Raw genomic sequence first — 57,671 nt, 5'->3', positions numbered from 1 at the left:
TAACCGCGATTGACGCTTTTAATCGCTCCTCTGGCTAAGCTTTGCTGCTCTCACGGCAAGGCTAGTTTGTTTTTCTTCTTTGTTAGATCTGATTGATTTTTCCCTATTCTCGTTTGGCATGAGTCGCAAACGTTTTAAATTCCCATTGTTTTTAAATGCGTTTATTGAATTTGTATATAGTGTGTGAAATTAGCATTGACTTCATTAGGGGTTTATTGCTACTTTTTTCGTCCCTTTCCGGCGGAAAGGAACAGAAGAGGAGCGTTAACTAGGTAGTCAGTCAGAGGAGCACAAACTCCAGCGATGATTGATGAGGGAGATTAACGCCGAGGCATAGATATGGTTGCTGCATGTTTATGTCGGTCGCTTAGGCTGAATCCTAACGATTGTCACCTGTAATTGGTGGAGAGCTTCTGGTGACGATTGCTGTTTCCCTTCTATTGGGGTGCGTATCATTGAGCACCAGGCTCTTCGAACGAAGTTAGTTCGGAGCGTAATCATGTTAGTTAATCAATATTTTATCCTTGTTTGTGCTGTGTCTTCTGCTTCTGCGGAGGTGCGCTAATGTCTCTTGTTGTCGCAAAGTTTGGTGGTACTTCAGTCGCCGATTACGGTGCAATGAATCGCTGCGCCGATATCGTACTGGGCAATCCCGATTGCCGTTTAGTGGTGGTTAGCGCCTCCAGTGGCGTGACGAACCTGTTGGTTGAACTGACCCAAGAGTCAATAAACGACGATGGTCGCTTACAACGATTAAAGCAAATTGCGCAGATTCAATACGCTATCTTAGATAAACTCGGTCGCCCTAACGATGTTGCTGCCGCATTAGATAAGCTGTTAAGCCGTATGGCGGTATTAAGCGAAGCGCTGGCGTCCCAGCGCAGCAAGGCCACCATGGATGAGTTATTGTCCCTTGGCGAGCAGTGTTCGTCGGCATTATTTGCGGCGGTATTGCGCGAAAAAGGCGCCAACTCAAGTGCCTTCGATGTGCGCCGTGTGTTGCGCACCGACAGCAATTTTGGCCGCGCCGAGCCACAGGTTGAGCAAATTGCTTTGCTATCGAGTGAGCATTTACTGCCGCTGTTATCTGAGCAAGTGATTGTGACTCAAGGTTTTATTGGCTCAGATGAAGTGGGGCAAACCACAACTCTCGGCCGTGGCGGTAGCGACTATTCTGCGGCACTGTTAGCCGAAGCCTTAAAAGCCTCAGCGGTTGAGATTTGGACCGATGTGGCAGGGATTTATACGACCGATCCGCGCCTCGCGCCAAATGCCCATCCGATTGCCGAAATCAGCTTTAACGAAGCCGCCGAAATGGCAACCTTTGGCGCTAAAGTATTACATCCTGCGACGATTCTTCCGGCCGTGCGCCAACAAATTCAAGTGTTTGTCGGTTCAAGCAAGGAGCCTGAAAAGGGTGGCACTTGGATCCGCCATCAGGTTGAAGATGCACCCGTGTTCCGCGCGGTGGCGCTGCGCCGCGACCAGACGCTACTCAATCTGCACAGCCTACAAATGCTGCATGCGCAGGGCTTCTTGGCTGAAACCTTTGCCACATTGGCAAGACACAAGATCAGTGTGGATTTGATCACCACCTCCGAAGTTAACGTATCGCTCACTCTAGATAAAACCGGCTCCGATTCAAGCGGACAAGGTTTATTAAGTGAAGCGTTACTGCAAGAATTATCGCAACATTGCCGCGTGCGCGTGGAGGATGGTTTAGCATTGGTGGCGATTATCGGTAATCGCATCGCTACGACTGCGGGTATTTGTCGCCGCGTGTTTGAAGTGCTCGAACCCCATAATGTGCGCATGATCTGCCAAGGTGCCAGCCCGCATAACTTGTGTGTGTTAGTGGCCGAATCCGAAGCGGCACAAGTGGTTAAAGCGTTGCACGAAAATTTGTTTGAAGGCGTTTAGTATGTTGCCGACAACATCGTCTCTGCAAATTGGGGAGCTTGCCGCAGGGCAGGCTCTGACGCTACCGATTTATCACTTCAAGCCAAGTGGTCACGTATCTGGCCCTAAAGTGTATATTCAGGCTAATGTCCATGGCGCTGAGGTGCAAGGCAATGCGGTGATTTATCAATTGATGAAGCAGTTGGAAAATTGCCACATCTTAGGGGAAATTACCTTAGTGCCCTTGGCTAATCCGCTGGGGATTAATCAAAAAAGCGGTGAGTTTACATTGGGGCGTTTTGACCCTATCACTGGCGTAAACTGGAATCGTGAGTACTTAAATCACGCGATAGATTTACCCGCTTGGTACAGCGAGCATGCCGAGCTTAGCGATAGCGAACTTATTCAAGCATATCGCAGCACCTTAATTGAAGCTTGCCAGCAGCGGTTACGTAACGATTGGGGCGTGACCACGGGCCACAGATTAGCGGTTAGCTTACAGGCTATGGCCCATGCAGCGGATATAGTGCTCGATCTGCATACAGGGCCTAAATCCTGTAAACATTTGTATTGCCCTGAATATGATATTGCCGCGGCGCAGTTTTTCACGATTCCTTACACATTGGTGATCCTCAATAGTTTTGGTGGCGCAATGGATGAGGCGGCATTTTGTCCTTGGTGGCAATTGAGTGAAGTGGCGAAAGCGCAGGGGCGGGATCTCAGTATCGCCGTTTCAGCTTTTACCTTGGAACTGGCGAGCCAAGAACGCATTTGCCTTGAGGATGCTTTAGTCGATGCTAAAGGCATTTTGGCCTATTTAAGCCATCGAGGGGTGATTGCCGAGCAAGTGGAACCCGTTAAGATGCCGCGTTTTGGCTGTTATCTTAAGGATTACAAAAAGTACCATGCGCCTATGGCGGGCTTGGTGGAATATGTGGCGCCCGTGGGAGAGCCGCTTGCGGCGGGTGAGACCTTAGTCAATCTGCTGCGACTCGACTTATATGGCAGTGCGCAGGAACTGACGGCACTCAGTTTGCCGCAGGATTGTGTGCCTATACTCCATTTTGCCTCGGCGTCGGTGCATCAAGGCACAGAGCTCTATAAAGTCATGACCAATCTGTTTGAATTGCCGTATTAACGGCAATCTGCAAAACAAAACGCCAATCTCGAGATTGGCGTTTTTTATTACAGTCTACAACCACTTAAAGCGATAGAATAGCGCCATTTGCAGGGCAACCAGCGATATTAAAATGCCGCAGAAGGTCGCAAAAGCCCATGCGTTATCCGCACCTGGAATACCGCCGATATTGACCCCAAGCAAACCGGTTAAAAAGCCCAGCGGTAAGAAAATTGCCGAGACTAAGGATAAGAAATACAAGCGCTTGTTTAGCTGCTCTGATTGCTGGCTGAGTAACTCTTCCTGGGTCACATTGGCTCGGTCGCGCAGTGCATCTAAGTCTTCAATGGTGCGAATAAGCTTATCCGTGGTTTCGCGCATCTTAAGTTTTTCGGGCTCATTAAACAGCACAAATTGATCGGACAGCATCTTAGTGAAGGCTTCTTTCTGTGGGCCTAAATAGCGGCGCAAGGCTACGGTTTGTCGGCGTAGTTCGGCAATATCAGTACGTAAATCTTTAACATTGCCAGAAACAACTTGTTCTTCTAATTCTGAAAGTTGCTCCTCTAGCGTATCGATAAAATCGACTTTACGTGTAGTCAGTTTTTCACAAATGGCGAGGAGAAAATCTCCTGTGGTGGTGGGGCCTGTGCCTTCCATGATCAGTTCAGCCACATCTTTAACCGATTGCAACTCGCGATCACAGGTGGAGATAATGCGTTGTCTATCGGCGTAAATTCGCACGGCGACCATATCTTCAGGTGCTGAGTTTGGATTTAAGTTAATACCGCGCAGTGCCAGTAATACACCTTCCCCTGCCAATACGGCTCGAGGGCGAGTATCTTGGGCGAGCAGGGCATCGGTTTCGACTTTATTAAGACCGCTGTTTAACACCCAATGGCGAGCCTTTTTGTGGCGATAACGTAGGTGTACCCAAATCAACCCGTCCTTAGGGTCCCAATTTTCAAGTTGTTCTGGGCTTAAGGTTGAGCCAGCTCGTGCGCCGCTAAGCACTATGCTATAGATAAATCCTTCGTGCATGTCACATTCCATCTCATGCTAAATCATCGGGTAAAGCTAACTGATTTTACAGTGGAAATGAAGCCTAGCGTCGTTTCCTCTCACAATAACCTCGGCGCTAGATGAGTAAATTGCTGGCCAAGCAACTTATGATGAAATAGATTAAAATTAGCCTTAGTTGTAATGTATTGAGAAGATAAAATGGAATATGAATTTCGGCGTAACAGTTTGACTGGCACGTATTTAGCCAGCTTTAGCATGGACCATGAGGTACTGGGCCAATGGTTTTCAGAAGAGTTGGGGCCTGAGTTAGCCAAAATTCAGCAAGTGCTCGATATTATCAAAGAAATTCAAACAGGTAAGCGAGTTTCTTGGCGTTTTATCGGCAAAGATATTACCTTAGATCTGGATGAGGAGCAGGCACGAATTTACGCTAATGCTTTAGGATTTGAGCAGGATTATGAACTCGAAGAGGCGATGTCCCTCTATGATGCTGAATCTGAGGCTTACTGTGGGCTAGAAGATTTAGAAGAAGCGCTACTTAGTTGGTATGAATTTGTGCAAAAAGGGCTATAACCGCTCGCTGTGAATATCAACAAATAATAAAGGCAATCTATTGATTGCCTTTATTATTTAATGGAGTAAGTCTATCACTTATCCAATATCAATTGTTCAAATATCTTACCGCCATTTCGGTTCTCGACTTGGCATTAGCTTTACGCAACAGGTTTTTGACATGCACTTTCACAGTGCCTTCACTGATGTGTAAATGCTCTGAAATCATACGATTACTTAATCCTTCCGCCAGTTGTTGCAGGATCTGTAGCTCCCTTGGGGTGAGGCTTGAAATCCATTCTTGTTCATCGGCGGCATTTTTGAGTTCATAGAGATATTCTTCAACTTCTTCGCTGATCACTCTGTGGCCTGACATGGCATTTTTGAGTTTATCGAGCAGCAAATCTGGCTCGGTATCTTTGAGTAAGTAACCGTCAGCTCCCGCACGTAATAGGCGAATAACATCTTGTTTGGCATCTGAAACTGTTAGGATCACGATTCGTGAAGTCACGCCTTCTTGGCGCATGGCATTGAGGGTATCGAGGCCAGTCATTCCCTTCATATTGAGATCGAGCAAGACGATGTCAGGTTCATCAGTTACTACGGCGCTTAAAGCATCTAAACCACTACCCACTTCACCGAAGAGGTTAAAGTCTGGATCTGAGGCGATCAATTGACAGATACCTTTACGTAAGAGAGGGTGATCATCGACCACCAGAACAGAATAAGGTTTACCCATGTGTAGGCTCCTGTTGAGAAGGGAAGATTAAAGTGACTTTGGTGCCCTGTGATAAATTGGATGTGCTATGGGGTTCAAGGGGCGAGTCTGGATTTTCTGGCTCTAGCTGTCCAGTAATTCCTTTGCGACTAGTTTGCGGATCATTGCTGCTAAATACAACCGTGCCGCCTAATTTGCTGGCACGTTCATGCATGATGCCTATGCCGAAGTGCTGATCCCGTTCTTTAATATGGCCAATGCCTACACCATCATCACTTACACTGATATTAACCATACCATGCTCATCTTTATAACAGCGAATATTGATATGGCTAGCACGGGCATGTTTGATAGCGTTGAGTGTTGCTTCTCGGGTGATCTGCAAAATATGGATATGTTGTTTCGCCTCTAGCCATTGAGGGGAAAGCTTATAATCGAGGAGGATCTTGATATCGGTTTTTGCTCTGAGCTGCTCAAGCATTGCTTCCATCGCATTCTTCAGATTGGGTTCCTTAATGGTTAATCTGAAGGTGGATAGTAACTCTCGGAGTTGTACATAGGCTGTACTAACCCCTTCGTTGATCTCTGTGAGTTGTCCCTCAATGGTAGGACTGCGGCAGCTAAGATCTAAATTTTTGCGCAGCAAGCTAATTTGGATTTTTAGGAAAGAAAGCACTTGCCCGAGTGAATCATGTAATTCCCTTGCGATAACACCACGTTCTTCCATTAGGGCTAACTGTTGTCTTTGTTCGGTAGCGTTATGAATAACGATGGAGCGAGTAAGCATAATGGCAAAGTTTTTAAACAAGGGAGTATTAATATCTTGGGTTGAGATAAGCTCTAAATAACCTAAATCAGCCTGCTCAAATTGTAGCGGAAAGCGGATGTTGTTGTGAGCGCCTTCTGGCCAGCCACCATCGGCTTCTACGACTTCGAGCTCCTGCTCAGGGTATTGGATAATCAGCCTCAAATACTCGATCGACTCATAATCTTTTAGCTGATTTAATGCTGCTTTGAGGGCCTTATAGTCCAGCTTATTGGCATTAAGTGTTAACAGAGTGTCGTATAAAAAGGCCAGTTCATTATTCGCCCGTGTCAGTGCTAAGGTTTTTTCGGCCACTTGTGACTCTAAGTTACCGTAGAGTGTGGCTAGCTCTCGCGCGGTTTTTTGCAGTGCATCGGTCAGAGCCGTGAGTTCAATATATTCGGTTTCGGGCATTTCGATTTCAAAGTTACCCTTAGAAATCGTATTGGCGGACTCCATCAATTGTTGCAAGGGTACAACGACTTTGCGTTTAGTAAAGCGCACCGCTAAAAAGGCGATAACCAGCATCAGCCCAAGCCCAAAAATTTGGCTCGCCGCGAGAAGGCGCAACTTAAAAGCGGCATGATGCTCCATCTCCAATACCAATAAATCAATAGTATCGACAAAATCCTTGAGTGAGGCGGCGTAGTCGCGGGAGTTTTCCTGCTCGATGTAATATTTCATCACTAGCCACTTATCGATAACAAGTTGATATTGCTCGGCTATTCTTTTCTGACTGAGCCAGCCTGTGGAGGGTTGTAGTGCCTCAGAATGCAGCGTATTTTCAAATTCAGTGATTTTTTCTTGGGCAGCTTCACTGCCTGAGTTGGCGTAGAACATTAGCCGGTAGCTTTGCATCCGGAGTGAACCAGAGGCGTTGATGGCTTTTGCATCCCCTAGGCTGTAAGACAAATTGATGATTGCGAAGATCGCTAGGCTGCTAGAAAGCAAAATCAGTACTAACATTAAACCCAGAATTTTTGAGGTAAGGCTTCCTCGTTTCATATGTCTTATACCTACCTTGTGACGCTTGAGCTAATGTTACTTTAGCCGTGTTTTTACATTAGAAAATAATGTATTACATTAACAAAAACATAAAAGTGTGAACAACAACACTATTACATTTTGATCTAGCGCAAATTTCGTTTCAGATACCCCCTAAGAGGTATATTTTTAGCAGTATTTAGCTACTAACTTTGACCCTGGAGATGTCGTGACTCACTAAAATAATGCAACACGGAGATGAGATGATGAAGAAGATGACAGGTAAGTCCTTTGCACTGAGTGCATTGGTTGCCGCCAGCTTCATGGCGGCGAGTGCGATGGCGAGTGATAAAACTGAGCCTCGCAATGAAGTTTATAAAGATAAATTTAAAAATCAATATAATAGCTGGCATGACACTGCAAAGAGTGAAGAGCTTGTTGATGCGTTAGCACAGGACCCGAATATGGTTATTCTGTGGGCGGGCTATGGTTTTGCTAAAGATTACAACGCACCTCGCGGCCATATGTATGCCGTGACTGATGTGCGTAATACTCTGCGTACAGGCGCTCCAGCCAATGCGGAAGATGGCCCAATGCCAATGGCCTGTTGGAGCTGTAAGAGCCCAGACGTACCTCGCTTAATCGAAGAGCAAGGTGAAGATGGTTACTTCAAAGGTAAATGGGCCAAAGGTGGTCCAGAAGTGACCAATACTATTGGCTGTGGCGATTGCCATGAAAAAGGCTCTCCAAAATTACGTATTTCTCGTCCTTATGTTGACCGTGCTATGGAGGCTATTGGCACCCCATTTGACAAAGCATCCAAGAAAGACAAGCAATCAATGGTTTGCGGTCAGTGTCACGTTGAATACTATTTCGAGAAGAAAGACGACCGTAAAGGTTTCGTGAAATTCCCTTGGGATATGGGCGTAACCGTTGAGCAAATGGAAGTTTACTATGATGGTATTGAGTTCTCTGATTGGACTCATGCACTGTCTAAAACACCAATGTTAAAAGCACAGCACCCTGAGTACGAAACTTGGAAGATGGGTATTCATGGTAAAAATAATGTCAGTTGCGTTGACTGCCATATGCCTAAAGTGACTAGCCCTGAAGGTAAGAAGTTCACTGACCATAAAGTCGGTAACCCATTCGATCGTTTCGAAGAAACCTGTGCAACTTGCCATAGCCAAACGAAAGAATTCTTAGTGGGTGTCACTAATGAGCGCAAAGCTAAAGTTAAAGAAATGAAACTTAAAGCGGAAGAGCAATTAGTGAAGGCGCACTTCGAAGCTGCTAAAGCATGGGAATTAGGTGCTACTGAAGCTGAAATGAAGCCAATTTTGACTGACATCCGCCACGCTCAATGGCGCTGGGATTTAGCCATTGCTTCGCACGGTGTTGCGGCTCACGCTCCTGAAGAAGCACTACGAGTGTTGGGTACATCTGTTAATAAAGCCGCCGATGCTCGTGTTAAGTTAGCACAGTTGTTAGCGAAAAAAGGTTTAACAGATCCTGTCGCTATCCCTGATATTTCGACTAAGGCGAAAGCTCAGGCGGTATTGGGTATGGACATGGAAAAACTGAATGCAGAGAAAGAAGCATTCAAAAAAGACATGTTACCTAAGTGGGATGCCGAAGCGAAAAAACGCGAAGCGACTTACAAGTAATTATTGTTGAATATGAGCTAACCCCTCATAGTAAAGCCCCCGCAATCGAGGTTGCGGGGGCTTTTTATTAGCGATTTTGCTCAGCCATAATTTCTTATGGGTGCTCAGATTGGTAATCTCATTTCGTTATCTTAAACGGCCCTGTTGGACGTTGAATGCAGCTTGCTCTAACGGTTTTTCTATCACTATCCCGCAGTAAAGTCCGTGACCTAACTATTCGTTGTCCTTAGGTTTGTTGCCAGTTTTCCAGCAATGTTGGTGACGCCCTGATTTACTCCTATCGATTGTTGTATCTGTAAATAACCGACTTTTTGAGACAGTTGGAGTACGAAGTTTTAGGGCATGGGAGGCTCATCCATTAAGCACATGGTTATTGATTCACTATAATCATTTCATCCCTTAGTTGTTTTTAATCAGCGTTCAACCTATGGGGTTGTAAGGTTTTTGTTATTTTTTCGGTAAAATGTCTTAAGCTTTTGATAAGAATTTCTCCTTATCCTCGAAGCTATGATTTTGGTGATTGGATAAATAAGTGCATCAGAATATGAAAAGCAATGTTAGGACGACATTTCTTCAGTTTGCAAAGGGATATTTGTTTGTTCCATGGCTCGTATTTACGGTAATTATTTTGGGGCTTGAATGGACTCATGCTGATATGCGCTTTGCCAGCCTATTATTCAATTGGCAGGGAGGTGTCAGTTCATGGCCTTTACGAGGGCATTGGCTTACCGAAAGTATCTTGCATGTGACAGGACGTAATCTGGTGATTTTGTTCGCCATAGCGGTTGTTGCTTGCATTGGCCTAAGCTTTCGACTTGAGACGTTGCGTGTTTATCGTAAAGGTTTTATCTATTTATTCTGTAGTGTTCTTGCTAGCGTGTTGTTGGTTCGATTAGGTAAGAGTTTCACTCATATGACTTGCCCTTGGGATGTCATTGAATTTGGTGGGCGTATGATGCATCGCTCTCTGTTTGCACGCTTACCAGAAGGGGCTGAGTTTGGTCAGTGCTTTCCTGGAGGACATTCTAGTAGCGGTTTTGCTTGGGTCGCGAGTTATTATGTGCTCAAGGAGTACTATCCACGTTACGCAAAGTTTGGCTTACTCTTTGGGATTGGATTAGGGGCTATTTTTGGTTTTGCCCAAGAACTGCGCGGTGCTCATTTTTTAAGTCATGACTTATGGAGTTTGGCGATTGCGTGGACCTCAGCAAGCCTGCTTTATTATAGTTTTTTCCTACGTGTTCCTAAGGTTAAAAACAGTAAAGTCGCGAACAAAGTCAGCCTTATCGATACTAAAGTTTTCGAAAAAGGCATCTCTAAGTGATTATATGGGTTAACTTTTCAATTAGAACCTAAATTGAAAACGGATATCTCCATGGCGCAGACGTAAACTTTCGTCCAGAAGATGGTTCTTCTCATTCAATAAAATATTTTTTTGCCTTAGTAATTCGGCTTTGTCGGTGAGATTATTTAGTTTGTTGTTGATACTGCTAATCTCGCTGTCGATAGCATTTAAGCGGTCGGCGATTTCTGCTAAACGTTTATTAATCAGATATTGTTCATGTCCTTGATTGTAGCGTTCAACAAATTGATTGTTATTACAGACGCCGTAGTAATATTCTCCCGCCAAACCAATACGGTAACCATTTTCTGGCAAACAATAACTCATTAATCCTTGTTGATATCCTTGCTGCCATTGCGTCGCATCAACCTTGAGATTAAATTCACGGCAGTCCTGTTGATATTGGTTGAGCCTACTCGCTGCAGCACCGCGGTTACCATCGGCTAAGCCAGTGGCGTACCAGTCATTATCACGGCATTCTTCGAGTGAAAGACTCGTGCATTGAGTGAGGGAGAGGGCTGTCAGAGCGAGTGCAAAGTTTAGGTATCGCATTTTATTATCAAAAGAGTTGCAAAAGTGGTATCAGCATAAAGCTTAGTACTGGGGAGATCTAGCGCTATATTTCGCCCTTTGTGCGGTTATTTAGCAGCACCAAGCTGGCTTGGTTACCCTATCTTTATCACAACATACTCGGTGGATAGTGCTAACGGGTTGAGTTTGTGATAATTTAATACTTTCAATAGCTTGGGGTAACACTTTGGCGATATTCCCTCATTTTTGCTCAAATAGGCATTGATACCCCATAACAAACGTGGAAAACCATTTTAAGAGTATTCTTAAGGTGGTTAATGCTTGGGTAACGGCTTAAAGTCGCCGTCACTTACGGCAGAGTGATCTCGTTGTGTGTTTAATGGTTGTGGGATTTAACATGTTGCTGATGAAGCGAGCAAGTATTTGTTTGGGGCAATCAAGGAGATAATGTGCCGTTCTCTGCAAATGTATTGGCTTTAAATCTACCATTTTTTGCTCTTGTGTTCCTATGCTAGGTGCTTTAGTTTTTACTGAAGTCGGGTATGCTTACCCTCATTTTGTTATTCATTATTGGTAGAAGGCTGCTTTATATATGAAGATTTGCCCGGCACATTCCATCTTAGGCCTAACTAAGGTATAAGGTCGGTATGAAAACTCCTAAACGAATCCAACCTCTGGTTGATGAAGGACTGGTTGATGAAGTCATCAGCCAGTTAATGAGCGGTAAAGAAGCTACTGTGTACGTTGTGCGCTGTGGTGAAGATATTCGCTGCGCTAAAGTTTACAAGGAAGCGGACAAACGTAGTTTTAAGCAGGCGGTGGTTTACCAAGAGGGGCGCAAAGTCCGAAATAGCCGTCGCGCTCGCGCAATGGAAAAAGGCTCTAAATTTGGCCGTGAGCAAATGGAAGAAGTCTGGCAAAACGCTGAGGTAGATGCATTGTTTCGCTTGGCCGATGCCGGAGTGCGAGTGCCAACGCCTTACGGTTGCTACGATGGTGTGTTACTCATGGAATTAGTCACCGATAGTGAAGGTCATGTTGCGCCTCGCCTTAATGATGTCAGCCTTAGCGCTGAGAAAGCTATACATGACCACGCTTTAGTGATGACTTATGTCAAACGTATGCTTTGCGCAGGCTTAGTCCATGGTGACTTGTCCGAATTTAATGTCCTAGTCGATGATCAAGGCCCTGTCATTATTGATTTACCCCAAGCGGTAGATGCGGCAGCGAATAATCATGCTAAATGGATGTTGGAGCGGGATGTCAATAACATGACGCAATATTATGGCCAGTACGCACCTGAATTGCTCAAGACTCAATACGCGAAAGAAATGTGGGCCTTATTTGAGGCGGGTCAGTTAAAGCCTGATACGCAGTTAACAGGTCATTTTACTGAAGTATTAGTCGATGCCGACGTCAGTTCTGTCTTGGATGAAATTCAAGCTGCCTATGAAGAGGCTCAGGAGCGCAAGCAGCGACTTCAAGAAGCCAATGAAGATTATTAGTAGAATATTCTTCAATAAAATAGACGCCTTATGAGCGTCTTTTTTATTGGAATTAATTGCCTGGTGCGAGTGTTAAAGCCTGTGGCATTGCCATCCTTGGCACAGGCGTTATGCCCCTTCCTTTCCATTGAACCACTCAATAAAAGGACAAGACCAAAGGGAGAAATATGTTGATGGGCCACAGAGCACTATCGACATATTAATCTTTGGGGGAGACAACTCCCTCGAGCCTTGCCGAAACCTTCCCAATAACACAGCCATCCGTGGCGCGCTATCCTAGTCTAGCGCTGGATCGTCATTGATCCGTGAATAAAAGGACAAGACCCGAGAGGGTAATATGTTCATGACTTGGGGGAGCACAATTCACATATTTGATCTTTGGGGGAGATAGCTCCCTCTAAAGCCTTGTCAAAACCTGCCTCTTTTTCTCTTGCAACACGTTGAGTGTTAAGTTGACAGAGTCGGACAGTAAACAGCACAGTTATTATTGTTATTTTGTACGATTTATATCTTAGGTCGTTGGGGAGCGATAATAGATACCCATCCGACTCTGTCTAAACTGTTATTTATTGCTAATCCAATTAATTGGATGACAAGGCCGGACGTAAAAGGGCGCTGTTATTATTGTTTTTAGCACAACTTTCATATCGCGTTAGACCTACAGGGCAATATGCAATGGGGTCCGGCCTTGTCTATAAGGGCACTGGGCGAGGTTACCTCAACCTATATCGTGCGTAATTCACTGTTTAGTTGCTTAATACGTTTCTGCAGCTGGGCAATTTCATTTATTAAGGCGCATTCACGTTGCTGCGGCTGTTGCTCACTTTCCCTTACCCACTGGTAAACCGCTTTAGCCGAAAGACCATACTGTCGTGCGACATCAGAGAGTAATCTGCCTTTGACTTTTACTTCAAAAATAACGTCAGGTTTAAGATTATGATTGACGATTCCCATGGCCTATCCCTTTTCACTTTATGCTATCTGTATACGCTTTAACGGGTTCTTTGGGGGTATTCCTTCATGATTGTTGGCGCTGCTCTATATCCCACTGACTATGTCCTATATGGCGCAGGGACAACCATTCGTGGTGACAATGACTAATAAGTTTCATCAGATGTTTCATCTCTTCCTCCTCAATCCACTTAGGGATTGTGCTTCGATTAACATGCCTCACAACGGGCACTTAGATTAACGTCCATTGATGTCAAACAGCTTACTTAGGTATCGAGTGAGTTACGCTTGGGGTCTCTACTCTTCTACCTATTTATTAGTATGTAAAATTCGTGCCAATTTTTTAATATATAAATTAATGTTTAAAATCAATTGATTGTGTTTGTGTTTCAAACGGTTAGTTTTAGAAGTTATGTCAGAAACGGTGCAGCTTGCACTATTTCAGTGCTTTTACTCTAAATGTTGCATGAATAAGCCAAAGATGTTTTTGTTTGGTGTTTTTTGCGATTAAATTACTCATAAACTGAGCAAAGAAACGATTAAAGATTGTCTCGAAAGAGAATGCTTATATACTGCGATTTTTTCATGGTGTTTTTGGCGATTTACCACGCCCTTTGCCTTTCAAAGGCAAATCTCATCAATCATGTTATGAGGTCATAATGATGAAGCCTTCTCTGATTAAATCATTGCCAGCATCTAAGCTTGCTATTGTGGTTATGGCTAGCGCCTTGATTGCGTCAGGCTGTTCGACTGTCAACCCCTATACCAACGAACAACAAACGGCAAAAGCGACTACGGGGGCGCTAATTGGTGCAGTTGCTGGAGCTGCCGTTGGTGTAGCCTCGTCAAGTAAGAGTGACCGCGGTAAAGGAGCTTTAATTGGTGCAGCCTCTGGCGCCGCCCTAGGTGGTGGTATTGGCTACTACATGGATGTACAAGAAACCAAATTACGTCAACAACTCGCTTCCACGGGAGTTAGCGTAACTCGCAGTGGTGACAATATTATTCTTAATATGCCAAATGAAGTGACTTTTGGTGTGGATCAAACCGAGCTGAGTGAGGGTGCTAAGCGGGTACTGAACTCTGTTGCGCTGGTGGCGAAGGAGTATAGTAAGACCCAACTTAACGTGTTGGGTTATACCGACAGCAGCGGCTCAGATTCATACAATTTACGTTTATCGCAGGTACGAGCCAGCGAAGTAGGGAACTACTTGATGAGTAAAGGCGTGGCTTCCGCTCGCGTAAAGTCTAAGGGAATGGGTGAATCGAGTCCAATCGCATCCAATGCTAGTGCCGAGGGACGCGCGCAAAACCGTCGTGTGGAGATAGTGTTGACCCCAACGGGTCAATAATCATTCATCAAGGTTAAAGTCGCCTGCGGGCGACTTTTTATTTTATCGTAAGGGACAAATTGTCCTTCCGTTATCTATCTTGAGTGATCTTGTCCGCAATCATCTCTATTGGGGCTTATCAGGCGAGTATTCGACTTGATCCTGCCGGTATTTTCCCGTTTTGTATGTAGTTAGTTAAATTAGGATAACTATTTCGCAGAGCCAAAGGAGAGCAATTATGGCAAAACAGGGCTTAGTACTGGCATTCAGTTTAGGGACTACAGTGATGGCAGGGATGGTACAAGGTGCGCCAATGAACACTGAGGCGACAGCCCCTATTGAACTAAGAGCCGCGGGCAGTTTAAAGGCGGCGATGAACGATATTATTGCGGCTTACCAAGCGAAATCCCAAGCTAATGTGGCAGCGCAGTATGCGCCTTCGGGTTTATTGCTTAAGCGGATCCAAGAGGGGGAGCGAGTTGATATTTTTGCCTCGGCGAATATGAAACACCCGCAGGCCTTAGTCGATGCGGGAGTGGGTCTACAGGTGCAAATGTTTGCCCGTAACCAGCTCTGCGCCATTGCTCAAGCGGAAGTGCCACTCACTAGCGCGAACTTATTAGACACCCTGCTCGCGTCGCAAATTAAGCTTGGGACTTCGACGCCAAAAGCCGATCCCGCTGGCGACTACGCTTGGGCAGTGTTTGCGAAAGCCGAGGCCTTAAAACCCAATGCGAAAACTATATTAGAAACCAAAGCCATGCAGCTGACGGGTGGGCCTGAGAGTGCTAAACCGCCCAAGGATCGTAATCCCTATGCTTGGGTGATGGAAAACAAGCAGGCAGACGTATTCTTAACCTATTGCACTAATGCGGTGCTGGCACAAAAAGAAGTGCCGAGCCTTAAGATTGTCGATTTACCGCCAGATTTAGCCGTTGGTGCCGACTATGGCCTATTGGTGTTAAAGGATGCCAATAGTGCAGCCGCACCTTTAGCCGAGTTTATTTTATCCCCTGAAGGACAGGCAATTTTGAGCAGTTATGGTTTTCAGCCGCCTAAAAAATAATGTCTAATGGACTCATTAAAAATGGCGCGAAATAGCGCCATTTTTGTTGCTCGCTTTGGCAAGGCTTAGACCAGTGCTAGTGCATTAAATACAAAGTCGCTAATCCGAGAAAGGCAAACAGACCTATCACATCGGTGACTGTGGTGAGCACCATGCCGCCCGCCAACGCCGGATCTACTTTTAAGCGCTTTAAGATCAGCGGAATACTGGCGCCTGCTAGTCCTGCGACTGTCATATTGATGAGCATTGCACCGCCAATCAGGCTGGCAAGCGCCATATCATCTTTCCAAACTAATACCGCGATAAACACTAACATCGACCACATGAGGCCGTTCAAAAAGCCAATAGCGAGCTCTTTGCCTATCAGCCAGCGGGCATTACTTTGGCCAATATGGCCTAGGGCAATCCCGCGGATCACTAGGGCCAAGGTTTGATTACCTGCGACGCCGCCCATGCTCGGTACAATCGTCATTAAAATCGCAATCGTGGCAAACTGTTCAATAGTGCCCTCAAACATATTGCTGACAGAGGCCGCCAGCAGAGCCGCAAATAGGTTGATAGTGAGCCAGAGCGAACGGCGGAAGGTACTTTTGAGTACTGGGGCGAAGGTGTCTTCATCATCGTCCATCCCCGCCATCCCCATCATAGAGTGCTCGGCGTCCTCACGGATAACATCCACCACGTCATCGATGGTGATCCGGCCGAGCAACTTGCCCTCACTATCGACCACGGGCGCTGACACCCAGTCATGGCGCTCGAACAGTTGCGCCACTTCACTGTCGGACATGCCCACGGGAATGCTCTCGATATCGGTATCGATAATGCTGCTGATATGAGTATTGGGATCGCAGGTGAGCAGATCCGCAAGTTTGACCCCACCAAGCACGCGATCGTGTTTATCCACCACGTATAAAGTATCGGTAGTGTCGGGCAGGTTGCCCCGTTGGCGCAGATAACGCAGTACCACATCGATATTGACATCGGGTCTTAAGGTTACTGTGTCGGTGTTCATTAAGCTGCCTGCGGTCTCATCGGGATAAGAGAGCGCTTGCTCGACTCGCTGCCGGTTTTGCAGACTCATCGACTGTAATACTTGTTTATACACAGTATCTGGTAGGCTTCGCAGAATATAAGCCAGATCGTCCGTATCCATGCTGGCGGTAGCCTTGGCGACTCGCTCTGGACTCATAGTGCTGATCAGCGGGTCTTTTAACTCTTCGCTGAGTTCATCGAGAATATCCCCGAGCTGATCTTGATCGACGAGTTGCCATAACACTTGCCGAGCCTTGGGAGGTGACGATTCTAAAATCAATGCGATATCTGACGGCGCCATATTTTGTAGCATTTGCCTGACATGCACAAACATACCACTGTTGAGGGCTTGACTCAGTTGGTCGAGACGGTGTTCGGCTTGTAAACTGTCTGAGGCTTCTACAGGCATGTTTCCTCCATGGCGGCGGTGGATGGGTTGGCGTTTAGCTATTGAGGACTTAAGCCAAAGCGCAGCAGTACATTGTAATTTAGCGCACGGGAGGGCGTCGAGTCACAAATGTGTTTTACTGGTATAAGGTGCTGAAATCAAAACCAAACAGGATACTGAATACCGGCAGGGATCATCGAGATGATACCATCAGCAGGCTTCGTCAAACTTAGCGTCGATAAGGGCACAAATGGCATTAAGTGCAGGCTCGGCATCCGGGCCTTCGGCGATGAGGGTGATGGTTTTACCCATGCCCGTCTCGAGCATGAGTAGACCCAATACACTGGCAGCAGAGGCCTGTTTTTCACCTTGGATCAGCGTAATGCTGGCATCAAACTCAGAGGCCAATACCACGAGCTTTGTGGCGGCACGGGCATGTAAGCCGAGTTTATTGCAGATGGTGACTTGGCGCTCAAGTTTTGGCATGGCTCAACTCTCGATGGCGCGCATTGACTTTATGTTTGCCATTACTAAAACGTTTAGCTAGTTGCTCGGCTACATAGACTGAGCGGTGTTGGCCACCTGTGCAACCAATCGCAATCGTGAGATAGCTACGATTATTGCGCTCTAAATGGGGCAACCAGGTTTCGAGCAAATTCTCGATTTGCCAGATGAACTTATTCACCAGTGGCTGGCGATTTAAAAACTCCGCTACGGGTTCATCTAAACCGGTGAGAGGTCTAAGCTCCGGTTCCCAATGGGGATTTGGCAAAAAGCGCACATCAAACATAAAGTCAGCTTCGGTCGGCATACCATGCTTAAAACCGAAGGACTCGAAGTTGATCACCAGTTCCTTATCGACACTGCCAAGGAGTATTTGCCGCACTTGGTCGCTGAGTTCATAGATATTCAGATTCGAGGTATCTATATAGTGATCCATCTGCTGTGACAGGGGCTCGAGCAATTTGCCTTCAAGCTTGATGGCTTCTTGCAGTGACACTCGGCTCTTCGATAAGGGATGTAAGCGCCGCGTTTCGCTGTAGCGTTTGAGCAACACTTTATCGCTGGAGTTTAAGAAGAAGCTGGTGAGTTCAGTGCCCTCTGGCAGGCTGGCAAGCTGTTTAACCAGCACTTTGTCTTGCTCTGGTAAATTACGCACGTCAACACTGATAGCAACGAGATCGTTACTGCCTTTGAGCTGTTCAAGCAAACTGCCAATCAAAGGCAAAGGCAAATTATCGACACAATAGTAGCCGAGATCTTCAAGCACTCTAAGTGCGACCGATTTGCCTGAGCCTGAACGCCCTGACACTATGACCAGTTTCATCCAATGATTACCTGATAGAGTTCCGTTTCATCATGCGTCTTGCGCAATTGTTTTAATATTTGCTTGTCACTGAGCTTTTCAGCCATGCATGACAAGGTACTTAGGTGCTGCTGACATTGGTCGGCAGGCACGAGTAGTGCAAATAAAATATCGACGGGTTGTTTATCGATAGCATCAAAGGCTATCGGCTCCTCACATTTTATCAATATCGCTATGGGTTGTGTTATATCGGTTAATCGACCATGTGGAATGGCGATACCGTTACCTATACCTGTGCTACCCATCTTTTCGCGCGCCACGAGGCTTTCGAAGATCTCTTGAGATGAGAGGGTGGGGTACTGGGCAGCGGCTAAGTCGCTGATGAGTTCCAGTACCTTTTTCTTACTGCCCGGAGTGGCGCAGGTTGTGCACTCCGGCCGCAGTATGGTACGAAGTTCCATTGCTAGTGTTTTGTTAACTTCTCTTTGTGTTTAATAACCTGACGATCAAGTTTATCAATCAGGACGTCTATGGCAGCATACATATCTGCATGCTCTGAAGTCGCGAAGACTTCACCACCGGTGAGGTTGATTCTCGCTTCGGCAATCTGTTGCATTTTCTCAACATTGAGCACAACGTGCACATTATTGATCTGTTCGAAATGACGTTCAAGTTTTGAAAACTTTTCCTCAACATATGCCCGTAACGATTCAGTAATCTCGATATGGTGTCCACTTAGGTTTATTTGCATAGAAACGTCCTCCGATACTCACAATAGGCTATAAACTTTTACGCTGATTGGAAGGGGGAATAAGCATCGCTTCTCGGTACTTCGCAATGGTTCTGCGCGCAACGTTAATTCCCTGTTCTGCCAGAAGTTGAGCCATCTTGCTGTCGCTTAATGGTTTTTTCTGGTTTTCCGCTGCAACCAATTTCTTAATGAAAGCTCTGATTGCTGTGGATGAGCACTCACCGCCATCATCCGTCCCGACGTGGCTTGAGAAGAAATATTTTAGTTCAAAAAGTCCTTTTGGGGTATGCATGTATTTTTGAGTCGTCACCCGTGAAATGGTGGACTCATGCATTTCTACCGCTTCGGCGATATCGTTAAGGACCATAGGTTTCATGGCTTCTTCGCCATATTCGAAGAAACCCTGTTGGTATTGCACTATGCAGTTTGCCACCTTGAGCAGTGTTTCGTTACGGCTTTCAAGGCTTTTGATAAACCATTTAGCCTCTTGCAGATGGCCACGAATAAATTGGCTATCAGCTTGATTTTTTGAACTTCGGGCCATTGCTGCATATTGCTGATTTACGTTGATTTTTGGCATGCAGTCAGGGTTTAATTCGACCACCCAACGGCCGTTTTTCTTCGACACCGATACATCGGGGATCACATATTCTTCATCGACAGGGGTGATGAGTAAACCGGGACGAGGATTCAAGGTTTGGATCAGCGCAATACTGTCCCTTAACTCGTCCTCTTTCAGTTTGGTCTTACGCATTAACAGCCTAAAGTCGCGAGCGGCGATCAGATCTAAATGATCTTTGATCAACATGCGGGCGTTTTCGATGTGAGGGGTATCAGGCGAAAAATGAGATAGCTGGATCAGTAAACATTCGCTTAAATCCCTTGCCGCGACACCAACGGGGTCGAAATGTTGAATACGCTTGAGCACGGCTTCAACTTCGTCGAGTTCAATCTCGGGATTGCCCATGGCTTCGAGGATATCTTCAGTGCTTTGAGTGAGATAACCTTGATCGTCAATGGCATCAATAATCGCGGTGGCAATGGCTAAATCGGTTTCAGAGAAAGGTGTGAGGTTTTTTTGCCATTCTAAATGTTCGTACAACCCCTCGCTAGTTTCCCCTTGGAAGGGCATGTCATCTTCACGGCTGGCGCCAGAACCTGAGTTTGGCGATGCGGTAAATACTTCATCCCAAGTGGTATCCATGGGTAACTCTTCGGGCAGAGATTCTTTGGTCAGCGACTCGGCAATATCCACGGTGGAATTATCTTGTTCCTGTGGTTGGGCAGTCGTTTCGCTAAAGTCGGTATCGGCGATATCTTGCTTACGTTCGGTAGGCGCGTCAAATTGCTCCTCTTCCAGCTCGAGAAGAGGATTAGAGTCTAAGGCTTGCTGGATTTCTTGTTGCAGTTCCAATGACGACAATTGCAGCAGGCGAATGGCCTGCTGAAGTTGTGGCGTCATGGTTAACTGTTGACCCAGTTTGAGCTGGAGTGACGCTTTCATGTTACCGCTGATCCCTAGGTTATTATTGTGAGTTTAGGTCGCTTGATATCATATGGATGGAGCCTAGCGCTCTCAAATTCAAGGCTTATTAGCTTTGTTTTAGTAACTATAGCCTGAATTGTTCACCTAAGTACACAGCCCTAACTTGCTGATTGTCTAAGATCTCTGCGGGTGTGCCCTCGGCAATAAGATTACCGTGACTCACAATGTAAGCATGTTCACAGACGTCTAAGGTCTCGCGCACATTGTGGTCAGTGATAAGTACTCCAAGGCCTCGGCTCTTAAGCTGCTCGATAATTTTCTTGATATCGATAACGGAGATCGGATCAACGCCCGCAAAGGGCTCATCAAGCAGAATAAACTTGGGGTTGGCCGCTAAGGCGCGGGCAATTTCGACGCGGCGACGTTCACCGCCCGATAAGGACATGCCTTGGCTGTCACGAATATGGGTGATATGGAACTCTTCTAGCAGTTGCTCTAGTGCTTCTTCGCGCTGGTCACTATTGAGCTCTTTACGGGTTTGCAGTACCGCCATGATGTTGTCGTGTACGGTTAATTTACGAAAGATACTCGCTTCCTGTGGTAGGTAACCAATACCTTTGCGGGCGCGCAGATGCATAGGATCGGCGGTTAAATCATCATCGTCGATAAAGATATGGCCTTTATCGCTTTTAACTAAGCCCACGACCATGTAAAAGGTGGTGGTTTTACCCGCACCGTTAGGGCCGAGTAGGCCGACGACTTGACCCGTTTTGACCGTCAGGCTGACATCTTTGACAACCTGACGACTCTTATAACTCTTGGCGAGATTCTGTGCTTTTAAGGTGATTTGGGTCATTTAGAATCCTGTTTTTTCACAGGTTTATCTGTTGGTGTATTTTTGAGTTCTTCCTGATAATTATCAGGTTGAATAATGGTAATTACGCGATCATCACCATTGCCGCTACTTTCGGCGATCAGTTTTTGCTGAATAATATCGTAACGAATTAAATTGCCTGTAACTTGACTACCCGCTTGGTCTAGGGTCGCTGTACCAGTTAGGGTCAACGTCCGAGTGGCCATTTCATAGCGAATCTCTTTGGCGCTAGCAGATGCAGGGCGGCCATCATCAAGGATTTGGCTGTAGGTTGCTGGATTTCCTGTAGCCAGTAAGACTTTACTATTTTCGCCTTCGACAGAAAATGCACGGAGTTGATCCGCATGGATTTTAATTGAGCCTTGAACAACTTCAACGGGGCCGAAGAAAATGATCTGATTGTTTTTAATGTCCGCAGTTTGACTGACGGCTTTAATTTTCACTTCTTGCTGTAAGTCACCGATCTTGGCGAAGGCATTCATGCTTATCATTAGCATTAGGCTGGCAAGTAATATGTTATTTTGCTTCATAGGTTCCTACTACCTGACTGGTCAATTGCACTTCCTGCGCGTTAAGGTCGGCATAAAGGCCTTGCCCTTGAATATTAAAATCTTTCCCTGTGACGTAAATGATGCGGTCAGAGGTCATTATCATTGTGTTGAGATCGAGTTCTAAAAAACTGGTGGACAAGGTTTGTATTGGTTCACCAGGGCTGATGGCATCGATAATAACATTATTTTCTAATACAACCTTGCCAGTATCTTTGTTGAGTCGACCTTGATCGGCTCTGATCTGCCATTTTGCTTTACCTTGGTCGGGATACACAAGATAGACAGGCTGAATAAAGTCGGTTTGGTTTTTAAGCTCATAGTGTTCCATGTGCTTTGCCGTGACGCGACTATTGACTTGTCCTTGCTCGTTAAACTCGATGCTACGCAGATCTTCGATAATGTAGTCGGGTCTGTTTGTATCGTTCAGGCTGCTATCGGTATCGCCACCGCGTTTTTGTTGGACCTGCCAATACAGCACTAGTGCAGTACCAAAAAAAGCAATAATGGCGAGGGTCACACGACTCATATGCTCATCCCATGGGCTGAGGTAAATTTGTTTTGACTCAGAAGTAACAGATCTGTCAGCTCTCTGAGCGCGCCATGACCACCATTTAACTGGGTCACAAAATGGGCGTGTTGGCGCACATAGGGATGTCCATCGGCGACACAGACGGCAAGACCGACGACATTCATCACTGGCAGGTCGACAATATCATCACCGATATAGGCAACTTCTTCTGGTGTGACATTGTAGAGCGACAGCAGTTCTTCATAGGGGACAAATTTATTATCCACACCTTGATAAATATGGGTTACACCGAGGGCCGTCATGCGGTTTTCAACAATTTTAGACTGGCGGCCTGTTATCACGGCCAGATTAAAGCCACTGGTCAATAAAGAGCGCACGCCATAACCATCGCGGGTATGGAAGGCTTTGAGCTCTTCACCCGAGTTGCTTAAATAAATGCGGCCGTCAGAAAATACCCCATCCACATCGCAGATCAGCAGTTTAATTTTTTGCGCTCTTTGCCACACATCATCGCTGATCGGGCCGTAAAATCCTTGCTGTGGCATTAAATGACTCCCGCTTTAACCATATCGAGCATATTGAGCGCACCGACAGGATGATTGTCTTTATCTATCACTATCAGGCCGTTGATATTTTTGGAATCCATCACTTGCAGCGCCTGCGCTGCCAAGACGTTTTCAGTAATTGTGACACAGTTTCGCGTCATCACATCGGCGATAGGCGTGGTGCGTAGGTTGACTTGGGCATCGATAACGCGGCGTAGGTCGCCGTCGGTAAAAATACCCACGAGTTTGTTTTGTTCATCGATCACCGCCGTCATGCCTAGGCCCTTCTTGGAGATTTCATACAGGGCATCGGTGATGCAAATATCGTGTTTAACCAGTGGTAAATCATCGCCACTGTGCATCACGTTGCTGACTTTAAGCAGCAGCTTACGTCCTAGGGCACCGCCTGGGTGAGACATTGCAAAGTCTTCCCGAGTAAAGCCTTTGGCTTGCAGCAGCGCAATGGCCATCGCATCACCCATCACTAAGGTTGCGGTGGTGCTCGAGGTTGGCGCAAGCCCGAGCGGACAGGCTTCTTCAGGCACTTCAATACATAAATGAATTTTGGCCAAACGTGCCATCGTGGACTCAGGTTTGCCCGTCATGGCGATAACGGGAATGGCTTTACGTTGGATAACGGGCATCAGCGCAAGGATTTCGCTCGATTCACCCGAGTTTGAAATGGCGAGGATAATATCATTATCAGAGAGTACGCCTAAGTCGCCATGGCTGGCTTCGCCAGGATGCACAAAGAAGGCTGGGGTGCCAGTGCTGGCGAGGGTAGCAGAGATTTTATTACCAATATGGCCAGATTTCCCCATCCCCATCACGATGACTTTGCCGGTGCAGTTGAGGATTAACTCGCAGGCTTGGGCGAATTCAACGGAATCGACATATTGATAAAGATTGTCGAGGGCCGATTTTTCAATATCGATGACTTTACAGCCCCACTGGCGCAATTGTGATTGGTCTACCATGTCTATCTCTCTTCTTGCATTGTCTTTGTCGCCCCGTATGGGATTGGAATAGCACAATTTGGTACGCGATAAAGATGATAAAATTAACGGCTTGTTACTTTGAGTCGCATGCTATTGTTTAAGCTCTGCGCCTAGGCATTAGGGCAGAATATATCGTTTAGCCATTGAATGCCTTGAGCAATATCATCGTCTTTGGTATTTCCCTTTTGCCACCCGCAGTGAGTAAGGTAACTATGATGGCCAGTTTGATGCTTAATTGCAGAACTCAATAGCGTTTTTAAGTTAAGTTGTACTCACATTATCTTTGTATCAATTAGCTTATGTCTTGACCGTTTACAAAACCATTTTGCTAATTTATCAACACAGGTGAAAACATTAAGTAACACTTTAGCTTCACAGAGCGAAAACTTAGGGCGCATTCTCGCTGGAAATGAGGCAAATTGAAAGTATCGCAGGACGATAGTGTCGATTCTGTTGTAGGTTAAAGCGCAATTACGTACAATTTGCGGCTCTTCGATTGGTCTGGGCAGGAAGCGTAGGCCACCTCTTTTCAAATATCGGAATCAAGCATGACTCAAGAACAAACGCCGTTGGTTGAGATCCGTCATTTGGGCTTTCGCCGTGGCCAGCGTGTCATATATGAAGATATTAGCCTGTCTATCCCTAGGGGCAAAGTCACCGCCATTATGGGACCGAGTGGTATAGGTAAGACCACCTTGCTCAAGCTTATCGGCGGCCAATTAACGCCCGATAGCGGCCAAGTGTTGTTCGATGGACAGGATGTGCATGCGGCGAGCCGTAGCGAATTATTCGAACTGCGCAAGCGCATGAGTATGTTGTTTCAAAGTGGCGCATTATTCACCGATATTAACGTCTTTGATAACGTTGCCTTTGCGCTACGTGAACATTCAGGCCTGCCCGAAGAGATTATTCGGACTATCGTGCTGATGAAACTTGAGGCCGTTGGGCTGCGGGGCGCCGCGCAAATGATGCCCAGCGAGTTATCCGGTGGGATGCAGCGCCGCGCTGCCTTAGCTCGGGCGATAGCCCTTGAGCCAGAAATGGTCATGTACGATGAGCCTTTTGCCGGACAAGACCCTATTTCTATGGGCGTGCTGGTTAAGCTTATCCGCGAACTTTCCGATGCACTTAATTTAACCTCGGTTGTGGTGTCCCACGATGTGGATGAAGTGCTCGGGATTGCAGATTATGTGTATGTGGTTGCAGATAAAAAAGTTATTGCCCATGGCACGCCTGAGGAGTTAAAGCATGCTGATAATCCGCAGCTCAAGCAGTTTATTCAAGGTGCGCCAGATGGCCCTGTGCCGTTCCATTATCCGGCAAAGGATTACCAGCAAGAATTATTGGCAAAAGGAGTTGGCAAGTGAAGTTATTAGATAGTATTGCCGACCTTGGCCGCAGCGCTATCGAGTTAGTGCTCGGTTTTGGCCGTGCAGGCCTGATGCTGTGGGGCGCGATTGTTCGTTGGCCTCGGGTGCGTAAAGGTTTTCCATTATTAGTGCGCCAAATCTATGTGGTCGGCGTACAATCTATGGTCATTATTGTGGTCTCCGGCCTGTTTATCGGCATGGTGTTGGCGCTGCAGGGCTACAACATCTTAGTCGGTTTCGGTACTGAGGAGAGCTTAGGCCCGATGGTGGCCTTAAGTTTACTGCGTGAACTTGGCCCCGTGGTTACAGCCTTGTTATTTGCTGGCCGCGCAGGTTCGGCACTCACCGCCGAAATCGGTCTGATGAAGAGTACCGAGCAGTTATCCAGCTTAGAGATGATGGCGATTGACCCACTGCGGCAAATCATTGCGCCACGCTTTTGGGCGGGTGTAATAAGCATGCCGTTGTTGGCGCTGATGTTTACTGCGGTAGGTATTTATGGCGGCCATTTAGTGGGCGTGGAATGGAAGGGGATCGATGGTGGTGCCTTCTGGTCGATTCTGCAAGCCTCGGTAGAATGGCGCCAAGACATAGTTAACTGCCTGATTAAGAGCGGTGTTTTTGCCGTGGTGGTGACTTGGATTGCTCTATATCGTGGTTATCAAGTGATCCCTAATCCAGAGGGGATCAGCCGTGCAACTACTTCAACTGTGGTGCAATCGAGCCTCGCCGTATTGGCATTGGACTTTTTACTAACAGCCCTGATGTTTGGCCGCTAACGGATTGCAGCGCCAAGGATACAGATCGACGGATTAACAGAGTGGTAACTGAGCATGTTGACACGAAAAATTGAATTATTAGTGGGTGTGTTTCTCTTAACGGGCTTAGCGGCCTTTTTAGTGTTGGTGTTTAAAGTCGCCAATATCGAAGTGCAGACCAGCGACAGTAGCTATACCCTCACCGCCAACTTCACCAATATCGGTGGCTTGAAGGTTCGCTCTCCGGTCAAGGTTGGCGGCGTCGTGGTTGGCCGCGTGAGTAAGATTGATTTAGACCCAGTCAAACTGGTGGCTGTGGTGACGATTGTGATGGACAAGCGTTTCGATAAATTTCCTGAAACCAGTAGCTTAGCTATTTTAACTTCAGGTTTGCTCGGTGAGCAGTTCCTCGGATTAACACCGGGCTTTGTCGATGATGACGTGAGTATGCTTAAGGATGGCGACAAAATTGACGATACTCGCTCAGCATTAGTGTTAGAAGATCTGATTGGTCAGTTCTTATATAGTATGGGTTCAAAGGATAAATAGGGGTTACCGCTATGTTTAAACGCTTATCGCGCTTATTACTGCCGTTAGTATGGATGTTTACTGCAACGACCGCACTGGCGGATGACGCTCAGGTTAACACTATGGATCCTTATGCCATGGTGAAATCTGTTGCCAACAAAACCTTCGATCGGTTCCACAAAGACAAGGCGTTGATTGACGCTGATGCGGATCATCTCAAGGTGATTGTGCGTGAAGAATTAATGCCTTACATCGACTATAAATACGCCTCTTACAAAGTGTTAGGTCAGTATTTAAAAGAGTCGACTGAAGATCAGCGCAATCGTTTCGTCGATGCTTTTGAAGGCTACTTAGTTTCAACCTATGCCCAAGCTTTTACCGAATACACTAACCAAAAAGTGGAGTTTTCGCCTGGTAGTGATTTCAGCAATGAGAAGATTGTCGATGTAAACGTACAGATTATCGAAGCGGGTCGTCCGCCGATTAAGCTGTTGTTTAAAGTTCGTCGCCTCAAGGATGACTCTTGGAAGGCGTTTGACCTAGTCGCTGAAGGCGTGAGTTTGCTGTCCTCTAAGCAATCTGAAATCTCGAACCTTATCCGCCAACAGGGGATTGATTCAGTGATTAAGATGTTGGAAGAGCGCACCAAAGACAAAGTGACTAAAAAGCCTAAAGCAGGGAAGTAAGCGCCGTGGTTGAATTTGTGCAACAGGGTAAAATTTGCCACCTCAAAGGGCGTTTATCACAGGAGCAAGTGGTCGCACTTTGGCCGCAAAGGCAAAGCCTGTTAAGCCAAGACACCCAAATGTTGTCGCTCACTGAGCTGGAGTACAGCGACAGTGCTGGCGTGGCATTTTTGCTGGCGTTAGTGCGTCAGCATGGCACGCCACTGAAGCTGTGCTCAGCATCGGATCAGCTAAAAAAATTAATCGACTTATATGATTTACAGTCCTTCTTCACCGAAGAAGCGAATTGAAAAGGTAACGAATTTCATGGAATGCAGCTTAATAGAACAGATTTTACGTGACGCGTTAGCACTCGATGAAGTGCACGCCAGCTCCGATGGCAGCCACTACAAAGTGATTGCCGTGGGTGAATGTTTTGACGGTATGAGCCGCGTAAAACAACAACAAGCCATTTATGCACCCCTGATGAGTTATATCGCCAGCGGTGAGTTACATGCATTAACGATTAAAACTTTCACGCCGACCCAATGGAAACGCGAGAAAATTTTCAACAGCTAGTAGTGAGGAAAAGTGGATAAATTAGCGATTCAAGCAAGCCCTCCGCTTGCTGGTGATGTGATTATTTCCGGCGCTAAAAACGCTGCGCTGCCGATTCTAATGGCAGGCGTGTTAGCCGAGACTGATTTTATTGTGTCGAATGTCCCCAATTTGCGCGATGTGAGCACCAGCTGTAAATTGCTGCGCTGCCTAGGCGCCGATGTGGATGAATTAGGCAATGGTCAAATCCGTATTTCGACCAAGAACCTCAACGAGTTCTGCGCACCTTACGATTTAGTTAAGACCATGCGTGCCTCGATTCTGATCCTTGGCCCGTTATTAGCCCGTTATGGCACCGCAGATGTGTCATTACCCGGTGGCTGCGCCATTGGTGCTCGTCCAGTAAACCTTCACTTACATGGCCTCGAAATGATGGGCGCCAAGATTGAAGTGAAAGAAGGTTATATCAAGGCCCGTGTCGATGGTCGCTTAAAGGGCGCCCATATTTTTATGGACATGGTGAGCGTAGGCGCGACCGAAAACCTATTGATGGCCGCGGCACTTGCCGATGGCGAAACCGTGATTGAAAACGCGGCCCGTGAACCAGAAGTGATTGACTTAGCTAACTGTTTGATAGCCATGGGCGCAAAGATCACTGGTGTCGGCAGTGCCACACTGCGTATTCAAGGCGTTGAACGTCTGCAGGGATGTGAGTACCGAGTGATGCCGGATCGTATTGAAACCGGTTCATTCCTTGTTGCCGCCGCTGTGACCCGTGGTCGTATCCGTTGCTTAAAGGCAGACCCTGCTTCGTTAGAGTCTGTTATCGCGAAACTCGAAGATGCGGGTGCCAAGATCACTACAGGTGAAGATTGGATTGAACTCGACATGGAAGGCAAGCGTCCAAAAGCGGTAAATATCAAGACGGCACCATATCCTGGTTTTCCAACCGATATGCAGGCACAGTTCTGCGTGCTCAACGTATTAGCCCAGGGCACGGCCACCATTACCGAAACCATCTTCGAAAACCGCTTTATGCACGTGCCAGAACTTATCCGTATGGGCGCGACCATGGAGCTTGAAGGCAATACCTGCATTATCCAAGGCATTGAGTCTTTGAGTGGTGCACAGGTAATGGCGACCGATTTACGTGCGTCGGCAAGCTTGGTGATTGCAGGCTTAGTTGCCGATGGTAAAACCATTGTCGATCGCATCTATCACTTAGACCGCGGCTATGAGCATATCGAGCAGAAGTTCCAAGGATTGGGCGCGCATGTAGAGCGTGTGCAATAACATTTGCTTAGGATTCACTCCTAATACAAAACCGCTTTAATGCCTGTCTCTTGAGCACAAGTTCTGTTCAAGAGACAGCGCGATTTCGTAATTCTCAAGGTTATTCTGAACGAGTCTTTATTCCTTGGTGCAGCATAGAGTCAAATTAAGTTAGCCCCACTCATAATCGAGCGGGGCGAAAGATTAGGCCTGTTGGAAGGAATAGAGTTTGTACTTGTTATTCTCTGCCGGCACGGTTAATTGGCCGAACTCGGCGGCGATGGTGTCCGAATAGGGTAGGTGGCGGTTAGCGACTATTTGCCAAATCCCTTTAGATTGTAATTGCTTGGCGCTATCGGCGACAAAACTTTGGGCAATGCTGGTCGTGCTGGCAAGGCCATCGTGGAACGGGGGGTTGGAAATAATACCGTCGAATTTTCCACTGGTCTGCGCCAGTCCATCGGAGGGATAGACCTTGCCCGTCATGCCGTTTGCTGCCAGCGTAAGTTCGCAGGAGGCTAGCGCCATGGCATTGATATCAATACATTCTAGCGACAGTGTCGGCTGCGCCTTTAGCAGCGCCGCGGCAATCACACCAGCGCCGCAGCCAAAATCCAGTACTCGGCCAGAAAGCGTTGGCAGATGCGACAGCAATAGCTCTGTGCCTTGGTCTAAATGCTTTTCACTGAACACACCGACTAAGTTGCAGATGGTGATATTGCCCTGCGGAGTGGCGAGTTGATACTGGCTGGTCCAATCGCTGAGTTTAATCTCGGGCGCGGTATCGATTAGGCTGCTGCCAAAGAGTAGGCAATGGCGCGCGTTATCGAGTTTGACGCCTGTGGCAAAGTATTTCGGCAACAGTTTGACTAAGGATTTAACCCCGCCTTTGTTCTCACCCACGACTAAGAGCTGGCCATCGGCCACTAAATGCTGTGCGGCCAGATTAAACAAGTAGGGCGCTAACGGCTTAGCCTTAGGAAAGTACACAATCACAGTGTCGTACTTATCCTGGTGGGGCAGTTGATGGCCAAAATAGCAGCGCAGTTTGCCATTGGCCTGCGGCGCTAAATGCAGGTAATGGTGGTAATCCAAGGCGAGAGCATCGACGGACTGGGCGACATCGAGCAGTGCTTTGGGCAGTGAGTCTGCTTCATGGTTTAGCACTAAGACTTTATGTTGGCTCAGGGTTTCCTGATTGCGGATAATGACTTGCGATGGATTCGTTAACACTGCATGGCTACCGTAAAAAATAAGTGCGGGCATTATACCCCTTATTCGGCTGCGAGCCAGCCTGCATGCCGCCGACTTAAGGGGTGTAGCAAAACAGCGCTCACTCGAACGGTGCGAACTGAAAGCCAATAAAAAAGGCAACTGTGTTAATACTGTTGCCTTTTATCTGTTAGCTGGCGCGATATTCGCTTGGCTTATTTTTAGCTAATCGCAGCAAATTAGCCCTGTGGCTGCACTGGTGCTGGAGTTGATACAGGTGCGGGGGCTTTTGGCTTTTTAGGCTTAGGTAACAGGCTAAAAATCTTATTGGCGATATCAGTATTGTCCTGATGACCGTTAAACAGCCCAGCTGCGGGACCTGCGGCAAACACTTGCACATCGGTGCCTGTGTGTCCGTCCGTTGTCCAACCCGTATCGGTACGTTTATCAATCACATGACGAATAGCCATTGCCATGGTTTCTAAGCCCTGCATTCTGGCTACATTGAGTTTAGCCAGTTCTTCTTCCGTTAATTCAAAGCCTAAACCACGGGATAAGTCGGCTTGCCAGGTTTCGCCACCGATAGCGGCTTGCGCTAAGGTATCTGAACTGGCGGAAATATTGCGCAGGATCTCAGGATTCCAGTTGTAATTTCCATCGACACCAATCGATAAACCGCCGGTATTATGGTCGGCGGTGATCACCATTAAGGTATCGGGATTTTGCCGCACAAATTGTTCAACGACTTCAATGGTGTTGGCAAACTCATCCATTTCGCCCATAGCGGCGGCGATATCATTGTTATGTCCCGCCCAGTCGATAAGGCTACCTTCGACCAGCAGTACAAAGCCTTGATCATTTTGCGACAGTAAACTGAGGGCTTTTTGGGTCAAGGTGCTAAGTTTTTTAGCATCTTTTTCATCTATGGCCCAAGGCAGTTGTACTTCGGCAAACAAACCTAAGACCTTAGGCTGGGTAATGCTGGCCAGATCATCAAAGCGGGTAATATGTTGATAGCCCTTGGCGGTAAATTGGGCCAACAGCTCGGGTGGAAAGTACTTTTGCCCGCCACCTAAAAACACATCGGCGTTGGTGTCGAGATAACTTAATGCCAGTGCATCGTAATTTTTACGGCTTTCGTTATGGGATAAAAATGCCGCTGGCGTGGCATGGTTGATTTGCGACGTGACTGCCACACCCGTGCTCAAGCCTAAGGATTTGGCTTTTTCAAGAATGGTGGGCAGTGGCTGTTTTTGGGTATCAACCGAGATGGCGCCGTTATAGGATTTGACTCCTGTCGCGAGGGCGGTTGCGGCGGCGGCCGAGTCGGTCACATAACCACTGACACTGGCGGGATACGTGCTTGCCATGCCAACCAATAAACGGTCGAAGACGGTTTGTTCGACTTCTTCGGTATCTGGATTGTCCTTGTAATAGCGATAGGCGCTGGTATAGGAAGGCCCCATGCCGTCGCCAATCATAATCACAATATTTTTGGGGCGTGATGGCGCCTTGGCTGGGCCCGTCTCATTCGCCCCAGCTTCCGCTGCAAATACGGGGCTTGAGAGCCATAAACTCATACCAAGCAGTAACAGTGGCGCTTTGGTGAAACTCATATCAGATCCCTAGAAGTCGTAGGCGCTCTTAAGGCGCCTTCAATGAATATTATTATCTTGTAGGTGTACAAGCTTACTGGGCGAGACGGGCTTCGATGGCATCGAACAGCATGCCAGTAATGTCCACATCAAATGCCGCTTGGATTTCGCGGATACAAGTCGGGCTAGTGACGTTAATCTCAGTCAGCTTGTCACCAATCACATCCAGACCCACAAAAATCAGGCCGCGTTTTTTAAGCTCTGGGCCAATGGCACGGGCGATTTTCCAATCAGAGTCAGATAACGGCTGGGCAACACCGCTACCGCCTGCGGCCAAGTTACCGCGGGTTTCGCCTTTTTTCGGAATGCGCGCCAAGGCGTAGGGCACGGGCTCGCCATCCACCACCAGAATGCGCTTGTCGCCCTTGGTGATTTCAGGAATAAAGGCCTGCGCCATTGCGTATTGGTTGCCATATTGGGTTAAGGTTTCGATGATCACCCCAAGGTTAGGGTCGTCCTGCTTGACGCGGAAAATCGAGGTGCCGCCCATGCCATCTAGTGGCTTGAGGATAATATCGCCCTTGGCTTGGTGGAACGCGCGGATCCGATTGGCATCGCGAGTCACAATGGTCTCTGGCGTAAATTCGCTAAACCATGCGGTGAATAGTTTTTCGTTGGCATCGCGCAAGCTTTGTGGCTTGTTGACGATTAATACACCTTGTTCTTCGGCGCGCTCTAACATGTAAGTGGCGTAGATATATTCGGTATCGAACGGCGGGTCTTTACGCATTAACACCACGTTCAGCTCGCTCAGCGGCGTGTCTTGGGCATCGCCCAGTTCAAACCATTTATTGGCATCGTTGATGACTTTTAATGGACGCATATTGCCCATGGCTACGCCATTGACCATAGCAAGGTCGGCCATTTCCATATAAAACAGCTGGTAACCCCTTTCCTGCGCCGCCATCAGCATGGCAAAACTGGAGTCTTTCTTAATGTTGATCTCACTGATGGGGTCCATCACTATGCCGAGTTTTATCATTAATCTGTTCCTTATTGGTTGCCGTCGCAGGCAAAAAGCATTTATGGATTAGCCAGTAATCAATTCGCTAGTTAGCGGTTAACCTTTAACCTAAATCACCGAATCTAAGTTGCAGCGCGGTAATCGCCGTGAGTGAGGCGGTTTCAGTGCGCAGCACTCGGGGGCCGAGTAACACGTCGGTAAACTGATAGGTTTCCGTCATAGCGATTTCTTCCGCCGATAATCCCCCTTCGGGACCGATCAGTAGGCGTACGCGGGTATGGGATAAATCTAACCCATTGATACCGTGCGCTGCCCTTGGATGCAAGTTGAGTTTGAGTGCGCTGGTCGGTTCGCTGCACCATTGCTGTAATTCCATGGCGGGGCGAACGATGGGCACTTGGCTACGGCCAGATTGCTCACAGGCGCTGATCACAATCTTTTGCCATTGCTGGATTTTCTTTTCGAGACGCTCACCTGTGAGCTTGACGCCGCAGCGGTCAGAAAATAGCGGCGTAATGGTATTTACCCCTAGCTCAACGGATTTTTGAATGGTGAACTCCATCCGATCGCCGCGGGAAATCACTTGGCCTAAATGCAGGTTGAGGGGCGACTCCGATGGATTGGCCTCACAGGACAGCACTTTTACCGTGACCGATTTTTTACCCGCATCGACAATTTCGGCAAGATAATCATGACCATCGCCATTAAACAGGCTAATTTGCTCGCCACTGCCCATACGCAGCACTTTGCCGATATGGGCTGCGCCATCTTCGTCTAGATTCAGCTGTTGGTTTACGGCTAATGGCTGAGGTTGATAAATTCTTGGAACTCTCATTGTCGACCTTATTCGGCTAATTGTTGGCGCAGTGGTGGTGCATTGCAGGCATTCTGCACAAAGGGATTATGATTACCTTGGATCTGCGCTATGGCGTTATCGCGTTTGCATTCAATAGTATCAACTGGATAGCTTTTATCCCATGCTTTGAACAATTTTAATTGCTGTGAGGCGATTTTAAGGCCATAGGTCTGCTGCATATACAGGTAAGTGCGTGCAATTTTGCCACGGGCGTGAGCGGGCGGCTGGGCTTGGCGATTCTTAAAGTCGATGACCATAGCACATTGACCATATTGGTCTGCCTTACCATTCCATTGGCTAAAACGGAAGTTGCTGCGATCGCCGTTCACTTCACCAATGGCGGGCACCAGATTGTGCATGTCCGCTTCCATCTTATTGAATTCTTGGCTGTTATCGGCGCAGTTTTTACGGCCACCCTTTTGCCAGCATTGTAATTGGTGACCAAACTCCCATGCAGGGACGATATGCTCCCACTCGATACGGTTGGCGCGGGTTTCTTGTTTACGCACTTGATAACCGCAGCTATTTAGATCGGGCTTCCAGGATTTGCCCTTAATTTGGATAGTGCAGCCACAGTAAAAACTGACAGCGGGCAAGGTGCCTTGGCGACTGCCTTGGTATAAGGATTGAGACAAGACCTTGGCTTGGCTAAAACTATTGGGGTGCGAAGGAGAGGCATTGGCTGAGGCCAACACCGCCAGCCAACTGAATAGGCACAGCAAGGTTTGCCGAGACCTTAAGGCTATCTTGGAGTTGTTCAATATTTATCCCAAAAATAATCAATACTACGCGAGCCTGTGGCTCGTCTTTTATGCCTGAATGGTAAGGGAAATACCGCGTCCTATGCAAATCGCTCGTACTTTTGGCCGAGGATTTTTACGCTATGTGGGTTATTCCGCTGCTTCGGTAAAGGTGAGGTGGGTATGGCAGCGTTTACACAGATAACGGGTTTCACCACGCAGTACTTTATTATGGCGGCGAATACTTAGCCGAACTGGGCCGCAGGCACAGCGGTACTCAAAGTCTTTCCCTTTAACCGACTGAGTATCGAAACTGTGGGTGGTATTGGGGCTCACCTTAAACAACTTGAGCATGATGGATTGCCACTCGCGGCCATGGGGTTTGGTTTTGCCAAAGAGTTGGAAGCAGAGTAAGTGGCTGATTTCGTGGGGCACTACTTCGGATAAGAAGGCTTCGCTATTTTCCCTGAGTAATACGGGGTTAAAGCGCAGGCGATTCTGCTGCAAATGCGCTGTGCCCGCACTCCGTCCCCGCAGGGTAAATTGGGTCAACGGCCGCGCAAATGGACGCTTAAAGTAGATTTCTGCCTGCTGATAACAGTCTTCGATACGCGTAAGGATTTGCTGCTGCACTGGTGTCAGTGGCTTTGGCTGGCGTTGTGGCATGTTGTTTTTCGCCATCTTGGTCGCAGTCAGCGTGGTGATACTCGCGGATGAGATAGCTTTACGGCGCAGGCTATTGAGTAGGGATCTCGGGTTAAACATAGACTTAGGCGTTAACTCTTATTTTGCAAAGCATCAAGTGTGGCTAGGTGTGTCAGATGGATACCATGATGCGACCCGATAAGGCGCATAAAGCAAGCGTTTGCATCATAACCAACGCTTGCTGACAATGCCAGTATTGCGGCGGTTACAGGCTCGCCGCGGCCTGCATCACCATAGTACGCACTTGCTCGACAATGGCTTGTTCGGTGGCATTGTCGTAGCCCTTCACCCTCGGGGTGTGGATATGGCCCACCTTAGCGCGGCTATTGAACTTTTGCTGTAACACAATGGCGCGATAAGAAATCTCGTTTGAGAGATACCCACCACCAGAACCTTCGACCGAGGTTTCATTTTGCAGCTCGCTTAGGGAACTGGCATTAAATTCACCGCGCGCTAGGGTGGTCACAGTATGGTTATCGTTGACTTTCCACTGACCATCTTGCACTTGCATCGCTGCGACGGGTAATGAAAATTCAACAAATTCAGGGCCGATAAAGTTTTTACCATTGAGTTTGGGGGCGACAGGCGCGGTTTTGCTTGCGCCTGTGTATAGATTTTGGTTATCGGGCGCTGCTGCACTACGGTTACGGCCTGGGAAGTGTTCAATATCAAAGTCGCTGCGCCCCATGCTGACGGTAAAGACAAACTGGGTTTTAGGGTCGCGATAAATGGGACTGAGTAAGGATTCGATAATACCTTGGTCGAAATCCTCGAAGCGTACTGGGATCATGGCGGTTTCGATTTGGGCCTTTTTGCCATTGATATCAAATCGGAAACCATCGAGGGCGAGGGCCACTAAGCCCGAAGGATTGCTCTGACTGATGTCTTTGTCGAGGAAGAAGGGGTCGAATCCCGTCAGGAAGATTTTTATCTGCACATCATCATCGTATTGGATATCACTGAATCCTCGCGATGCCTTCTCAACCGCGCTGGCTAAAATCTGTTGCTGCCAATCAGCCATTTTAAAGTTAGCACTGTTGTTTTTAAGGCTATTTAACATTGACAGTCGCGCCCAATACAGAGATCTGTCATCAAAGTGTCCAGACTGCACATCACGCACAGCCTGTTGCCATAATCTATGTCCTTGGCGGGCGGCAAGTTGGGTAGCGTCGCGTTCATTTTTCTGTGCGGATAATTGATTCGCTAAGCCTTCATCCAATGCTTGATAACGGTTTACCACTTCAGCCATGACTTTTTCAGCGGTAGGAATACGAGACACTTCCACATCGCCGAGGAGTTGTACGGCACCAGCGGTTTGCGCCACTGTGCTAGCGAGGATAAAAGCGAGGCAGGGCTTTAACATTGGCGTTTCCTTTTTATTTTAATCACTTATTTTGCTGGAAATAGACGATGTTTCTAGGGCGTTCAGGCTTACTTCATCTTAGAAATAATGAAACTTATGCCAAAAAGCCACAATGATTGTTTTGAGTATAAGAGTTTACCTATAGTGATTCGAGGATCTTATTCCTATTTTGCATATCAGATCGATACTGACGAGTTGCTATGATTTTGGACTGGCGTTTAGTTGGGATAGCTAATAGTTAAATCTTGTAAAGCTTGTGCCTGATTGTTGCCACAATTGGTCAGCAGTTTGCTAGGGAATGAGAGGGCAGAGAATGATAAGCTTAGCACTTAATTTGTATGGATATATTGCATTAAGCAAGGGGACGTTATGCGTGTATTAGCCTTATCGGCTGTGTTTTTGGTGGCATCGATTATCGGAATGCCTGCGGTAGCAAAGGAATGGCAAGAAAACAAAAGTTGGAATGCTCACTTTACTGAACATAAATCACAGGGCGTAGTTGTGCTCTGGAATGAGAATAAGCAGCAAGGATTTACCAATAATCTTAAACGGGCGAACCAAGCATTTTTACCCGCATCTACCTTTAAAATTCCCAATAGCTTGATCGCCCTCGATTTGGGCGTGGTTAAGGATGAACACCAAGTCTTTAAGTGGGATGGACAGACGCGCGATATCGCCACTTGGAATCGCGATCATAATCTAATCACCGCGATGAAATATTCAGTTGTGCCTGTTTATCAAGAATTTGCCCGCCAAATTGGCGAGGCACGTATGAGCAAGATGCTACATGCTTTCGATTATGGTAATGAGGACATTTCGGGCAATGTAGACAGTTTCTGGCTCGATGGTGGTATTCGAATTTCGGCCACTGAGCAAATCAGCTTTTTAAGAAAGCTGTATCACAATAAGTTACACGTATCGGAGCGCAGCCAGCGTATTGTCAAACAAGCCATGCTGACCGAAGCCAATGGCGACTATATTATTCGGGCTAAAACGGGATACTCGACTAGAATCGAACCTAAGATTGGCTGGTGGGTCGGTTGGGTTGAACTTGATGATAATGTGTGGTTTTTTGCGATGAATATGGATATGCCCACATCGGATGGTTTAGGGCTGCGCCAAGCCATCACAAAAGAAGTGCTCAAACAGGAAAAAATTATTCCCTAGAAGTGGTTAGCGCGTATTTGTGTGAAATAGCCGTCATATAAGCTGTAAAGATATATGGACAAAATGCTGATGCTTGATGCGCTTGTAGTTAATGGCTCATACTTAATCGGTTAGGCCAAATCGACTTAAGCTCCGCGCGTTAACTTTTAGCCTGAGCGTTAGCATCACATTCCTAAACGTAAAAAGCCTAGCCAATTTGCTAGGCTTTTTTGTTATCTAAATGGTCATGGTCACTCAACATTGGGATGTGTATAAAGGAATGGCGATGTCAGTAAAGGTGAATGCCGCTGCGATAAAGTGCCTAGCCCATCAAGGATTGTAGGCTTTCTTGGCTGCTAAAGCGTTTGACGAAAAAGTCCAAGAAGGCGCTGATATTGGTGGCTAATTGTCTGCGGCTCGAATACACCCCGTAGACCTTAAAGGGTTCAATCGGCCATTCCTGTAAGATTGGCACTAGCTGGCCGTTGGCGAGTTCGGTTTTGCAGGCGGAGTTTGATAGCATTGCAATCCCAAAGTCATCGAGGGCTAACTGCTTAACCATTATTGGGCTATTGACCCTGACTTTACGCTGAAAGTTTACCATGGTTTTGCGAGCCCCTTTGCCTAAGGGCCATATGGGTGCTGAGCGGGATGTCCCTAGCAGAATACCACTATGGTCGCTCAGCTCCTTAGGTGTTGCGGGGGTGCCGCGTGCTTTTAAATAGCCAGGGCTTGCTACCAGAATTGGTTGACGCTCGAACAGTAATCTTGCAACAAGATCAGAGGATTGCAGTGGTCCATATTTGATAGCTATGTCATATCCTTCACCCACCAAACCGATATCGTTGTCGGTAAACTGGACATCTAATTCCACATTGGGATATAAACGCATGAATCCGCTACAGAGGTTAGCAATTAATTCTTGGCTAAAAGAGACCGGAATGGCTATCCGTAATGATCCTGATACATCATCATGGGTACTCTCGATAACAGCCTTGGCCGCTTCCACCTCATTGCGAATGGAATCACAGTGTTGATAAAAGAGTGCCCCGACTTGGGTAAGACTCAGGTTACGGGTGTCGCGTTGTAACAATCGCACGCCTAGTTGTTCTTCAAGCTGCGCGATTTTGCGACTTATGGTGGATTTTGGGTGGCCGGTTTCACGTGCAGCTTGGGAGAATCCCTTTGCTCTCACTACGGCTGCAAATAGCATCATACCGTTTAAATCTGGCATGTTTTTCCCACTGTCTCATATTTGGAACATAGCGTCTTATGCAGTTTAATGGCATTTGGCGGGATAACAAAGTTATATTTATTGGCTAAAAATTTTCAGAGGCTAAAGCAGAGGATCTTTTGATGACCAGCAATAATCAGCCCAAACACATGACTCAAGCCCAAACGCCCGATCCGCTTTTTTTACAGGCCGAGCATTTGGCAAAGGATTTTTCTCTGTTTCCTAAACACAGTAAACAGAGCTTATCAGAAGAAATTAAAGGCCTTTTAAATGAAGATGCCATTCAGGCAAATTTAAAAGACTTGGCATCGTTAGATGTTGACGGTTATGTCGCAAAAGTGATCCAACCGACCCAAGACAAAGGTCGTCCTGGTGCTAAACGTATCATTGCGGACCTAAAGGGGCGCTTGATTACCGAAACTCACTTGGGCTCTTTCTACAGTGCTGAGGTCGAGCTGAATTTCGGTTCACGCACTCGTCGTATCGGCTTTATTGCTCAAGAGCGCACAACGGCTAACGGTGCATGGATGCCTGAGCATCACTATGCCGCCTGTAAAGCGATTCGTCATTTTGCCGAATTGTCTATGCCTATCGTCTATTTAATCGATACCCCAGGGGCCGATGCAGGCGAAGTGGCCAACAGCCAAAACCAAGCACATTCTATTTCTAAGGCGATTGCCGAGAGTGCCAACGTTGACGTACCGACAGTCGGTATCGTTATCGGTGCGGGTTACTCGGGTGGCGCGATTCCTTTAGCTGCGGCTAACATCCTGTTATCGCTGCGCGATGGTATTTTCAACACCATTCAACCACAAGGTCTACAAAGTATCGCCCGTAAGTACAACCTGTCATGGCAGGAATGTGCTAAATCTGTGGGTGTATCTCCAGAAGAGCTTTACACCGCCGGTTGTATCGATGGCATTATCGATTTTTCTCCAGGTGACCGTGACGAGCGTCAGCACAATTTACGCCGCGCGATTATCAGTAGTATCGAAGCGGTTGAGCGCGCAGCAGTGAACTTTGTACGTGAATCTAAGGATTTACGTGAGCATTATGATCGCAGTTTAGCGCGTTTCCTTAATCCATCTAAAAACTTGATGGCATTAGAGTTAAACGCTGAATTGGCTGTGGCAACGAGCCCAACCAACCACCACAACTTGTTTGGTAGCGCTTACCGTTACCTGCGTTATTTAACGCTGCGTAGCCGTATTCATTCGATCTCTCAGGAGCAATACGGACGTTTGTCACGTGTCAGTGTGCCCGAGGGCGATCTGTTAGCGCGTATCCAGCAAGAGCAAGATCGTGTATTCCAAGCTTGGCTATCTAGCCCTGATAAGCTGGTTTACGATGAAGATCTGAACAAATTGTGGGCGAACTTTATTGCTAAGCGCGATGAAATTTCAACCGAACGTAATATGCTGACACGTTTTATTTTGGGTGAACCAAAAGAAAACTATAAAAAAGCTCGTAAGGCACTGTTATTTAACATCGGTTGGTCTTTATATCACCGTTGGAAGAGCAACGCGGCAAACAACTTTAAGGGCTTAATTCAGCATCTTGAAAATCTGCCTAAGTCTGTAACTCAAGCAAAATGGCCTGAGCTTAATCAATTGACTGTGCTCGATGTCGTTGTAAACGATGAGTTGCGTGAAGACTTTATTTGGCAATGCCATAACATCCTGATTTTTAACTCACTTTACGACAACGTTGTGGGTAGCTTAGCGTCTATCGCGAAAGAAGCCATGATGTCTAAGAGTCTGTCACGCAACTCGGTGAACAATCTACTGCACAAGTCGATTGACCATGCGCTGTCTACTCAGGATACCGCAAACGACAAGGCTAAATTCTACAAGTGGCTTAAGTACTTTATGAGCCAATCTAACCGTGCCGATCTCTTGGTGCGTGTAGAGCAGTGGAAGAGTGTGGGCTTCCCACAACTTAACGACAGTTTATTCGTTATCCTGACTTACTTCTTCGAACGTTTATTGCCTGAATACTTCGACAGTGAAAGCGACCACAGCAAATACACTGGTGCGATTAACCCTGTGCGTATCGGTCGTCGTAAGGACTTCTGGAACCGCTTGACCATGGGTTATCAGGACTTACTGATCCAAAAAGTATTACGTGACGAAAAACGTACCGGCAAGATGACGTGGGAAAATGTGATTAAGCAATTTTTCACTAATTTCGACGAAATCAATGGCGACAAAATGTCGGCTAACTTGCTCAACTTCCCTGGTTTCCGTTTATCCATTGAAGATGCGTTAGATAAAGGTATTCGTCCTTGCGGCCTGATCACCGGTATTGCTGACTTTAAAGAAAAGGGACAAAAAGTCCGTGTGGGTCTGGCGGTATCTAACACTGCATTCCAAGCGGGTGCCTTCGATATGGCGAGTGCTGAGAAATTCTCTGCGCTGCTGATCGAATGTGCTAAGCGTAAATTGCCAGTAGTTTGTTTTATCAGCTCAGGCGGTATGCAGACTAAAGAAGGTGCTGCGGCACTGTTCTCAATGGCTGTTGTGAACGACCGTATCACACGCTTTATCCGTGATAACGAATTGCCAGTATTGATGTTTGGTTTTGGTGACTGTACCGGTGGTGCGCAAGCGAGTTTCGTGACTCACCCATTAGTGCAAACCTACTACCTGTCTGGTACTAACATGCCATTCGCGGGTCAAATGGTGGTTCCTGCTTACTTACCTTCAACGTCGACTCTGTCGAACTATCTGTCGAAAGTACCAGGTGCAATGGCGGGCTTAGTCCACAACCCATTCAGCGAAACCTTAGATAACCAATTGGCGAGCATCGATCCTCTGATGCCAATGCCAACGGCGAAGATTAATGACGTAATCATCAATGCTCTGTCGACTCTGGTTGTTGAAGCGCCTGTTGAAGAAGAAGTGATTGTTCAAAACGATCCTCGTAAGTTAATGAAACCAATTAATAAAGTATTGGTTCATGCCCGTGGTTGTACTGCTGTTAAGTTGATCCGTAAGGCTCACGATAACGATATCAACGTGGTATTAGTGGCGTCAGATCCTGACATGACTGCCGTACCTGCGGATATGCTGAAAGATTCTGACAAGTTAGTCTGTTTAGGTGGTAACACCTCTGACGAAAGTTACCTGAATGCCTACTCAGTGTTGAAAGTTGCCGAATACGAGCAAGTTGATGCACTGCACCCAGGTATCGGCTTCCTGTCTGAAAGTCCACAATTTGCGGCATTGTGTGTGAATAATGGGGTTAACTTTGTGGGCCCTAGCGTGCATTCAATGACGACTATGGGTAACAAGTCGAACGCGATTAAGACTTCACAAAGCCAAAACGTACCAGTGGTACCAGGTTCACACGGTATTCTGACGAACGCTGAGCAAGCGGTAAACGTGGCCAATGAAATTGGTTACCCTGTGCTGCTCAAAGCGGTACAAGGCGGTGGTGGTAAAGGTATTCAGGTCGTTAAACGTCCTGAGGATATGATTGGTTTATTCCAAAAAACCGCTACTGAAGCGGCAGCTGCCTTCGGTAACGGCGACCTGTACTTAGAGAAATATGTTACGTCACTACGTCATATCGAAGTGCAATTACTGCGCGACCAATTTGGTCACGCTAAAGTATTGGGTTTACGTGACTGTTCAGTACAACGTAACAACCAGAAAGTGGTTGAAGAGTCTGGCTCAACCATGTTGCCAGATGAACTGAAAAAACAAGTGCTGGATTACACCCGTGCCTTAGGTGATGCGACCGATTATATGGGGGCAGGTACTGTAGAGTTCATCTACAACCTAGACGCAAACGAAGTGTACTTCATGGAGATGAACACTCGTCTGCAGGTAGAGCATCCAGTAACCGAAGCGACTTCTGGTATCGATATCGTAAGCGCGCAGTTTGATATTGCTGCGGGTCGTTCAATCGAGCATTTAGAGCCGAAAGAAATCGGTTATGCGATGGAAGTGCGTGTAACGGCTGAGAAAGCCGCACTCGACAGCCATGGCGTACTGCAACTGGTTCCAAACCCTGGCAAGATCACCGAATGTGTATTCCCTGATCATCCAGATGTAGAAATCATCTCGATTGCTGCACCGGGCAAAGAAGTTTCGCCTTATTACGATAGCTTAATCGCCCAGGTGATTATGCGCGGTGAAAACCGTGAAGACGTTATTGCGAAGCTACATGCTTACCTCGACAGCGTAGTGCTCAAAGGTATCGCTACTAACATTCCGTTGCTGAAGTTAATCCTAAGCGATGGCACCTTCAAAGAAGGCGTATACGACACTAACTATCTGCCACGCTTTATGGCTGAGCTAGATATTCCAGCACTGATTGCTGAAATGGAAGCCGCTGCCGAAACCGTTGGGGTGGATACTGAGTCGCTGCGTGTGGGTGAAAGTAACGAGCTTAAAGTATTAGCCCAAGGCGCAGGTATCTTCTATACCTCTCCAGCGCCAGGCGAACCTGATTTCGTTAAAGAAGGTGATATTGTAACCGTTGAGCAAACCCTTGCCTTGACTGAAGCAATGAAGATGTTCTCGCAGGTTAACTTGGCTGGCTTTAACCGCCAAGGCGCCGTGCTCTATCCTGAGGATAAGAAGTACCGCATCGAGCGTATTCTGAACAGCAATGGTCAGCAAGTATCGCAAGGTGACCTACTCTTTGTTGTGTCACCAGTTGAAGATTAATCTTGTAAAAATAGATTAAGTAAACGAAATACCCGTCAATTTGGCGGGTATTTTTTTATCGGTAACAAGATTACGTTTCTCAGGTTCGGTGCATTTTTCTGCTTAGGATGAGCGAATTGGTATTATCTTAATATCATGTATACACTTTTTATCTACGTCAGCGAATTACGAATGTATTTGAGAAGCGACATGGGTTGTCGATTTTGGTTTTTATTCTTCTGTTTATGCTCACCCTTAACTGTGAGTGCAGAGCGTTTGGCTTCGCGCTATCTCAAAACCGCTGATGACGGTGCTAGCAGTAGGCAGTTAGTCCGTTACTGTGTTGATCCCGACTGGTTGCCCTATGAAGCGATACGAGAGGGAAAACATGTAGGGGTCTCATCGGACTATATTCGTTACATTGAGTCCCATTCTCTCCTTAAATTCATTCTTGTTCCCACAACATCTTGGTCTGAAACCCTTAATTTTTTACAAACTGGGCGCTGTGATTTAACTCCAATGTTGAATAAAACCGCTACCCGAGAGCAATTTTTACATTTTAGCCATGTGTATTTTCACTCGCCAAATGTGTTGGTTTCGCTAAAAGAACAGCCATTTTTACAAGGATTTGAAAACATAGGCTCACGAACATTAGCCGTGCCTAAAGGTTATCGTCTCGCTGAGTATATTCAGCAATATTACCCTAGAGTCAAAATCATCGAAGTGGCCAGTGAACCAGCGGGACTCGAGGCTGTGCTCGATAAGCGCGCTGATTTATTTGTTGGGTCAATGTTTTCGGTGAATGCTTATATTCAGCAGACAGGTTTTAACCATCTTAAAATTGCGGGGTGGGGCGGGCCAGAAGATGAACTACGCATGGGAGTGAGTTTAGGCCATGAAGCACTGCTGCCGATACTTAATCAAGTGCTTGATGATGTTGATGAGCTTGAGCGAATTAGGATTTACCAGAAGTGGAACAACATTACTGTTATCGATGAGACTAACTATTGGCTTATCTATCAAGTTATTGCAGGTACTCTGCTGGTGATATTCTTACTTGCGACTCGGACTTATTTTATCAGTCGCTATAATCGACGCTTAACCGATAAAAATACACAGCTTGAAGCCCTACGTCGGCAATTAGAACAAACCAATACTGAACTCGAGTTTTTATCTACCCATGATCCGCTCACCAAACTCTATAATCGCCATTACTTTAACCGCCAGTTTGTGCATGAGCATCGTTCTGAGACCGCAACAGAAAGTAGCATCTGCCTTGTCATGTTAGATATCGATTTCTTTAAAGAGATTAATGACACCTTAGGTCATGCCGTCGGAGATAATATTTTGATGGAGCTGTCTACAGTGTTGCAGCATTGTGTGCGTGAATCAGATGTTGTTGCCCGTTGGGGAGGTGAAGAGTTCGTGATCCTTTGCCATCAGACTTCAATTACTTTAGTTAACTCATTGTGCCAGCGGATTGCTGCGGCGATTAAGGATTATCGCTTTAGTGGTGATGTGCGGCTCACCTGTAGTTTTGGGATTGCCAAATTAGCGAGTAATGAACCAATGCAGTCCTGCTTTGAACGAGCAGATAAAGCACTGTATCAAGCGAAAGCCTTGGGCAGAAATCAGATTTGTATTGATGAATCCAATGCTTAGTTTGCGAAATTAGATGCATTGCTAAGCCCATTGCTACTTTACTCGATCAATTTCACATTTATGCTAATCAACTTTTAGGTTAAACCGAGTTTTAACCTGAGTTGAAGTTTGTATTGAGGTTGCATTGGGCTGGTCTTTTGCTATTTGTGAGTCCTTAAAGTATGAGAAATCTGCAATATCGGTAAAAAAACGCTTATTTTTAGGCTTTTTACTAATTGTTTGAAAACTGAGCTAAATTTTTTTATTTAATTGTTTTAATGCATTTTTCTTATTTTTTTTTAATTTTTTCCGCGACTTTATCGTGAAAAATTGCAAGAGCCATTTGCGCATAGCGGGGTTCCAATTTACAATATGCGCCTAAAATAATCTGATGTGCGGTGTGTCGGTGGTTTGTCGCATACTCCGTCTACTTCTTAAACTAATCATTAAAGTTGAATCATGACCGAATTATCCAAATACAGAAACATTGGTATCTTCGCTCACGTTGACGCGGGTAAAACCACGACCACCGAGCGTATTCTTAAGCTAACCGGTAAAATCCATAAAATCGGTGAAGTTCACGATGGTGAATCAACAACTGACTTCATGGTTCAGGAAGCTGAGCGCGGTATTACCATTCAGTCAGCGGCAGTAAGCTGCTTCTGGAAAGATCACCGTTTCAACGTTATTGACACCCCTGGGCACGTTGACTTCACTGTTGAAGTTTACCGTTCTCTGAAGGTTCTTGACGGCGGTATCGCTGTATTCTGTGGTTCTGGTGGTGTTGAGCCTCAATCAGAAACTAACTGGCGCTATGCGAACGAATCTGAAGTTGCTCGTATCATCTTCGTAAACAAGTTAGACCGTATGGGTGCTGACTTCTTACGTGTTGTTAAGCAAACTAAAGACGTTTTAGCTGCTAACCCACTGGTTATGGTTCTGCCAATCGGTATTGAAGATGAGTTCTGTGGTGTTGTTGACCTGCTAACTCGTAAAGCCTACGTATGGGACGATTCTGGTATTCCAGAAAACTTCGAAGTTAAAGATGTTCCAGCGGACATGGTTGACTTAGTTGAAGAATACCGTGAAATGCTGATCGAAACTGCTGTTGAGCAAGATGACGATCTGCTAGAAGCTTACATGGAAGGCGAAGAGCCATCTGTTGAAGACCTGAAACGTTGTATCCGTAAGGGTACTCGTACTATGGCATTCTTCCCAACATTCTGTGGTTCTGCCTTCAAAAACAAAGGTATGCAACTGGTTCTGGATGCTGTTGTTGATTATCTGCCAGCGCCAGATGAAGTTGATCCACAACCTTTAACTGACGAAGAAGGTAACGAAACTGGCGAATACGCTATCGTTTCTGCTGATGAGTCATTAAAAGCATTAGCGTTCAAGATCATGGATGACCGTTTCGGTGCCCTGACTTTCGTACGTATTTATGCTGGCCGTCTGAAGAAAGGCGATACCATTCTTAACAGTGCAACTGGTAAGACTGAGCGTATCGGCCGTATGTGCGAAATGTATGCTAACGATCGTATCGAAATTGAATCAGCTGAAGCTGGTGACATTATCGCAATCGTGGGTATGAAGAACGTACAAACTGGTCACACACTGTGTGATGTTAAACACCCATGTACTCTGGAAGCCATGGTGTTCCCAGAGCCAGTTATCTCTATTGCAGTAGCGCCAAAAGATAAAGGCGGCAGCGAGAAGATGGCTATCGCTATCGGTAAGATGATCGCAGAAGATCCATCATTCCGCGTAGAAACTGACGAAGATTCAGGCGAAACCATCCTTAAAGGTATGGGTGAACTGCACTTAGATATTAAAGTGGACATCCTGAAGCGTACTTATGGTGTTGAGCTGATCGTAGGTGAGCCACAAGTGGCCTACCGTGAAACTATTACTCAAATGGTTGAAGACCAATACACCCACAAGAAACAATCAGGTGGTTCTGGTCAATTCGGTAAGATCGAATACATCATTCGCCCAGGTGAGCCAAACTCTGGCTTCGTGTTCAAGTCTTCAGTTGTTGGTGGTAACGTTCCTAAGGAATACTGGCCAGCAGTTGAAAAAGGCTTCGCGAGCATGATGAACACCGGTACTATCGCTGGCTTCCCAGTGTTAGACGTTGAGTTTGAACTGACTGACGGTGCTTACCACGCAGTTGACTCTTCAGCTATCGCGTTCGAAATCGCTGCTAAAGCGGCATTCCGTCAATCTATGGCTAAAGCTAAACCACAACTGCTTGAGCCAATCATGAAAGTTGACGTGTTCAGCCCAGAAGACAACGTGGGTGACGTGATCGGTGACTTAAACCGTCGTCGCGGTATGATCAAAGACCAAGTTGCTGGTGTAACGGGTGTTCGCGTTAAGGCTGACGTACCGTTATCAGAAATGTTCGGTTACATCGGTACTCTGCGTACAATGACTTCAGGCCGTGGTCAGTTCTCTATGGAGTTCTCACACTACAGCCCATGTCCAAACAGTGTTGCGGACAAAGTTGTTGAGCAAGTTAAAGAGCGTAAAGCTGCTGAAGCTAAGAAGTAATTCTTAACTTCCTCTAAATAGAAACCGCTGCTAAGCCTAGGCTAGCAGCGGTTTTTTTATGGGTGATGCACTGGTTGACATTAGACGGTTGACGAGTCAGCATTCACGCTTTTTGTTTACTTAATTCCAGTAGAGCATTTGCCGCGGGAGTTAACGGTAAGTTCTGCCGCCAAATCAGGGCTAAATCCCAAGTTAATGCCGGTTGCATTGGTCTAAAGACTAGTTTGCTGTGACTGAGTTTTTGGCAAATAGGTTCGGGTAATATGGCCAGTCCCATGTCGGCTTCAACCATGGTTGCAAGAAAGTCCCATTGACCACTGCGAAAGGCGATATTTAATTGCACGCCAGCCTTACGGCTGAGGCGAGTTATCAATTTGGCAAGTGAGAAGTCCTCGTTATAGAGAATAAACGGATAAGCTTCAAAATCTTGCCAGTTGAGATATGACTTAGCCGCAAGCGGGTGCCCATCAGGCAGGCAAGCTAACAGAGGATATTTTGTTAGCGGCTGGTTGACTAGCTCAGTCTCATGGGTTGTGGGTAACGCAGTAAAGGCAATATCTAAACTGTTATTTAGCAGTGCCTGCTCGCAGCCAAATCCCCCGTATTCATACATTTGTAGTTCAACCCCTGGATAACGCTTACGATAGCTCGTCAGTAATCCAATAATTAAGCTACTCATCATGGGGCAGACACCGAGTCTAAGCCGCCCCGATTTTAGGCCGCTTAAGTTACTCATATCCTCCTGCAATCTATGCCATTGTCCGAGGATCTCCCGCGCACTGTGTTCAAACAGTTGCCCAGCTTGGGTTAGCTCCACCTTTTGATTGTTACGGATCAGCAGGGTTTCTCCTACGCTTTCTTCAAGCCTTTGGATGATTTTGCTGAGCGTTGGTTGAGTGATAAAGCATTTTTGTGCTGCACGGGTGAAGTTTTCCGTTTCAACTAAGATCAGAAAACATTGTAAGGTCTTGATTGGAATGTTCATGCTCAAATGGAATCCATTGTATGGCGTTAATTCATTTTACTGATGATGGTCTAAGTATTACTTTGAACTTGTTAACAGAACAGGAGATTTGGTCATGAAGTCAACGTCAAGTTTATGGGTAGGTGCTTTGTGGCAGGCGGCGATGCCTGAAACAAAGAATGTGCAAACAGCAAAGGCAGCGCAAACAAGAGTAACGGCTCCGGCGGGTGATTTGCATAAAGCAAAACAACAAGTTAACCCAGCCTAGGCTGGGTTTTTACTTTTCCATTTTATCTATTGTCCCGTCTGCTTATTTTTCAGTTCGTCCAACATCTCCCCCACTGAGTTTTTAAGTTTATCTCTAATTTTGTTATGGATAATAAAAAGCCACTGGATGATCAGTGGCTTTGGTGCGGGCAGGGGAGGATTGTTTTACTGAGTTGAGAACTTATTATCAACTAAAGGCGCTTTGTTTTCTGCTTGTGCAACATGGCACTGGGTGCAGAAATAATTATGGCCATTGAGCGTGCCCTTATCGTCGATAACGTGGGATTTCGCCACTGGTGTGGCTTTCATCCGTGGTGCTTTATCCCAGCTATGGCAAGTTAAACAGCCATTTTTATCTAAGGTTATTTTGTAATCATCCTTATGTGGGATGAGTGGCGGTTGGTCAGTAAAACTGCGTTCCAACGCCTTACCGCGAGCTGGGTAAACGGGCATAGCATCAGCGGGGCGAATATCGGTCACTGCGCTATCGCCGGCGAGGGATTTGATATTGACTGGTGTTGCTTGAGAGTCTGCTTGTTGGCCTGAGCAGCCGCCGATGGCTAATACAATCGCGGCTAAGGTGAGTATTTTTTTCATTGGTCATTCTCCGCCTTGGGGGCAATGTGTTGACGAATTGGTGAAGTGGTTGATGGCGAGTGACAATCGGTCGAATCGCCTGAACTAAGTTGAGCCTGAGTGGCCGTAAAACGTGTTTGATAGCGAAATACGCGCTTTGCGCAGACATCGATACAGCGGCCGCATTGGGTGCAGTCTGGGCTAGTGATTACCGGATTTTGCCCTTTTAACGCGGGCTTTAATACTTGGCGCTCGGGGCATACGGCAAAGCAATCCATGCAGTTATCACAGGCGCTAGCTTTGCTGGCGACGATCTTAATGGGGCTCCATTTGCCGATTAAGCCAAATAGGGCGCCCGTTGGGCACAGATGACCACACCAAGCGCGCTCGGCGATAAATAGATCCAGCAGAAATATCGCCGCTAAAATCCATAAACCACTGAGACTGCCAAATAGCACGGCGCGATAGACTAAGGGGACGGGATTAATCCATTCCCAAATCAAGTTGCCCGTGAGCAGTGGCAATAACAGCACGAGAGCCAGCAGGTAATAACGTAAATTACGCGGTAACTCGCTGGTGCGAGGGAGGTTTAGTTTACGTCTGAGCCAGCTTGCGGAGTCAGTTACCAGATTGACTGGACACACCCAACTGCAAAACACCCGGCCACCGGCGAGGGCATAAAACAGTATGACCAAGGCTGCACCTATCAATAGGCTAAGCTCGGGAATATGCCCGCTAATGAGCATTTGTAAGCTCACTAGCGGATCGGCAAAGGGAATGATATCGAGCAGTAAACTGGCCGATAAATTACCCTTAAATAACCAAATCCCTAGTAGCGGCCCTAGTGCAAATAGCCCTAACAAGCCGAATTGCACTGCGCGGCGTAGTAGCAAATATTTGTGTGCGCCAAACCAACCGAGTTCTGCAATGGCTGCGACATGCTCGCCTTGCATGCGGGCTTTTGAGTTCATGGTCTTATGACTTATAGACTTGTTACTCATAGACTCATTGCTCATAACGTCAGCCCCTTATTCAACATCTCTAAGGTGGTTTCCTCGGTGTTGAGATAAGTATCATGCTCCGCTGCCTTACCGAGTGCTAATGCCGTCGGTAAGACTTTTATGGCGGCGGTATCGAGTACGCAGGCGTGCTCGCATTTGCCACAACCCGTGCAGGTATCACTGTTGACTGTGGGTAAGAACATGGCGTGGTGATCGCTATGTTGATTGCGTTGGCGTTCTAAGGTGATGGCGTTGTCGATTAACGGGCAAACCCGATAACAGACATCACAGCGTAATCCCTTAAAGTTAAGGCAATTTTTCTCATCGATCAGTACCGCAATACCCATTTTGGCATCGCTAATGTGCTCAAGTTGAGGATCAAGCGCACCCGATGGGCAGGCTTTGATGCAGGGAATATCCTCACACATTTCGCAGGGAATGCGTCTTGCGGTAAAGAATGGCGTGCCAGTGGCGGCGCCATCGAACCAACGTGCCAGTGTTAGCGTGTCGTAAGGGCAAGCCTCAACACACAAACCGCAGCGCACGCAGGCCGAGAGAAAATCGCTTTCTTCAAGGGCTCCCGGCGGTCTGCAAGCTTGGGAGGCGAGTTGGCCTTGGCTTTTTGCCGTGGCCGTCAAGCCTAATCCCACAAGCCCCATCACACAGCCAGCCTTAGCCGTCGTGGCCAAAAACTGGCGACGGTTGACTTGTTTGACTGTGAATGGACTCTTCACTTGCTGACTCACCTTAGACTCCTTAATCGCTTTCAAATACGCTTATCGCTATCAAATGAGGGCTTAGGCCTTCATCACTTTTACTGGGCACTTCTTAAAGTCAGTTTCTTTTGACAGTGGATCGGTAGCATCCAGAATCAACTTGTTGACTAACTGACGCGCATCGAAGAAGGGCATAAACACCACGCCGCGTGGCGGTTTGTTTCGGCCTTTGGTTTCGACACGGGTTTTGACCTCACCACGGGGAGATGCCACGATCACTTCATCACCACGTTGTAGACCGCGAGCCTTAGCGTCTTCAGGATGCATAAAGATTTGTGCATCAGGATAGGCGCGATAGAGCTCAGGTACACGGGCGGTCATCGAACCTGTATGCCAGTGTTCGAGCACACGGCCGGTAGACATCCACAGATCGTATTCTGAGTTAGGCTCTTCCGCTGCTGGTTCGTAAGGCAGGGCGAAAATTACCGCTTTACCATCGGGTTTACCGTAGAACTTAAAGCCTTCACCTGCCTTAACATAAGGATCGCTACCTTCAACGAAGCGGCGCAGGGTTTCTTTCCCCTCAACCACTGGCCAGCGTAGGCCGCGGGTTTCGTGGTAACGGTCAAAGTCGGCTAAGTCATGGCCATGGCCGCGACCGAAGGCGGCGTATTCTTCGAAGATGCCTTTTTGTAGATAGAAGCCAAAGTGTTCACTTTCGTCGTTTAGGTCGCCCTTACAATCGGTAGTCGGGAACTTGTTGATGACACCATTGGCAAACAATACTTCATAAAGGGTCTTGTCAGCGTAGTCAGGCTTTTTAGCGATAAGCTCTGCGGGCCAGACTTCAGACACTTTAAAGCGTTTTGAAAACTCGACTAATTGCCACAGATCCGATTTAGCTCCCTCAGGCGCTTTAACCTGTTGATGCCACATATGGGTGCGGCGCTCGGCGTTACCGTAGGCGCCTTCTTTCTCGACCCACATGGCGGTTGGCAGAATAAGGTCTGCTGCCATGGCGGTGACGGTTGGGTAGGGATCGGATACCACGATAAAGTTTTCAGGATTACGGAATCCTGGGTACATTTCTTCGTTGATATTCGGGCCAGCTTGCATGTTATTGGTACACATAGTCCAGTAACAGTTTAGCTTACCGTCTTTGAGCATCCGGCTTTGCAGTACGGCATGGTAGCCGGGTTTTGGTGGAATCGTGCCTTCAGGCAATTGCCACATTTTTTCGGTAATCGCGCGATGCTTATCATTATCCACCACCATATCAGCAGGTAAGCGGTGGGCGAATGTGCCGACTTCACGGGCGGTACCACAGGCTGAAGGTTGGCCTGTCAGTGAGAATGGGCTGTTACCAGGCGTTGCGATTTTGCCCGTCAGTAAGTGAATGTTGTAGAGCATGTTGTTTGCCCATACACCACGAACGTGTTGATTAATCCCCATGGTCCACAGGCTCATAACCTTCACCTTAGGATCGGCATAGGCCTTGGCTAAGGTTTCTAATTTTTCAGGTTCTACACCACTCATTTTTGCTGCGTATTCCAGCGTATAAGTGCTGACGAACTTAGCGTATTCTTCGAAGCTAATTGGGCTAGATTTACCGTTGCCAGGGTTTTTGGCTTTCTTCTCTAACGGATGATCTGGACGCAGTCCATAACCGATATCATCTACACCGAGGGCAAACTTAGTGTGTTTAGTCACAAAGTCGGTATTTACCGCTTTGTTTTGAATGATGTAGTTGGCGATATAGTTGAGGATCACCAGATCAGATTGCGGATGGAAAACCATCGGGTTATCCGCAAGATCGAAGCTACGGTTCTCGAAGGTGGATAGCACATGCACGCGACAGTCTTTACTGCTTAAACGGCGATCAGATAAACGTGCCCACAGGATCGGATGCATCTCGGCCATGTTGGCGCCCCAGAGCACAAAGTGATCGGCGGCTTCTAAGTCGTCGTAACAGCCCATCGGTTCATCAATACCGAAGGTACGCATAAACCCAACGACCGCTGAGGCCATACAGTGGCGGGCGTTAGGGTCGATGTTGTTGGTTAAGAATCCAGCTTTATGCAGTTTAGATGCTGCGTAACCTTCCCAAATCGTCCACTGACCAGAACCGAACATACCGACAGAGGTTGGGCCTTTAGTGGCGATGCTGTGTTTCCACTTAGCGGCCATAGTATCGAAGGCGACATCCCAACTGACTGGGGTAAACTCGCCTTCTTTATGATATTTGCCGTCTTTCATGCGTAGTAATGGCGTGGTTAATCTGTCCTTGCCGTACATGATTTTCGACAGGAAGTAACCTTTAATACAGTTTAGCCCGCGGTTAACTGGGCTTTCAGGATCGCCTTTGGTGGCAACCACTTTACCCGCTTTAGTACCGACTAATACGCTACAACCCACACCGCAAAAACGGCAGGGGGCTTTGTCCCACTTGATGTTATCTGACTCGGCGGCTTCAACCATTTTCACGGGAAGCGTGACGCCAACGGCCGTCGCAGCGGCAACCGCTGCGTTAGCCTTGAGAAACTCGCGGCGGCTAATGCTCATAGTGTTTCCTCACTCTCTTTTTCTAACAGTTCTTGTTCTAGGGGTTCTACTTGGTGGTAAATCAAACTGGCGGATAACACACCGGACAGGCCATTGATGGCTTCAACATTGTCGAGAATGGCTTTTTGGGTATTCCCTTCGAGGGTAATAACCAACTTGCCTTCGGGTGAAATGGCGTGGATATCGCAGCCTTTTAACGCGGCAATATCGGCTTCAACCTGTTGCAAGGCATTAGGGGCTGCATGTACCACGAGGCTGGTGACATGGTATTCCTGACTCATAGCGGTGACCTTTATCTTGAGATGCACTCAGCTGCTTTGCATAAACATCTATACAACTGAATGTGGATAACTGCGAGTCTAGACCTGATAAAAAATGTGGGTATACCTCACAAGAGGTATTGCAGGGGATAGTCGATCGGGATCAAAGTTTTGCGCGTGATCTAACTCTCAGTTTGAAATTTAAACAATCGCTATCTCTTTGGAGAGGGAATGGCGAGATTGGTTAGATTAGCGAAAGATCCGGCAGTCAAACATCACTATGAGTGGATTAATATCCCGTGAGCTCCATATAACCCATGCCAGTGTGGCTACCGCTAAGTTTGATTGGGCCTTCCCAATAGGAGGTGGATAACGCCATGGCGCTATTGGGATTTAATGGTGAGATGCGGATATCGATTTGCTCAGTCGGGATTTGGACTTGCCAGCTTACGGGGTATTTGCCGGTGCGGGTTGTTTGCCATTCAAGCGGCGTCATTTTTATTCCATCTGGCGTGTCTCGGGAGTTGATATTGCGGCCTGTGCCATCGGCAAACATTCGTCTGGCGCTGTAAAAGGCTAATGGAGTTTGAGATTTATCGGTGGATTGCTCCCTTAACTGAAAGAGCATTAGCGCCGAACCATCATTGAGGCGCAGGGCAAACCAATCCCAACCCTGCTGGCTTTTAGTTAAAAATTGTGAGCTCCATTCTCTGTCTAGCCAGCCTTGGCCAGTGACTTTCTCTACCCGACTTTCGGCTTGGCCATTGATGTTGATATGGCGGGTGATCTGGCCAGTAATGCTGATAAAAGGTTGACTGTAGTAGTAGGAAGCGACATTACCCTCGCGGTTTTTAATGCTATAGCCATTATCGCCTTGATATTGCAGCGGTGCTTGGCTGGTCAGCGTTAGCGCGTAACTAAAGTCTGCGGTCTCAACCCTTAAGGTTGCCGGAAATAACTCGCTCGATTCACTCTGCCATTGCCAGTTATCGAGATGAATTTGATAGGGATTGGCATTGACGCCGGCAAGCTTTGGATGACCGCGAGACCATTTCTCATGGGCCAGATGTGCCGCGCTAGAGGTCAGTGCGCTATGGGCAAAATAGAGTTGTTCAGTTGCCCAAGCGGACTTAAGGGTAGGCGGTTGCGCATTTTGCGATTCTGTATATTGAGGTTTTAGTGCCACCCTAAATTGGGTCCATTGCGCGCCAAGTTGCTCACCTTTTTCGGTGGTTAAGTTAGCGGTGAGATACCACCATTCTTGCCGAAAGCCGTTGTGGGCAAGATGATCTTGGGGAAAATGAAACTGATGCTCAGGTGTCACCTTGGCAAAGGCTTGTTGCGTTGAGGTTATTTCGCCTTCTTTTGTTTGCCCTAGCAAAGCTCCCATGGATTTGGATTCTGAAACGCTCGCGGGCGCATTATCGCAGCCGCTTATTGTGAAAAAGAGTAATCCACCGATGATGAGTTGACTGATTAAGCGTGCGTTTGTACGGCACTTAAGCCAGTTCATTGTGAGTAAACCATTCACTTTCAATTGGGTAATGGTATATGGACGACTGTTCATAGGGTTTCCTGCTGCAAACTGGCGATTAGCGGCCTGCGGGTTTGCCAGTAAAGCGGTAAGAGCACGGCTAAGGTACAAGTCACCAGTGCGATGAGGATGGCTTTGGCATAAGCAAACCAGTCCCAGATCATTTGGATGGTCCAACCAAAGGCTTGCAGGGTGATTTTATCGATTAATAAATACCCCAGCAGAGCGCCCGTAGGCATCGCAATCAGGCAAGTGATTACCACAACCAGCAGCATTTGGCTAAATACCATAGTACGCAGTTTGCTGCGACTCACCCCAAGGGAATAAAGCCGTGCCAGTGGTGCTTGCCGTGCTTGGGTTAACATTAAGCAGGCGCTGAATAGCCCAATGGCGGCCACCAGCAAGGTTAAACTATTGAGCACTAAAGTGATTGAAAAAGTGCGTTTAAACATGGCAATGGCTTGGGCCTTTATGTTGGCTTGGCTATAAATTTGTGCCTGAGCCAACTCTAGCTCTGTGGCGAGCTGCATTTGAAGTTCATCCAGTTCGGCCTCGCTGCGCTTGCCGTTCGTGGGTATTGGTTGCGTTAGCACTGATGAGGATGATTTATCAGCTTGTTCCAGAGGATGAAAACTGGCCGCAAGGCTGATGGGTAACAGTGGCAGTTGTGCCTGTTGCCACAGTTGATGGCTAATAATGAGCTCATTGCGGGTATTACCATGGTCGTAATAAATTCCTGCGATAACCACTTGGTTATTGGTGGTTTTATCGAGCACGTTTAAAGTGACTTTATCGCCCAGCATCAACTGATACTTAATCGCCATTGGCTCACTCACCAAGACAAATTGTCCGCCAAAATAGTGTTGCCATAGGTCAGGTAAACTGTCCTTGAGTGTACTTGTGTACTTTATCGATTCATCATCACGGCTGATAAGATTCACGGGGATCGTTTGAGCTGTTGGACCTTGGGTCGACATCTCGCCATCGACTTGCCATTGTTGATATAAGCCGCTGACACGAGGATCTTGGCTTAATTTATCCCGCACATCAGCCATACGGTTAGCACTAGGGCGCAGGTATAAATCGGCATGTAAGCGGGTTTCTAACCAACTTCTTAGGGTCTGCTCAAAGCTGCCCACTAGGGTATTCATCGCCACATTTGCGCTTAATGCCAGCAAAATGGCCATCATCGCAAGGGAAAGTGGCGCGATAAGCTCGCGGGTTTCGGCGAGCAAATAGTGCTTAAGCCCTGGGCGAGTGAAGGGGAGCAGTAAGCTTACTCCCCAATGCAATACTTGGGGCAACAGCAGAGGAATCGCGACCGTCACTATGCCTAGTAATATCAAACTGGTGTTGTAACTTTGGCTGAAGGGAAACAGTATCGCCGCGAGTACGAGTAACCCACAGGCTAAGATAAATTGCCGCTGGTGGGTTTGGTTGTGGGCCTTAGTTTGCTGATAACGGTTAGCGCCTTGGGCAAGGGATTGGCGCGTAAGATCAAAATACAAGGGCATGCAAGCAGCAAGCGCTGCTACTAAGGTGAGCGCGATCGCCTGTGCTAACCAATGCCATTGCCAAATGCCCGGCAGCAAGTGGGCACCATAGAGCTGCTCTAGCGTCATGGCAACCATAGGTTGTAGCCAATGGCTGAGTTGTAAACCTAAGATAAACCCGATTACCGAGCCTAAGATAACCAAAAATAGTAATTCGGCGAGCAGGGCAAGCATCACATCGAGTCGTTCTAGCCCCTGTTGCAGCAGTTGAATCAGCAGACGTTGGCGTTTCATTAGGCTGTAACGCACGCCGTTATAGGCAATAAACAGCCCAACCACAAAGGCTAACATACTCATCGCATTGAGATTTAAATGAAAACTGCGGGTAAGCGCCATTAAGGCTTGCCCTTGATCCTGCTGACTGTAGCTGGCGAGATCTGGGGTGATACCTAAGGTGTCGAGCCGTTGTTTT

General features: G+C 47.1%; 53 protein-coding genes and 1 riboswitch (2 of these 54 running past the window's edge). Of the genes, 21 read left to right on the top strand and 32 right to left on the bottom strand.

Annotation, left to right across the window (positions count from 1 at the left end):
* The 3 genes from IEY09_RS03970 to IEY09_RS03960 form a co-directional block, all read left to right on the top strand.
* Positions 1-3, top strand: partial view of a DUF3293 domain-containing protein gene (locus tag IEY09_RS03970; RefSeq protein WP_037430123.1) — the 3' end only. It extends 432 nt beyond the left edge of the window; the window shows 3 of its 435 coding nt (coding positions 433-435); its start codon lies off the left edge, out of view; it ends in the stop codon at positions 1-3.
* A gap of 243 nt (positions 4-246) precedes the next feature.
* Positions 247-421, top strand: a riboswitch (Lysine riboswitch).
* Between the two features lie 143 nt (positions 422-564).
* Positions 565-1,920, top strand: coding sequence for a lysine-sensitive aspartokinase 3 (lysC, locus tag IEY09_RS03965; protein WP_188869921.1), 1,356 nt, complete (start codon positions 565-567; stop codon positions 1,918-1,920).
* Between the two features lies 1 nt (position 1,921).
* A complete protein-coding gene (locus IEY09_RS03960) occupies positions 1,922-3,037 on the top strand; it encodes a succinylglutamate desuccinylase/aspartoacylase family protein (RefSeq protein WP_188869919.1) in 1,116 nt (371 codons plus the stop codon).
* Positions 3,038-3,091: 54 nt separating this feature from the next.
* Here IEY09_RS03960 and IEY09_RS03955 read toward each other — a convergent pair whose 3' ends face one another.
* Positions 3,092-4,057 carry a zinc transporter ZntB gene (locus IEY09_RS03955; RefSeq protein WP_037421970.1) on the bottom strand — a complete coding sequence of 322 codons (966 nt, stop codon included), beginning with the start codon at positions 4,055-4,057 and terminating at the stop codon, positions 3,092-3,094.
* A 180-nt stretch (positions 4,058-4,237) separates the two neighbouring features.
* Here IEY09_RS03955 and IEY09_RS03950 point away from each other — a divergent pair, with 180 nt between their 5' ends.
* Positions 4,238-4,612 carry a YacL family protein gene (locus IEY09_RS03950; protein ID WP_037421973.1) on the top strand — a complete coding sequence of 125 codons (375 nt, stop codon included), beginning with the start codon at positions 4,238-4,240 and terminating at the stop codon, positions 4,610-4,612.
* An 88-nt stretch (positions 4,613-4,700) separates the two neighbouring features.
* On the opposite strand, the gene IEY09_RS03945 is transcribed toward IEY09_RS03950, so the two are convergent.
* Together IEY09_RS03945 and narQ are read right to left on the bottom strand one after the other, a co-directional pair.
* Entirely contained in the window at positions 4,701-5,330 is a 630-nt protein-coding gene (locus IEY09_RS03945; RefSeq protein ID WP_037421976.1) for a response regulator, read from the bottom strand.
* On the bottom strand, positions 5,323-7,119 hold the full coding sequence (narQ, locus tag IEY09_RS03940; RefSeq protein WP_188869917.1) for a nitrate/nitrite two-component system sensor histidine kinase NarQ: 1,797 nt from the start codon (positions 7,117-7,119) through the stop codon (positions 5,323-5,325). Before narQ ends, IEY09_RS03945 begins: the two co-directional genes overlap by 8 nt.
* A gap of 242 nt (positions 7,120-7,361) precedes the next feature.
* Here narQ and nrfA point away from each other — a divergent pair, with 242 nt between their 5' ends.
* Together nrfA and IEY09_RS03930 are read left to right on the top strand one after the other, a co-directional pair.
* A complete protein-coding gene (gene nrfA, locus IEY09_RS03935; protein ID WP_037421983.1) occupies positions 7,362-8,765 on the top strand; it encodes an ammonia-forming nitrite reductase cytochrome c552 subunit in 1,404 nt (467 codons plus the stop codon).
* Positions 8,766-9,309: 544 nt separating this feature from the next.
* Positions 9,310-10,089: a phosphatase PAP2 family protein gene (locus IEY09_RS03930; RefSeq protein WP_188870086.1), complete on the top strand. Its 780-nt coding sequence runs from the start codon at positions 9,310-9,312 to the stop codon at positions 10,087-10,089.
* Positions 10,090-10,110: 21 nt separating this feature from the next.
* Here the strand turns inward: IEY09_RS03930 and IEY09_RS03925 are convergent, their stop codons facing one another.
* The gene (locus tag IEY09_RS03925) at positions 10,111-10,659 is read right to left on the bottom strand and encodes a DUF2799 domain-containing protein (RefSeq protein ID WP_037430136.1); all 549 of its coding nucleotides are present in this window, start codon (positions 10,657-10,659) and stop codon (positions 10,111-10,113) included.
* 626 nt (positions 10,660-11,285) lie between these two features.
* Here IEY09_RS03925 and IEY09_RS03920 point away from each other — a divergent pair.
* Positions 11,286-12,143 (top strand): PA4780 family RIO1-like protein kinase, encoded by an 858-nt coding sequence (locus IEY09_RS03920; protein ID WP_037421993.1) that lies wholly within the window; start codon positions 11,286-11,288, stop codon positions 12,141-12,143.
* Positions 12,144-12,866: 723 nt separating this feature from the next.
* Here the strand turns inward: IEY09_RS03920 and IEY09_RS03915 are convergent.
* The gene (locus IEY09_RS03915) at positions 12,867-13,097 is read right to left on the bottom strand and encodes a transposase (RefSeq protein WP_037421997.1); all 231 of its coding nucleotides are present in this window, start codon (positions 13,095-13,097) and stop codon (positions 12,867-12,869) included.
* 656 nt (positions 13,098-13,753) lie between these two features.
* Between IEY09_RS03915 and IEY09_RS03910 the strand changes: the two genes are divergently transcribed.
* Both IEY09_RS03910 and IEY09_RS03905 read left to right on the top strand, forming a co-directional pair.
* Positions 13,754-14,446 carry a YiaD family glycine zipper/OmpA-like lipoprotein gene (locus IEY09_RS03910; RefSeq protein ID WP_037430137.1) on the top strand — a complete coding sequence of 231 codons (693 nt, stop codon included), beginning with the start codon at positions 13,754-13,756 and terminating at the stop codon, positions 14,444-14,446.
* Between the two features lie 217 nt (positions 14,447-14,663).
* Positions 14,664-15,491: a molybdate ABC transporter substrate-binding protein gene (locus IEY09_RS03905; protein ID WP_188869915.1), complete on the top strand. Its 828-nt coding sequence runs from the start codon at positions 14,664-14,666 to the stop codon at positions 15,489-15,491.
* 76 nt (positions 15,492-15,567) lie between these two features.
* Here IEY09_RS03905 and mgtE read toward each other — a convergent pair whose 3' ends face one another.
* The 11 genes from mgtE to IEY09_RS03850 form a co-directional block, all read right to left on the bottom strand.
* Complete coding sequence (gene mgtE / locus IEY09_RS03900; RefSeq protein WP_037431332.1) at positions 15,568-16,932, bottom strand: magnesium transporter; 1,365 nt, start codon at positions 16,930-16,932, stop codon at positions 15,568-15,570.
* Between the two features lie 189 nt (positions 16,933-17,121).
* Positions 17,122-17,397, bottom strand: coding sequence for an HPr family phosphocarrier protein (locus IEY09_RS03895; protein ID WP_011627201.1), 276 nt, complete (start codon positions 17,395-17,397; stop codon positions 17,122-17,124).
* Positions 17,384-18,238 carry an RNase adapter RapZ gene (gene rapZ, locus IEY09_RS03890; protein ID WP_188869914.1) on the bottom strand — a complete coding sequence of 285 codons (855 nt, stop codon included), beginning with the start codon at positions 18,236-18,238 and terminating at the stop codon, positions 17,384-17,386. The genes IEY09_RS03895 and rapZ overlap by 14 nt, the downstream gene beginning before the upstream one ends.
* On the bottom strand, positions 18,235-18,678 hold the full coding sequence (ptsN, locus tag IEY09_RS03885; RefSeq protein WP_037422014.1) for a PTS IIA-like nitrogen regulatory protein PtsN: 444 nt from the start codon (positions 18,676-18,678) through the stop codon (positions 18,235-18,237). The genes rapZ and ptsN overlap by 4 nt, the downstream gene beginning before the upstream one ends.
* A 2-nt stretch (positions 18,679-18,680) precedes the next feature.
* A complete protein-coding gene (gene hpf, locus IEY09_RS03880) occupies positions 18,681-18,968 on the bottom strand; it encodes a ribosome hibernation promoting factor (protein ID WP_007650503.1) in 288 nt (95 codons plus the stop codon).
* Positions 18,969-18,996: 28 nt separating this feature from the next.
* Positions 18,997-20,472, bottom strand: coding sequence for an RNA polymerase factor sigma-54 (locus tag IEY09_RS03875; RefSeq protein WP_188869913.1), 1,476 nt, complete (start codon positions 20,470-20,472; stop codon positions 18,997-18,999).
* A 106-nt stretch (positions 20,473-20,578) separates the two neighbouring features.
* A complete protein-coding gene (gene lptB / locus IEY09_RS03870) occupies positions 20,579-21,310 on the bottom strand; it encodes an LPS export ABC transporter ATP-binding protein (RefSeq protein WP_037422019.1) in 732 nt (243 codons plus the stop codon).
* On the bottom strand, positions 21,307-21,858 hold the full coding sequence (gene lptA / locus IEY09_RS03865) for a lipopolysaccharide transport periplasmic protein LptA (protein ID WP_037422024.1): 552 nt from the start codon (positions 21,856-21,858) through the stop codon (positions 21,307-21,309). Before lptA ends, lptB begins: the two co-directional genes overlap by 4 nt.
* Positions 21,845-22,405: an LPS export ABC transporter periplasmic protein LptC gene (lptC, locus tag IEY09_RS03860; protein WP_055648106.1), complete on the bottom strand. Its 561-nt coding sequence runs from the start codon at positions 22,403-22,405 to the stop codon at positions 21,845-21,847. Before lptC ends, lptA begins: the two co-directional genes overlap by 14 nt.
* On the bottom strand, positions 22,402-22,953 hold the full coding sequence (kdsC, locus tag IEY09_RS03855; protein WP_037422031.1) for a 3-deoxy-manno-octulosonate-8-phosphatase KdsC: 552 nt from the start codon (positions 22,951-22,953) through the stop codon (positions 22,402-22,404). The genes lptC and kdsC overlap by 4 nt, the downstream gene beginning before the upstream one ends.
* Positions 22,953-23,930 (bottom strand): KpsF/GutQ family sugar-phosphate isomerase, encoded by a 978-nt coding sequence (locus IEY09_RS03850; protein ID WP_037422034.1) that lies wholly within the window; start codon positions 23,928-23,930, stop codon positions 22,953-22,955. The genes kdsC and IEY09_RS03850 overlap by 1 nt, the downstream gene beginning before the upstream one ends.
* A 569-nt stretch (positions 23,931-24,499) precedes the next feature.
* Between IEY09_RS03850 and mlaF the strand changes: the two genes are divergently transcribed.
* The 7 genes from mlaF to murA are packed head-to-tail and all read left to right on the top strand — an operon-like array spanning position 24,500 to position 29,123.
* Complete coding sequence (gene mlaF, locus IEY09_RS03845; protein WP_037427130.1) at positions 24,500-25,318, top strand: phospholipid ABC transporter ATP-binding protein MlaF; 819 nt, start codon at positions 24,500-24,502, stop codon at positions 25,316-25,318.
* A complete protein-coding gene (gene mlaE, locus IEY09_RS03840) occupies positions 25,315-26,100 on the top strand; it encodes a lipid asymmetry maintenance ABC transporter permease subunit MlaE (RefSeq protein ID WP_037422041.1) in 786 nt (261 codons plus the stop codon). The genes mlaF and mlaE overlap by 4 nt, the downstream gene beginning before the upstream one ends.
* Positions 26,101-26,154: 54 nt before the next feature.
* Positions 26,155-26,628, top strand: a complete 474-nt coding sequence (gene mlaD, locus IEY09_RS03835) for an outer membrane lipid asymmetry maintenance protein MlaD (protein ID WP_037427133.1) — start codon at positions 26,155-26,157, stop codon at positions 26,626-26,628.
* An 11-nt stretch (positions 26,629-26,639) separates the two neighbouring features.
* Positions 26,640-27,293 carry an MlaC/ttg2D family ABC transporter substrate-binding protein gene (locus IEY09_RS03830; protein ID WP_037427135.1) on the top strand — a complete coding sequence of 218 codons (654 nt, stop codon included), beginning with the start codon at positions 26,640-26,642 and terminating at the stop codon, positions 27,291-27,293.
* 5 nt (positions 27,294-27,298) lie between these two features.
* Positions 27,299-27,583, top strand: a complete 285-nt coding sequence (locus IEY09_RS03825) for an STAS domain-containing protein (RefSeq protein ID WP_188869911.1) — start codon at positions 27,299-27,301, stop codon at positions 27,581-27,583.
* A 16-nt stretch (positions 27,584-27,599) separates the two neighbouring features.
* Positions 27,600-27,851: a BolA family protein gene (locus IEY09_RS03820; RefSeq protein ID WP_011621481.1), complete on the top strand. Its 252-nt coding sequence runs from the start codon at positions 27,600-27,602 to the stop codon at positions 27,849-27,851.
* 12 nt (positions 27,852-27,863) lie between these two features.
* Positions 27,864-29,123 (top strand): UDP-N-acetylglucosamine 1-carboxyvinyltransferase, encoded by a 1,260-nt coding sequence (gene murA / locus IEY09_RS03815; RefSeq protein ID WP_037422055.1) that lies wholly within the window; start codon positions 27,864-27,866, stop codon positions 29,121-29,123.
* A 183-nt stretch (positions 29,124-29,306) separates the two neighbouring features.
* Here the strand turns inward: murA and IEY09_RS03810 are convergent, their stop codons facing one another.
* The 7 genes from IEY09_RS03810 to IEY09_RS03780 all read right to left on the bottom strand — a co-directional run bounded on the left by IEY09_RS03810 (position 29,307) and on the right by IEY09_RS03780 (position 36,597).
* Positions 29,307-30,335, bottom strand: coding sequence for a methyltransferase (locus tag IEY09_RS03810; RefSeq protein WP_188870084.1), 1,029 nt, complete (start codon positions 30,333-30,335; stop codon positions 29,307-29,309).
* Between the two features lie 218 nt (positions 30,336-30,553).
* Positions 30,554-31,930: an alkaline phosphatase gene (locus tag IEY09_RS03805; RefSeq protein WP_188869910.1), complete on the bottom strand. Its 1,377-nt coding sequence runs from the start codon at positions 31,928-31,930 to the stop codon at positions 30,554-30,556.
* Positions 31,931-32,003: 73 nt separating this feature from the next.
* Entirely contained in the window at positions 32,004-32,951 is a 948-nt protein-coding gene (gshB, locus tag IEY09_RS03800) for a glutathione synthase (protein WP_188869908.1), read from the bottom strand.
* An 85-nt stretch (positions 32,952-33,036) separates the two neighbouring features.
* Positions 33,037-33,768, bottom strand: a complete 732-nt coding sequence (rsmE, locus tag IEY09_RS03795) for a 16S rRNA (uracil(1498)-N(3))-methyltransferase (protein WP_088586106.1) — start codon at positions 33,766-33,768, stop codon at positions 33,037-33,039.
* An 8-nt stretch (positions 33,769-33,776) separates the two neighbouring features.
* Complete coding sequence (gene endA, locus IEY09_RS03790) at positions 33,777-34,553, bottom strand: endonuclease EndA (protein ID WP_086024041.1); 777 nt, start codon at positions 34,551-34,553, stop codon at positions 33,777-33,779.
* A 126-nt stretch (positions 34,554-34,679) separates the two neighbouring features.
* Positions 34,680-35,294 (bottom strand): SprT family zinc-dependent metalloprotease, encoded by a 615-nt coding sequence (locus IEY09_RS03785; protein WP_188869906.1) that lies wholly within the window; start codon positions 35,292-35,294, stop codon positions 34,680-34,682.
* Between the two features lie 145 nt (positions 35,295-35,439).
* The gene (locus IEY09_RS03780) at positions 35,440-36,597 is read right to left on the bottom strand and encodes a PA0049 C-terminal domain-containing protein (protein ID WP_188869904.1); all 1,158 of its coding nucleotides are present in this window, start codon (positions 36,595-36,597) and stop codon (positions 35,440-35,442) included.
* Between the two features lie 369 nt (positions 36,598-36,966).
* Here IEY09_RS03780 and IEY09_RS03775 point away from each other — a divergent pair, with 369 nt between their 5' ends.
* Entirely contained in the window at positions 36,967-37,764 is a 798-nt protein-coding gene (locus IEY09_RS03775) for an OXA-48 family carbapenem-hydrolyzing class D beta-lactamase OXA-48 (RefSeq protein ID WP_015059991.1), read from the top strand.
* 301 nt (positions 37,765-38,065) lie between these two features.
* Here IEY09_RS03775 and IEY09_RS03770 read toward each other — a convergent pair whose 3' ends face one another.
* Complete coding sequence (locus IEY09_RS03770) at positions 38,066-38,977, bottom strand: LysR family transcriptional regulator (RefSeq protein WP_015586033.1); 912 nt, start codon at positions 38,975-38,977, stop codon at positions 38,066-38,068.
* 122 nt (positions 38,978-39,099) lie between these two features.
* Here IEY09_RS03770 and IEY09_RS03765 point away from each other — a divergent pair, with 122 nt between their 5' ends.
* From IEY09_RS03765 to fusA, 3 genes are all read left to right on the top strand, one after another.
* Positions 39,100-43,653, top strand: coding sequence for an ATP-binding protein (locus tag IEY09_RS03765; protein WP_037414507.1), 4,554 nt, complete (start codon positions 39,100-39,102; stop codon positions 43,651-43,653).
* Positions 43,654-43,842: 189 nt separating this feature from the next.
* Entirely contained in the window at positions 43,843-45,294 is a 1,452-nt protein-coding gene (locus IEY09_RS03760) for a diguanylate cyclase (protein ID WP_188869903.1), read from the top strand.
* A 438-nt stretch (positions 45,295-45,732) separates the two neighbouring features.
* The gene (gene fusA / locus IEY09_RS03755; RefSeq protein ID WP_047535016.1) at positions 45,733-47,826 is read left to right on the top strand and encodes an elongation factor G; all 2,094 of its coding nucleotides are present in this window, start codon (positions 45,733-45,735) and stop codon (positions 47,824-47,826) included.
* A 103-nt stretch (positions 47,827-47,929) separates the two neighbouring features.
* Here fusA and IEY09_RS03750 read toward each other — a convergent pair whose 3' ends face one another.
* Positions 47,930-48,811 (bottom strand): LysR family transcriptional regulator, encoded by an 882-nt coding sequence (locus tag IEY09_RS03750; RefSeq protein WP_037414510.1) that lies wholly within the window; start codon positions 48,809-48,811, stop codon positions 47,930-47,932.
* A gap of 94 nt (positions 48,812-48,905) precedes the next feature.
* On the opposite strand from IEY09_RS03750, the gene IEY09_RS03745 reads away from it, so the two are divergent.
* A complete protein-coding gene (locus IEY09_RS03745; protein ID WP_037414512.1) occupies positions 48,906-49,058 on the top strand; it encodes a hypothetical protein in 153 nt (50 codons plus the stop codon).
* A 164-nt stretch (positions 49,059-49,222) separates the two neighbouring features.
* On the opposite strand, the gene napB is transcribed toward IEY09_RS03745, so the two are convergent.
* The 7 genes from napB to IEY09_RS03710 form a co-directional block, all read right to left on the bottom strand.
* Complete coding sequence (gene napB, locus IEY09_RS03740; RefSeq protein ID WP_037429719.1) at positions 49,223-49,654, bottom strand: nitrate reductase cytochrome c-type subunit NapB; 432 nt, start codon at positions 49,652-49,654, stop codon at positions 49,223-49,225.
* On the bottom strand, positions 49,651-50,604 hold the full coding sequence (napH, locus tag IEY09_RS03735) for a quinol dehydrogenase ferredoxin subunit NapH (protein WP_229777697.1): 954 nt from the start codon (positions 50,602-50,604) through the stop codon (positions 49,651-49,653). The genes napB and napH overlap by 4 nt, the downstream gene beginning before the upstream one ends.
* Positions 50,605-50,645: 41 nt before the next feature.
* Positions 50,646-51,380: a ferredoxin-type protein NapG gene (gene napG, locus IEY09_RS03730; protein WP_047535020.1), complete on the bottom strand. Its 735-nt coding sequence runs from the start codon at positions 51,378-51,380 to the stop codon at positions 50,646-50,648.
* 51 nt (positions 51,381-51,431) lie between these two features.
* The gene (gene napA / locus IEY09_RS03725; RefSeq protein WP_188869901.1) at positions 51,432-53,912 is read right to left on the bottom strand and encodes a nitrate reductase catalytic subunit NapA; all 2,481 of its coding nucleotides are present in this window, start codon (positions 53,910-53,912) and stop codon (positions 51,432-51,434) included.
* Complete coding sequence (locus IEY09_RS03720) at positions 53,909-54,193, bottom strand: chaperone NapD (RefSeq protein WP_037414522.1); 285 nt, start codon at positions 54,191-54,193, stop codon at positions 53,909-53,911. Before IEY09_RS03720 ends, napA begins: the two co-directional genes overlap by 4 nt.
* Before the next feature lie 268 nt (positions 54,194-54,461).
* The gene (locus IEY09_RS03715; RefSeq protein ID WP_188870082.1) at positions 54,462-55,685 is read right to left on the bottom strand and encodes a lipocalin-like domain-containing protein; all 1,224 of its coding nucleotides are present in this window, start codon (positions 55,683-55,685) and stop codon (positions 54,462-54,464) included.
* Between the two features lie 50 nt (positions 55,686-55,735).
* A protein-coding gene (locus IEY09_RS03710; protein ID WP_188869899.1) for an ABC transporter permease crosses the window boundary here: on the bottom strand, positions 55,736-57,671 show its 3' portion. The gene runs 755 nt beyond the window's last position; the window shows 1,936 of its 2,691 coding nt (coding positions 756-2,691); its start codon lies beyond the right edge, outside the window — the gene reads right to left on this strand; the stop codon is at positions 55,736-55,738.

This window comes from Shewanella xiamenensis (assembly GCF_014647135.1).
In the GTDB taxonomy this organism is placed as follows: Bacteria; Pseudomonadota; Gammaproteobacteria; order Enterobacterales; family Shewanellaceae; genus Shewanella; species Shewanella xiamenensis.
This window is presented reverse-complemented; position numbering and strand designations above follow the sequence as displayed.

What these genes read in the sequence shown, in the direction of transcription:
- lysC (WP_188869921.1), top strand. Translation starts at nt 565, where the DNA reads ATGTCTCTTGTTGTCGCAAAGTTTGGTGGTACTTCAGTCGCCGATTAC.
- IEY09_RS03960 (WP_188869919.1), top strand. Translation starts at nt 1,922, where the DNA reads ATGTTGCCGACAACATCGTCTCTGCAAATTGGGGAGCTTGCCGCAGGG.
- IEY09_RS03955 (WP_037421970.1), bottom strand. Translation starts at nt 4,057, where the DNA reads ATGCACGAAGGATTTATCTATAGCATAGTGCTTAGCGGCGCACGAGCT.
- IEY09_RS03950 (WP_037421973.1), top strand. Translation starts at nt 4,238, where the DNA reads ATGGAATATGAATTTCGGCGTAACAGTTTGACTGGCACGTATTTAGCC.
- IEY09_RS03945 (WP_037421976.1), bottom strand. Translation starts at nt 5,330, where the DNA reads ATGGGTAAACCTTATTCTGTTCTGGTGGTCGATGATCACCCTCTCTTA.
- narQ (WP_188869917.1), bottom strand. Translation starts at nt 7,119, where the DNA reads ATGAAACGAGGAAGCCTTACCTCAAAAATTCTGGGTTTAATGTTAGTA.
- nrfA (WP_037421983.1), top strand. Translation starts at nt 7,362, where the DNA reads ATGATGAAGAAGATGACAGGTAAGTCCTTTGCACTGAGTGCATTGGTT.
- IEY09_RS03930 (WP_188870086.1), top strand. Translation starts at nt 9,310, where the DNA reads ATGAAAAGCAATGTTAGGACGACATTTCTTCAGTTTGCAAAGGGATAT.
- IEY09_RS03925 (WP_037430136.1), bottom strand. Translation starts at nt 10,659, where the DNA reads ATGCGATACCTAAACTTTGCACTCGCTCTGACAGCCCTCTCCCTCACT.
- IEY09_RS03920 (WP_037421993.1), top strand. Translation starts at nt 11,286, where the DNA reads ATGAAAACTCCTAAACGAATCCAACCTCTGGTTGATGAAGGACTGGTT.
- IEY09_RS03915 (WP_037421997.1), bottom strand. Translation starts at nt 13,097, where the DNA reads ATGGGAATCGTCAATCATAATCTTAAACCTGACGTTATTTTTGAAGTA.
- IEY09_RS03910 (WP_037430137.1), top strand. Translation starts at nt 13,754, where the DNA reads ATGATGAAGCCTTCTCTGATTAAATCATTGCCAGCATCTAAGCTTGCT.
- IEY09_RS03905 (WP_188869915.1), top strand. Translation starts at nt 14,664, where the DNA reads ATGGCAAAACAGGGCTTAGTACTGGCATTCAGTTTAGGGACTACAGTG.
- mgtE (WP_037431332.1), bottom strand. Translation starts at nt 16,932, where the DNA reads ATGCCTGTAGAAGCCTCAGACAGTTTACAAGCCGAACACCGTCTCGAC.
- IEY09_RS03895 (WP_011627201.1), bottom strand. Translation starts at nt 17,397, where the DNA reads ATGCCAAAACTTGAGCGCCAAGTCACCATCTGCAATAAACTCGGCTTA.
- rapZ (WP_188869914.1), bottom strand. Translation starts at nt 18,238, where the DNA reads ATGAAACTGGTCATAGTGTCAGGGCGTTCAGGCTCAGGCAAATCGGTC.
- ptsN (WP_037422014.1), bottom strand. Translation starts at nt 18,678, where the DNA reads ATGGAACTTCGTACCATACTGCGGCCGGAGTGCACAACCTGCGCCACT.
- hpf (WP_007650503.1), bottom strand. Translation starts at nt 18,968, where the DNA reads ATGCAAATAAACCTAAGTGGACACCATATCGAGATTACTGAATCGTTA.
- IEY09_RS03875 (WP_188869913.1), bottom strand. Translation starts at nt 20,472, where the DNA reads ATGAAAGCGTCACTCCAGCTCAAACTGGGTCAACAGTTAACCATGACG.
- lptB (WP_037422019.1), bottom strand. Translation starts at nt 21,310, where the DNA reads ATGACCCAAATCACCTTAAAAGCACAGAATCTCGCCAAGAGTTATAAG.
- lptA (WP_037422024.1), bottom strand. Translation starts at nt 21,858, where the DNA reads ATGAAGCAAAATAACATATTACTTGCCAGCCTAATGCTAATGATAAGC.
- lptC (WP_055648106.1), bottom strand. Translation starts at nt 22,405, where the DNA reads ATGAGTCGTGTGACCCTCGCCATTATTGCTTTTTTTGGTACTGCACTA.
- kdsC (WP_037422031.1), bottom strand. Translation starts at nt 22,953, where the DNA reads ATGCCACAGCAAGGATTTTACGGCCCGATCAGCGATGATGTGTGGCAA.
- IEY09_RS03850 (WP_037422034.1), bottom strand. Translation starts at nt 23,930, where the DNA reads ATGGTAGACCAATCACAATTGCGCCAGTGGGGCTGTAAAGTCATCGAT.
- mlaF (WP_037427130.1), top strand. Translation starts at nt 24,500, where the DNA reads ATGACTCAAGAACAAACGCCGTTGGTTGAGATCCGTCATTTGGGCTTT.
- mlaD (WP_037427133.1), top strand. Translation starts at nt 26,155, where the DNA reads ATGTTGACACGAAAAATTGAATTATTAGTGGGTGTGTTTCTCTTAACG.
- IEY09_RS03830 (WP_037427135.1), top strand. Translation starts at nt 26,640, where the DNA reads ATGTTTAAACGCTTATCGCGCTTATTACTGCCGTTAGTATGGATGTTT.
- IEY09_RS03820 (WP_011621481.1), top strand. Translation starts at nt 27,600, where the DNA reads ATGGAATGCAGCTTAATAGAACAGATTTTACGTGACGCGTTAGCACTC.
- IEY09_RS03805 (WP_188869910.1), bottom strand. Translation starts at nt 31,930, where the DNA reads ATGAGTTTCACCAAAGCGCCACTGTTACTGCTTGGTATGAGTTTATGG.
- gshB (WP_188869908.1), bottom strand. Translation starts at nt 32,951, where the DNA reads ATGATAAAACTCGGCATAGTGATGGACCCCATCAGTGAGATCAACATT.
- rsmE (WP_088586106.1), bottom strand. Translation starts at nt 33,768, where the DNA reads ATGAGAGTTCCAAGAATTTATCAACCTCAGCCATTAGCCGTAAACCAA.
- IEY09_RS03785 (WP_188869906.1), bottom strand. Translation starts at nt 35,294, where the DNA reads ATGTTTAACCCGAGATCCCTACTCAATAGCCTGCGCCGTAAAGCTATC.
- IEY09_RS03780 (WP_188869904.1), bottom strand. Translation starts at nt 36,597, where the DNA reads ATGTTAAAGCCCTGCCTCGCTTTTATCCTCGCTAGCACAGTGGCGCAA.
- IEY09_RS03775 (WP_015059991.1), top strand. Translation starts at nt 36,967, where the DNA reads ATGCGTGTATTAGCCTTATCGGCTGTGTTTTTGGTGGCATCGATTATC.
- IEY09_RS03770 (WP_015586033.1), bottom strand. Translation starts at nt 38,977, where the DNA reads ATGCCAGATTTAAACGGTATGATGCTATTTGCAGCCGTAGTGAGAGCA.
- IEY09_RS03765 (WP_037414507.1), top strand. Translation starts at nt 39,100, where the DNA reads ATGACCAGCAATAATCAGCCCAAACACATGACTCAAGCCCAAACGCCC.
- IEY09_RS03760 (WP_188869903.1), top strand. Translation starts at nt 43,843, where the DNA reads ATGGGTTGTCGATTTTGGTTTTTATTCTTCTGTTTATGCTCACCCTTA.
- fusA (WP_047535016.1), top strand. Translation starts at nt 45,733, where the DNA reads ATGACCGAATTATCCAAATACAGAAACATTGGTATCTTCGCTCACGTT.
- IEY09_RS03750 (WP_037414510.1), bottom strand. Translation starts at nt 48,811, where the DNA reads ATGAACATTCCAATCAAGACCTTACAATGTTTTCTGATCTTAGTTGAA.
- IEY09_RS03745 (WP_037414512.1), top strand. Translation starts at nt 48,906, where the DNA reads ATGAAGTCAACGTCAAGTTTATGGGTAGGTGCTTTGTGGCAGGCGGCG.
- napB (WP_037429719.1), bottom strand. Translation starts at nt 49,654, where the DNA reads ATGAAAAAAATACTCACCTTAGCCGCGATTGTATTAGCCATCGGCGGC.
- napH (WP_229777697.1), bottom strand. Translation starts at nt 50,604, where the DNA reads ATGAACTCAAAAGCCCGCATGCAAGGCGAGCATGTCGCAGCCATTGCA.
- napA (WP_188869901.1), bottom strand. Translation starts at nt 53,912, where the DNA reads ATGAGCATTAGCCGCCGCGAGTTTCTCAAGGCTAACGCAGCGGTTGCC.
- IEY09_RS03720 (WP_037414522.1), bottom strand. Translation starts at nt 54,193, where the DNA reads ATGAGTCAGGAATACCATGTCACCAGCCTCGTGGTACATGCAGCCCCT.
- IEY09_RS03715 (WP_188870082.1), bottom strand. Translation starts at nt 55,685, where the DNA reads ATGAACTGGCTTAAGTGCCGTACAAACGCACGCTTAATCAGTCAACTC.